General features: G+C 61.6%; 51 protein-coding genes (1 of these 51 running past the window's edge). 25 read left to right on the top strand and 26 right to left on the bottom strand.

The genetic code is table 11. The features are described 5' to 3' along the window. From QMA15_RS17055 to QMA15_RS17040, 4 genes are all read right to left on the bottom strand, one after another. Positions 1 to 283: the beginning of an NAD(P)/FAD-dependent oxidoreductase gene (locus tag QMA15_RS17055; protein WP_259118315.1), read on the bottom strand. Its footprint begins 1,151 nt before the window's first position; the window shows 283 of its 1,434 coding nt (coding positions 1–283); the start codon lies at positions 281 to 283; its stop codon lies beyond the left edge, outside the window. Then, positions 280 to 2,127, bottom strand: a complete 1,848-nt coding sequence (locus QMA15_RS17050) for a DUF3556 domain-containing protein (protein ID WP_134998964.1) — start codon at positions 2,125 to 2,127, stop codon at positions 280 to 282. Before QMA15_RS17050 ends, QMA15_RS17055 begins: the two co-directional genes overlap by 4 nt. 85 nt (positions 2,128 to 2,212) lie before the next feature. Next, the gene (locus QMA15_RS17045) at positions 2,213 to 3,685 is read right to left on the bottom strand and encodes an AMP-binding protein (protein ID WP_029537171.1); all 1,473 of its coding nucleotides are present in this window, start codon (positions 3,683 to 3,685) and stop codon (positions 2,213 to 2,215) included. Between the two features lie 132 nt (positions 3,686 to 3,817). Further along, entirely contained in the window at positions 3,818 to 4,711 is an 894-nt protein-coding gene (locus tag QMA15_RS17040) for a LysR family transcriptional regulator ArgP (protein WP_080910331.1), read from the bottom strand. 75 nt (positions 4,712 to 4,786) lie between these two features. Between QMA15_RS17040 and QMA15_RS17035 the strand changes: the two genes are divergently transcribed. From QMA15_RS17035 to QMA15_RS17025, 3 genes are all read left to right on the top strand, one after another. Next, positions 4,787 to 5,407 (top strand): LysE/ArgO family amino acid transporter, encoded by a 621-nt coding sequence (locus QMA15_RS17035; protein WP_259118304.1) that lies wholly within the window; start codon positions 4,787 to 4,789, stop codon positions 5,405 to 5,407. A gap of 114 nt (positions 5,408 to 5,521) precedes the next feature. Further along, a complete protein-coding gene (locus tag QMA15_RS17030; protein ID WP_259118301.1) occupies positions 5,522 to 6,844 on the top strand; it encodes a ClC family H(+)/Cl(-) exchange transporter in 1,323 nt (440 codons plus the stop codon). A gap of 72 nt (positions 6,845 to 6,916) precedes the next feature. Beyond that, positions 6,917 to 7,156, top strand: a complete 240-nt coding sequence (locus QMA15_RS17025; RefSeq protein WP_097386701.1) for a DUF4440 domain-containing protein — start codon at positions 6,917 to 6,919, stop codon at positions 7,154 to 7,156. 29 nt (positions 7,157 to 7,185) lie between these two features. On the opposite strand, the gene QMA15_RS17020 is transcribed toward QMA15_RS17025, so the two are convergent. From QMA15_RS17020 to QMA15_RS17010, 3 genes are all read right to left on the bottom strand, one after another. After that, on the bottom strand, positions 7,186 to 8,373 hold the full coding sequence (locus QMA15_RS17020) for a 4-hydroxybenzoate 3-monooxygenase (RefSeq protein WP_020971147.1): 1,188 nt from the start codon (positions 8,371 to 8,373) through the stop codon (positions 7,186 to 7,188). A 99-nt stretch (positions 8,374 to 8,472) separates the two neighbouring features. After that, the gene (locus QMA15_RS17015; RefSeq protein ID WP_259118298.1) at positions 8,473 to 9,225 is read right to left on the bottom strand and encodes an IclR family transcriptional regulator; all 753 of its coding nucleotides are present in this window, start codon (positions 9,223 to 9,225) and stop codon (positions 8,473 to 8,475) included. A gap of 79 nt (positions 9,226 to 9,304) precedes the next feature. Further along, a complete protein-coding gene (locus tag QMA15_RS17010) occupies positions 9,305 to 10,672 on the bottom strand; it encodes an NAD(P)/FAD-dependent oxidoreductase (protein WP_019745793.1) in 1,368 nt (455 codons plus the stop codon). 123 nt (positions 10,673 to 10,795) lie between these two features. On the opposite strand from QMA15_RS17010, the gene QMA15_RS17005 reads away from it, so the two are divergent. From QMA15_RS17005 to QMA15_RS16985, 5 genes are all read left to right on the top strand, one after another. After that, positions 10,796 to 11,686 (top strand): LysR family transcriptional regulator, encoded by an 891-nt coding sequence (locus tag QMA15_RS17005; protein ID WP_019745794.1) that lies wholly within the window; start codon positions 10,796 to 10,798, stop codon positions 11,684 to 11,686. Positions 11,687 to 11,778: 92 nt separating this feature from the next. Beyond that, positions 11,779 to 13,242, top strand: a complete 1,464-nt coding sequence (locus QMA15_RS17000; protein WP_279218919.1) for a benzaldehyde dehydrogenase — start codon at positions 11,779 to 11,781, stop codon at positions 13,240 to 13,242. A gap of 132 nt (positions 13,243 to 13,374) precedes the next feature. Beyond that, a complete protein-coding gene (locus QMA15_RS16995; RefSeq protein ID WP_029537174.1) occupies positions 13,375 to 14,892 on the top strand; it encodes an MFS transporter in 1,518 nt (505 codons plus the stop codon). 45 nt (positions 14,893 to 14,937) lie between these two features. Beyond that, on the top strand, positions 14,938 to 15,285 hold the full coding sequence (locus tag QMA15_RS16990) for a hypothetical protein (RefSeq protein WP_019745797.1): 348 nt from the start codon (positions 14,938 to 14,940) through the stop codon (positions 15,283 to 15,285). Then, complete coding sequence (locus QMA15_RS16985; RefSeq protein ID WP_069145400.1) at positions 15,278 to 15,949, top strand: Dabb family protein; 672 nt, start codon at positions 15,278 to 15,280, stop codon at positions 15,947 to 15,949. Before QMA15_RS16990 ends, QMA15_RS16985 begins: the two co-directional genes overlap by 8 nt. Here the strand turns inward: QMA15_RS16985 and QMA15_RS16980 are convergent. After that, positions 15,932 to 16,861 carry an alpha/beta hydrolase gene (locus tag QMA15_RS16980; RefSeq protein ID WP_031330713.1) on the bottom strand — a complete coding sequence of 310 codons (930 nt, stop codon included), beginning with the start codon at positions 16,859 to 16,861 and terminating at the stop codon, positions 15,932 to 15,934. The genes QMA15_RS16985 and QMA15_RS16980 overlap by 18 nt on opposite strands. Before the next feature lie 175 nt (positions 16,862 to 17,036). Further along, entirely contained in the window at positions 17,037 to 18,122 is a 1,086-nt protein-coding gene (locus QMA15_RS16975; protein ID WP_019745800.1) for a TerC family protein, read from the bottom strand. Between the two features lie 225 nt (positions 18,123 to 18,347). On the opposite strand from QMA15_RS16975, the gene QMA15_RS16970 reads away from it, so the two are divergent. Then, entirely contained in the window at positions 18,348 to 18,695 is a 348-nt protein-coding gene (locus QMA15_RS16970; protein WP_020909514.1) for a hypothetical protein, read from the top strand. A 4-nt stretch (positions 18,696 to 18,699) separates the two neighbouring features. Here QMA15_RS16970 and QMA15_RS16965 read toward each other — a convergent pair whose 3' ends face one another. Beyond that, positions 18,700 to 19,932, bottom strand: a complete 1,233-nt coding sequence (locus QMA15_RS16965) for a helix-turn-helix domain-containing protein (protein WP_019745802.1) — start codon at positions 19,930 to 19,932, stop codon at positions 18,700 to 18,702. A 171-nt stretch (positions 19,933 to 20,103) separates the two neighbouring features. On the opposite strand from QMA15_RS16965, the gene QMA15_RS16960 reads away from it, so the two are divergent. After that, complete coding sequence (locus QMA15_RS16960; protein ID WP_019745803.1) at positions 20,104 to 20,931, top strand: SDR family oxidoreductase; 828 nt, start codon at positions 20,104 to 20,106, stop codon at positions 20,929 to 20,931. Here QMA15_RS16960 and QMA15_RS16955 read toward each other — a convergent pair whose 3' ends face one another. The 5 genes from QMA15_RS16955 to QMA15_RS16935 all read right to left on the bottom strand — a co-directional run bounded on the left by QMA15_RS16955 (position 20,932) and on the right by QMA15_RS16935 (position 26,992). Continuing rightward, positions 20,932 to 22,143 (bottom strand): helix-turn-helix domain-containing protein, encoded by a 1,212-nt coding sequence (locus QMA15_RS16955; protein WP_279163446.1) that lies wholly within the window; start codon positions 22,141 to 22,143, stop codon positions 20,932 to 20,934. A gap of 37 nt (positions 22,144 to 22,180) precedes the next feature. After that, complete coding sequence (locus QMA15_RS16950) at positions 22,181 to 23,734, bottom strand: acetyl-CoA hydrolase/transferase family protein (RefSeq protein WP_020909516.1); 1,554 nt, start codon at positions 23,732 to 23,734, stop codon at positions 22,181 to 22,183. An 82-nt stretch (positions 23,735 to 23,816) separates the two neighbouring features. Beyond that, positions 23,817 to 25,460: an AMP-binding protein gene (locus QMA15_RS16945; RefSeq protein ID WP_046379496.1), complete on the bottom strand. Its 1,644-nt coding sequence runs from the start codon at positions 25,458 to 25,460 to the stop codon at positions 23,817 to 23,819. A 14-nt stretch (positions 25,461 to 25,474) separates the two neighbouring features. Next, positions 25,475 to 26,353: a crotonase/enoyl-CoA hydratase family protein gene (locus QMA15_RS16940; RefSeq protein ID WP_020971163.1), complete on the bottom strand. Its 879-nt coding sequence runs from the start codon at positions 26,351 to 26,353 to the stop codon at positions 25,475 to 25,477. Between the two features lie 45 nt (positions 26,354 to 26,398). Beyond that, positions 26,399 to 26,992 carry a TetR/AcrR family transcriptional regulator gene (locus QMA15_RS16935; RefSeq protein ID WP_020909519.1) on the bottom strand — a complete coding sequence of 198 codons (594 nt, stop codon included), beginning with the start codon at positions 26,990 to 26,992 and terminating at the stop codon, positions 26,399 to 26,401. 123 nt (positions 26,993 to 27,115) lie between these two features. Here QMA15_RS16935 and QMA15_RS16930 point away from each other — a divergent pair, with 123 nt between their 5' ends. Next, a complete protein-coding gene (locus QMA15_RS16930; RefSeq protein WP_060937807.1) occupies positions 27,116 to 27,757 on the top strand; it encodes a nucleoside/nucleotide kinase family protein in 642 nt (213 codons plus the stop codon). A gap of 177 nt (positions 27,758 to 27,934) precedes the next feature. Here the strand turns inward: QMA15_RS16930 and QMA15_RS16925 are convergent, their stop codons facing one another. Continuing rightward, complete coding sequence (locus QMA15_RS16925; RefSeq protein WP_060937806.1) at positions 27,935 to 29,569, bottom strand: N,N-dimethylformamidase beta subunit family domain-containing protein; 1,635 nt, start codon at positions 29,567 to 29,569, stop codon at positions 27,935 to 27,937. Between the two features lie 255 nt (positions 29,570 to 29,824). Here QMA15_RS16925 and QMA15_RS16920 point away from each other — a divergent pair, with 255 nt between their 5' ends. The 3 genes from QMA15_RS16920 (at position 29,825) to QMA15_RS16910 (ending at position 32,530) form a co-directional block, all read left to right on the top strand. Then, positions 29,825 to 30,871 (top strand): LacI family DNA-binding transcriptional regulator, encoded by a 1,047-nt coding sequence (locus QMA15_RS16920; RefSeq protein WP_020971166.1) that lies wholly within the window; start codon positions 29,825 to 29,827, stop codon positions 30,869 to 30,871. A 90-nt stretch (positions 30,872 to 30,961) separates the two neighbouring features. Beyond that, the gene (locus QMA15_RS16915) at positions 30,962 to 31,828 is read left to right on the top strand and encodes an alpha/beta fold hydrolase (RefSeq protein ID WP_060937804.1); all 867 of its coding nucleotides are present in this window, start codon (positions 30,962 to 30,964) and stop codon (positions 31,826 to 31,828) included. Positions 31,829 to 32,164: 336 nt separating this feature from the next. Continuing rightward, positions 32,165 to 32,530, top strand: coding sequence for an ANTAR domain-containing protein (locus QMA15_RS16910; protein ID WP_029537179.1), 366 nt, complete (start codon positions 32,165 to 32,167; stop codon positions 32,528 to 32,530). 136 nt (positions 32,531 to 32,666) lie between these two features. On the opposite strand, the gene QMA15_RS16905 is transcribed toward QMA15_RS16910, so the two are convergent. Both QMA15_RS16905 and QMA15_RS16900 read right to left on the bottom strand, forming a co-directional pair. Beyond that, positions 32,667 to 34,001 (bottom strand): MFS transporter, encoded by a 1,335-nt coding sequence (locus QMA15_RS16905; protein WP_182261551.1) that lies wholly within the window; start codon positions 33,999 to 34,001, stop codon positions 32,667 to 32,669. Then, positions 34,001 to 35,716, bottom strand: a complete 1,716-nt coding sequence (locus tag QMA15_RS16900; protein ID WP_029256542.1) for an amidohydrolase — start codon at positions 35,714 to 35,716, stop codon at positions 34,001 to 34,003. The genes QMA15_RS16905 and QMA15_RS16900 overlap by 1 nt, the downstream gene beginning before the upstream one ends. Positions 35,717 to 35,940: 224 nt before the next feature. Here QMA15_RS16900 and QMA15_RS16895 point away from each other — a divergent pair, with 224 nt between their 5' ends. The 7 genes from QMA15_RS16895 to QMA15_RS16865 all read left to right on the top strand — a co-directional run bounded on the left by QMA15_RS16895 (position 35,941) and on the right by QMA15_RS16865 (position 42,208). Continuing rightward, the gene (locus QMA15_RS16895) at positions 35,941 to 36,843 is read left to right on the top strand and encodes an Lrp/AsnC family transcriptional regulator (RefSeq protein WP_019745816.1); all 903 of its coding nucleotides are present in this window, start codon (positions 35,941 to 35,943) and stop codon (positions 36,841 to 36,843) included. A gap of 79 nt (positions 36,844 to 36,922) precedes the next feature. Continuing rightward, entirely contained in the window at positions 36,923 to 37,579 is a 657-nt protein-coding gene (locus QMA15_RS16890; RefSeq protein ID WP_021345902.1) for a FadR/GntR family transcriptional regulator, read from the top strand. Then, on the top strand, positions 37,576 to 38,379 hold the full coding sequence (locus tag QMA15_RS16885; RefSeq protein WP_020909528.1) for a class I SAM-dependent methyltransferase: 804 nt from the start codon (positions 37,576 to 37,578) through the stop codon (positions 38,377 to 38,379). The genes QMA15_RS16890 and QMA15_RS16885 overlap by 4 nt, the downstream gene beginning before the upstream one ends. A 125-nt stretch (positions 38,380 to 38,504) precedes the next feature. Continuing rightward, complete coding sequence (locus QMA15_RS16880; RefSeq protein WP_029256546.1) at positions 38,505 to 38,987, top strand: acyl-CoA thioesterase; 483 nt, start codon at positions 38,505 to 38,507, stop codon at positions 38,985 to 38,987. A 45-nt stretch (positions 38,988 to 39,032) separates the two neighbouring features. Beyond that, a complete protein-coding gene (locus QMA15_RS16875; protein ID WP_084325879.1) occupies positions 39,033 to 40,313 on the top strand; it encodes an NAD(P)/FAD-dependent oxidoreductase in 1,281 nt (426 codons plus the stop codon). Between the two features lie 69 nt (positions 40,314 to 40,382). Continuing rightward, complete coding sequence (locus QMA15_RS16870) at positions 40,383 to 40,706, top strand: DUF6292 family protein (protein WP_019745820.1); 324 nt, start codon at positions 40,383 to 40,385, stop codon at positions 40,704 to 40,706. A gap of 80 nt (positions 40,707 to 40,786) precedes the next feature. Beyond that, entirely contained in the window at positions 40,787 to 42,208 is a 1,422-nt protein-coding gene (locus QMA15_RS16865) for a DUF2252 domain-containing protein (RefSeq protein ID WP_019745821.1), read from the top strand. A gap of 4 nt (positions 42,209 to 42,212) precedes the next feature. Here the strand turns inward: QMA15_RS16865 and QMA15_RS16860 are convergent, their stop codons facing one another. Continuing rightward, positions 42,213 to 42,470 (bottom strand): WhiB family transcriptional regulator, encoded by a 258-nt coding sequence (locus QMA15_RS16860; protein ID WP_269576725.1) that lies wholly within the window; start codon positions 42,468 to 42,470, stop codon positions 42,213 to 42,215. A 19-nt stretch (positions 42,471 to 42,489) separates the two neighbouring features. Further along, positions 42,490 to 43,029, bottom strand: a complete 540-nt coding sequence (locus tag QMA15_RS16855; protein WP_031333862.1) for an HNH endonuclease — start codon at positions 43,027 to 43,029, stop codon at positions 42,490 to 42,492. Positions 43,030 to 43,363: 334 nt separating this feature from the next. Between QMA15_RS16855 and QMA15_RS16850 the strand changes: the two genes are divergently transcribed. Then, a complete protein-coding gene (locus QMA15_RS16850; RefSeq protein ID WP_290285511.1) occupies positions 43,364 to 44,374 on the top strand; it encodes a GntG family PLP-dependent aldolase in 1,011 nt (336 codons plus the stop codon). A 1-nt stretch (position 44,375) separates the two neighbouring features. Here QMA15_RS16850 and QMA15_RS16845 read toward each other — a convergent pair whose 3' ends face one another. Continuing rightward, positions 44,376 to 45,230: an LLM class flavin-dependent oxidoreductase gene (locus QMA15_RS16845; RefSeq protein WP_279163443.1), complete on the bottom strand. Its 855-nt coding sequence runs from the start codon at positions 45,228 to 45,230 to the stop codon at positions 44,376 to 44,378. Continuing rightward, entirely contained in the window at positions 45,227 to 46,090 is an 864-nt protein-coding gene (locus tag QMA15_RS16840; protein WP_279163442.1) for a patatin-like phospholipase family protein, read from the bottom strand. The genes QMA15_RS16845 and QMA15_RS16840 overlap by 4 nt, the downstream gene beginning before the upstream one ends. Before the next feature lie 54 nt (positions 46,091 to 46,144). Here QMA15_RS16840 and QMA15_RS16835 point away from each other — a divergent pair, with 54 nt between their 5' ends. Then, positions 46,145 to 47,830 carry a dihydroxyacetone kinase family protein gene (locus QMA15_RS16835; RefSeq protein WP_279163441.1) on the top strand — a complete coding sequence of 562 codons (1,686 nt, stop codon included), beginning with the start codon at positions 46,145 to 46,147 and terminating at the stop codon, positions 47,828 to 47,830. A 101-nt stretch (positions 47,831 to 47,931) separates the two neighbouring features. Beyond that, positions 47,932 to 49,554, top strand: coding sequence for a long-chain fatty acid--CoA ligase (locus QMA15_RS16830; protein WP_019745828.1), 1,623 nt, complete (start codon positions 47,932 to 47,934; stop codon positions 49,552 to 49,554). A gap of 87 nt (positions 49,555 to 49,641) precedes the next feature. Here QMA15_RS16830 and QMA15_RS16825 read toward each other — a convergent pair whose 3' ends face one another. The 3 genes from QMA15_RS16825 to QMA15_RS16815 are packed head-to-tail and all read right to left on the bottom strand — an operon-like array spanning position 49,642 to position 52,264. Beyond that, entirely contained in the window at positions 49,642 to 50,268 is a 627-nt protein-coding gene (locus QMA15_RS16825) for a TetR/AcrR family transcriptional regulator (protein ID WP_029256551.1), read from the bottom strand. A 12-nt stretch (positions 50,269 to 50,280) separates the two neighbouring features. Next, on the bottom strand, positions 50,281 to 51,042 hold the full coding sequence (locus QMA15_RS16820; RefSeq protein WP_003942978.1) for a 3-hydroxyacyl-CoA dehydrogenase: 762 nt from the start codon (positions 51,040 to 51,042) through the stop codon (positions 50,281 to 50,283). A 28-nt stretch (positions 51,043 to 51,070) separates the two neighbouring features. Next, complete coding sequence (locus tag QMA15_RS16815; RefSeq protein ID WP_019745830.1) at positions 51,071 to 52,264, bottom strand: acetyl-CoA C-acyltransferase; 1,194 nt, start codon at positions 52,262 to 52,264, stop codon at positions 51,071 to 51,073. A 368-nt stretch (positions 52,265 to 52,632) separates the two neighbouring features. Between QMA15_RS16815 and lanKC the strand changes: the two genes are divergently transcribed. Then, positions 52,633 to 55,215, top strand: a complete 2,583-nt coding sequence (gene lanKC, locus QMA15_RS16810; RefSeq protein WP_279163440.1) for a class III lanthionine synthetase LanKC — start codon at positions 52,633 to 52,635, stop codon at positions 55,213 to 55,215. 629 nt (positions 55,216 to 55,844) lie between these two features. On the opposite strand, the gene QMA15_RS16805 is transcribed toward lanKC, so the two are convergent. Beyond that, positions 55,845 to 56,468, bottom strand: a complete 624-nt coding sequence (locus QMA15_RS16805; RefSeq protein ID WP_080910316.1) for a hypothetical protein — start codon at positions 56,466 to 56,468, stop codon at positions 55,845 to 55,847. Positions 56,469 to 57,671: the final 1,203 nt, after the last annotated feature.

Raw genomic sequence — 57,671 nt, 5'->3', positions numbered from 1 at the left:
CCCCGTTGTCGAGCGGATGCGCGCAGTCCACCTCTGCCCATCTCCAGATCAGCCCGTATCGCTCGAGGTCCAACTTTGACAGGTACGGCGAGCCGATACCCATCGGGTGAAACGCCGAGCAGTGATCGTGAATCAACCCCGGTACGTCGATCGGACCGGAGCGGGTGCCTCCGCCGATCTGGTCGGCAGCCTCGAGCACCCGCACGTCCACACCGCTACGTGCGAGGTGTACCGCGGCAGCGAGCCCATTGGGCCCGCTGCCGACGACTACGGCCTTTGTCACTTACTCACCTCTTGCTCGCTACCGCTGACCCTCGTACGCATCTTCGGTTCGGAGACCACCTGCGGATCTGTTGCCGCGCGGTCGGCCCGTACGTCCAGTGTCCACTGAACGTCGAACGGAATGGGCCCGTTCGGCAACCACGGTTGTTCGGCAACTGCGTCGGCGACCTTGAAAGTACCTCGTTCGATGACGCCGAGAGCTGCGTCGATCACCTGGTACTCCTGCGTTCCCTTGTGGATGGGCTGCGATTCGATCCAGGTCACCAGGAACTCGCCGGGCGCGAAATTGCAGCGACGCTGAATGGCGGCGATCAACTTCGCGTCGTGCAGGTGCCCGTCACCGAAGTTGAAGGCGACGATGGAGTTGCACATGAACTCGGCTTCCCGCAGCGAGTACGTGTTGATGTCGTCGCCGAGGTGCCTGATCATCAGTGAGAACAGTGCACGCCCCTGGCTGTGCATGGAACGCCAGCCCAACAGCTGATGCAGAACGACATCGGACACATCTTCGGGGTACATCGTCATCAACTGATTACGCGTATCCGGCGACGGACGCTTGATGTACTGGTCGATCTTTGCTTCGGCGCCCGGCGCGAATGCCCACGTCGCAGATGCCCAGTTGCCGGCGTACTGACGCATCGACGGCAGGAACGACACCAGATCGGGTCGAAGGTTTCCGAGAATGGGGAAGAAAGCAAGGGCTGCAATAATTCCCGCTGTGATCCAGGGTGAAGACATGGCGCCGAGGCCGTAGCCGTCCCACGCCGGGAAGCCCAGGAACAGGAAGACCGAGGCGTAAGCGAACAGAAGATTCCATTCCAGCGGAACGGCCAGCGGGAAGGTCGACGCGATGAAGAGATGGAATCCGACCATGAGGATCACGGCGAGGATGGTGAGTGTCTTGTTCGTCGAGAACAGCAGTATCAACGGAGTGACGATTTCGACCATCGTTCCGGCCACGTGTGCGACCCCGCCGCCGAGGTGCGAGGGTCGCAGATCCTCCGGGAAATTCCGGTAGTGCGCACGCTTGATCTTCTTCGACGGGATCCACGGCGTATTGCTGAGCATCGGGGGGACCACCAGCGAGAAGTGACGGCCGAACTTCGAGACACCGGCACCGATCCACACCATGACGATCAGCAGTTTGAGCGCCAGAATCATGTCGACGAAGGGCAGGAACGTGAAGAAGAAGATCGCCGGCAGGTACTGCTCACTACGGGCAGCGATGAAGGGCACCTTGTCCCGCAACCCGAGAATCACCATGAGCACGAGGAAGGAGTACAAGACCGTCGGGCGTACCAGTCCGGCATTGTCGGCGATTGCCGAATCGATTCCTGCGGTGTGAACGCCGGGAAGAACTACGGCAACAAGAAGATTGGCGACTACGGCGACGTAGATGAAGACGTCGAACACCGTGCGGGTGTCACCCGAGGTGAGCGGCACCTTGCCCGGCCACGGTGGAAGGCGAATCGTGCCGGGGCGGATCCAGTAGAGAACTCCACCGGTCATCGGTTTGAAGTGGCCGGCCAATGGACCCCAAGACCCTGCCAGGCCCAGGATTTCGAGCATCATGGTCCAGATGATGAGTTTCTGGTAGACGATCGGCTGGTTCCACCATGATCCGATGTCGAACCACGAGAGGCCGGAAGTCAAAGTGGCAACGGCTGTTCCAGCTGCCAGGTAGAGGAACAACAGTTTCATGATGTAGACGGTGTGGACCATCTTCGGTGTACCGAAGCCGTAATCCACCCAGTGCGTGGACATGTCACGCAGACGCTCGAGAAACGGCTTGTCCATGAAGGTTGCCGGATCGACGGGAGGGAAGTTTCCTTCTTTGAATCCCATGATGTGCTCCTGAAATACGGAATGTGGGCATGACGGATCGACTCGACGCACGTCGTCGAGTTGTGCTGGTATTACGGGGAAGGGACTAGTGAGCGGGAGTTGCGCTCAGAGCTCGTCTCATTCCGGGTTTGTCGATCTTGCCCACCGGGTTTCGGGGAAGCGTATCGACGACGTAGATCGCCACTGGCACCTTTACTCGGGTGAGCAAGGCCGTGACATGTTCGAGCAGTTCGCCTTCGGTGACGGGCGCGTCGGGGTAGGCAACGACATAGGCAACTGGCACCTCTCCGTAGACCTGGTGCGGAGCGCCGATGACGGCGGCCTCGAGCACGGAAGGATGTGTGGCGAGCGAATTTTCGATCTCCTTGGGGTAGATGTTCTCGCCCCCACGGATGATCATGTCCTTGATGCGATCGACCAGGGTCAGGTAGCCGTCTTCGTCGAGGACCCCGACGTCGCCGGTATGCAACCAACCATCCTTGACGGTCTTCGCGGTCTCCTCCGGCTTGCCCAGATAGCCACGCATCACGTTGCCGCCCTTGATGACCACCTCTCCGGCAGTTCCGACGGGAGCAAAGGTTCCGTCCTCGGCAAGAATGGCAATCTGCTGGCCGGGCAACGCCGGGCCGACCGTACCCAGTTTGCGCAGGCCCTCCACAGGATTACAGGCCGACGCACAGGTCCCCTCGGTGAGTCCGTAACCCTCCACGATCACGAAACCGAAACGCTGCTCCGCGCGTTCGAGGAGTTCCTTGCTGATCGGCGCCGCACCGCACACGGCAAATCTCAAAGATGACGTATTGATCGAGGCGTCTTCCGGCTGCGAGGTCAGCATCGCGTAGATTGCCGGCACCGCCGAGAAATACGTGGGGCGAAGCCGCGCAACGTCGTCGAAGAATCTCGAAACCGAGAACTTCCCGGTGACACTCACCTGTCCGCCGACAAGCAAGGGCGTCAGGACGCTGACGCAGATCGCGTTGACATGGAACAACGGCAGAATCAGCAGGCAGTGATCCGCGCCGGTAACACCGATGTTCTTGCCCATCGACGAAGCCATGAACTGCAGGTTGGAATGCGTGAGCATCACTCCCTTGGGCCGTCCAGTGGAGCCGCTGGTGTAGATGAGTAACGCCAGATCGTCTGCTGCAACATCGATTCCGGGTCGGGGATCGGTCGGCGGCACTGTCGCCAGATCGTCGACGACCAACACCGCACGGCCGCCCGAGGGCGCATCGGCAGTAGCGGTGATGACCAACTCGGCCCCGGAGTCCGCGATCTGGTAATCCGCTTCGTTCGCAGTGAACATCGGATTGATGGGTGTAGCTGCAGCACCGATGCGCCAGGCAGCCATGATCGCGATCAGCAACTCGACGCGATTGGGCAGCATGATCGCCACCACGTCACCGAGTCCGATTCCGAGTCCGGCCAATTGCGCGGCAACAGCTTCCGTACGATCTGCGAACTCTTCATACGTGAGTTCGACGTGGTCGTCCCGCAGGCACGGCTTCTTCCCGTACTTCTCCGCAAGATCCCAAGCCAGATATCCGATGTCCGCCACGAGAGTCAGCACCTTTCATTCGTGTGTGACTCAAAACACTATCGGCGTCCTGCGGCCGAAGAAACGGTCTCAGGGGATCAACTTATCCAGGTTCTTTGTTCCCTGAGCACAACGCCGCAAGGGCGGCGAACATCAGATCGAGGGCTGATGCAACACTTCGTGGGCACGTCGGGTCACCACTTCGGAGATCCGGCGCAAGACGGGTGACGACAGTTTCCACTGCTGCCAGTACAGCGGAACGTCGTCCACGAAGTCCGGATCGAATCCGATCAGCACTCCGCCGCGATCGTCTTCGCCGCACTGCAGGTCCGGTATCAACCCCCACCCGTATCCCCGTCTGACGGCGTCCGCGAAGTCTGCCGATGACGGAACAAGATGGCGAGGCGGATCTGCCGGGTGGCCGACCTTTTGATCGAGGTACCGATCCTGCAGCAGATCCTTGCGATTGAACACCACCAGCGGTGCCTTCGAAAGGGATTCGGCCGTGACACCATCTGCGAACCAGCGACGGCAGAACTCTGCGCTCGCCATCGGCCGATACCGCATGATGCCCAACCGACTGGAGGTACACCCTTGAATCGGTGACGCAACAGACGTGACGGCAGCCATGACCGAACCGTCGCGCAGCAGTTCGGTGGTGTGGTCTTGATCGTCGAGATGAAAATCGAAACTGACTTCTTGCGTGAACTCCGCGAGGGCCCCGAGAACCCAAGTGGACAGCGAATCGGCATTGACCGCGATCGAGACGCGGGCGAAGGTGTTCGAACCGTTTTCCAAACCGAGTTCTCGCACGGTGTCACGCGACAGTGCGTCTATCTGACGGGCAAGACGCAGGACTTCTCTCCCGGAATCGGTGACCTGGATGGGTTTGGTGCGCTGCACCAGGATCCGGCCAACCGAGGTCTCGAGAGCTTTGATTCGTTGGCTGACCGCCGAAGGCGTGATGTGCAGCTTCCGCGCCGCCGCCTCGAAGGTTCCCTCGTCGACCGCAGCGTGCAATGCCCTCAGTTGCTCGAAATCCAACATAATCTGAAGCTACTCTGATGCGTCCTAAGAATCATTAGCTGGACTGAATGAAATCTGAGCGGCAGGCTCGACAACATGCTCAGCACCAACGACCCTGCGTCGGCCCTCGTCGGTTTCGGAGTCGGACTGTCATTGATCGTCGCAATCGGCGCCCAGAATGCGTTTGTTCTTCGCCAAGGTCTGACGCGATCGCACGTACTCGCGATCGTCGCAGTGTGCGCGTTGTCAGACGCAATTCTGATCCTTGCAGGCATCAGCGGAATCGGGACCCTCCTCGAACACGCACCGTCGCTGATCACGTTCGTTCGTATCGCCGGTGCGGTCTTCCTCCTCAGCTATGCAATCTTCGCCGCCAAGCGGGCGCTTCGACCCCAGACGCTGGCGCCGGATCAGCACGGCAACGGTTCGAGGCTGGCCGCCGTCACGATGGCATTGGCTCTCACCTGGCTCAATCCACACGTTTACCTCGACACCGTGGTGCTCATGGGTTCAATTGCCAACGGTCGCGGCGAAATCGGACGTTGGTGGTTTGCGGCCGGTGCCATCACCGCGAGTGTGGTCTGGTTCAGCGCCCTCGGTTACGGCGCACGTCTGCTGACGCCGCTTTTTGCGAAACCCAACGCCTGGCGGATTCTCGACGCTCTGATCGCCGTGATGATGGCGGTTCTCGGAATCAGCCTGCTTGTCGAATTGTGACTCGGCTGCACAACCTCGATCCGACACTGCGGGTATCGGAATGGGTTACCGTCCAAGGTGAGGAAGCTCAATTCACCTGTCGCGAGTTGTGACCATCAGGTAGGGCTGATCACGATGACCGAGGACGACGGCGGCACCGAACCGCGTGACTCCAACCGCGGACTGAGTTTGCTGTGCCTTCTCGCTGCGGTCGCCGGCGTCGGGGTCGGATTTGTCGGCGGCGCGTTCCGTTGGTGTCTGATCAGGGCCGACGAACTCCGTCGGACGATCATGAATTGGGCGCATCACGTTCCGTACGTCGGGTGGCTCGTGCCGGTCGTCCTGGTGGCCTTGTGCACCGTGCTGGCCGTACTGATCGTCAGACGAGTCCCCCTCGCAAAGGGAAGCGGCATCCAGCACGTCGAGGCGGTGTCCCGCGGCGAAGCGAAACCGCCGGGAATCAATCTCGTGCCTGCCAGATTCATCGGCGGCCTCTTGGCGATCGGCTCCGGTCTGGTTCTCGGCCGCGAGGGCCCCACCGTACACATGGGTGCGGCGATCGGGGCAGAAGCGGGACGGCGGGCCCGCCTTGCCGAACCGGACGTCGCCATGCTGCAAACATCCACGGCCGGAGCAGGACTCGCCGTCGCGTTCAACGCGCCGATCGCCGGGGCACTGTTCGTCTGCGAGGAGGTGACGCACTCATTTCGGCTGCGCACCGTGCTGCCAACACTTTTCGGTGTTTCGGTCGCGGTGGGTTGTGCACGACTTGTCATCGGTGACCAACCCGATTTCGAGGTCGGCACCGTCCCGACGCCTCAACTCGCACTCTTGCCACTGTTTGTCGTCTTCGGAATCCTCACGGGGCTACTCGGTATCGCCTACAACCGCTTGATTCTGGGTCTACTCGACGCCGTTGCACGACTCGACAGGATCCCGCCGACTGTCATCGGCGCAACGATCGGCGCCACCATCGGCCTGACGCTGTTCCTCGACCCGCTGGCCAGTGGGGGCGGCGACGTTCTTGCACAGATGATCGTCGGCGGAAGGACCTTCGTACTGCCGATCCTGCTGCTGTACTTGGCGGTTCGGTTCTTCACTGGCCCGCTCTCGTATGCCGCTGGAACTCCCGGCGGACTGTTCGCTCCCTTACTTGCACTCGGGGCACTCTGGGGGTCGATCTTCACCGGACTGTCGAGCTTCGTGCCCGGAGTGGACGCCGGGCTCACGGTCACCATGGCCACCATCGGCATGGCTGCCTTCTTCGGCGCTGTAGTGCGCGCACCGTTCACCGGCATCGTGATCGTGGTCGAGATGACAGCGGTGACGTCGACGCTAATTCCGATGCTCGCTGCCACTGCGGCAGCGGTATTCGTCGCCACCGCGGCAGGGTCGGCACCTATCTACGACAGTCTCCGAGAACGGATGTTGGAAACTCGACACCCACCTCTGCGATGATCACGACCGACATCGTGCCCGACCAATGCGTAGGCAGAGGAGCATTCATGACCCCACAAAGTCTTCACCGAGATAGGTGCGTCGGGTAGCGTCCGGGACCTACCGTCGACCGTTGAATCACTGCGAAACGAACCCATCGACGGTGACGGCATCGAAGTTCACAACTTGACCGGTCGAATCATCGACGACGGATACGTCCTGACACAGTGGGATTCACTCCGTGGCGTGCGTCGAGCGCGGCGCACATCCCTGTGGCGCCGCGCCCCGGCCGGATGGCAACTGGTACACCATCAAGGCACCCCGCTCCACTGATTACGCACCGCAAAATCTGCGACAACTCTCTAGATCAAGGGCGTTCCGACGTAGTTCTCGGCGATCAGCGTTCGTCCGGCGACCGAACGCGTGACCATGTCCAACTCGGCCAATTGACGGCGATGCCCGAAACCGCTGTCGTCTGGCAAGCGATGGAGCATCGACGACATCCACCACGAGAAGTGCTGCGTCCGCCACACACGCGGCAGCACCGTTTCGGTGTACCCGTCCAACATCTTTCGGTCGGACGAGGTGAAGAAACTGTCCATTGCCTTCGCCAGAGCGTAAACGTCGGCGATCGCGAGATTCATACCCTTCGCACCGGTCGGCGGCACGGTGTGCGCCGCATCGCCGGCAAGAAACAGGTTGCCGTGCTGCATCGGTTCACAAACGAAGCTGCGGAACTGAAGGATCGATTTCTGAAAGATCCTGCCGTCCTTGATCTCTGCGCCCTCGCCGTCGACGCGCATGTGCAGCTCGTCCCAGATTCTATCGTCGGACCAGTTGTCCACGGAGTCGTCCGGATCGACCTGGAGGTAATGACGCTGCACCTCGGGCGTCCGCGTGCTGATCAGTGCAAACCCACGCTCATGGTTGGCGTAGATCAATTCTTCCGATGACGGCGGAGCCTCGGCCAGGATGCCGAACCACGCGAAGGGATACTGGCGGAAATGATCCGTTCGGATCGACGGTTCGGGAATCAGCTTTCGCGTTTGCGTACGTGATCCGTCGCAACCGGCCACCAGGGCGCACTCGAGCTTCTGGTCGTTTCCGTCCGAATCGACAAAAGTGATACTCGGGCGATCCGATTCGTGATCGTGCACTTTCGCGTCGGACACTCCGAATCGAATGTCCCCGCCGTCAGCGAGACGTCGCGCGATCAGATCCTTGAGCACCTCGTGTTGCGGATACACCGTGACTGCGCGCCCGTCGGTCAGTTCGTCGAACGCGATTCGGTGCCCTCGCCCGCCGAATCGCAGCTCGATTCCGTGATGTTCGAGGCCTTCCCGCTTCAGTCGATCACCGAGTCCGGTCTCGACCATGAGATCAACCGTGTTCTGTTCGAGCACGCCGGCACGAATGGTGCCTTCTACCTCTTCACGGGTGCGACATTCCAGGACTACCGAATCGATTCCCTTCAGATGCAACAGATGCGAGAGCATCAACCCGGCGGGACCACCACCGACGATTCCGACCTGGGTGCGCGAAGAAGACATACAGAGAACTCCTGAGGTGAGTGACGATTGAGACCACCATCGACCACGACCACTCCCCTGAACAGCTGCAATTTCACTCAGTGAAAGACAGAAATAGAGCTACTCGAGCCCGCCGCCACCGAGCCCGCGTGATATTCCACGGGCGGCCGCGACCAAGGCCGGCAGTAAAGGAGCTGGATCCTGCTCCACCGGAACAACTGTCGAGACCGCTGCGACGACATTGCCGCCGGCTTCGCGTATCGGAGCGGCGACGGCAAGGGTTCCGACGTTCAGATACTCACGGCAGACGACAAATCCGGTGCGTCTGATCTCGTCGAGAGTTGCTCGCAAAATCCGCTCGGACGTAATGGTTTTGGGAGTGAACGACTCGAGACCGGCCTGGAGGACGTCGTCGAGAAGCTCGGTTCCGCCGTGCGCGAGGAGAATCAGTCCACCGCTGGACGCGTGCAACGGCAATCTTCCCCCGGCCCGACCGACAACGGTGACAGCACTACGCGAGGACAAGCGCTCGAGGTACAGCGCCTCGGTACCCTCACGAACGACCAACTGCACATTCTCCCGGGTGACCTCGTACAGGTCCTCGAGGAACGGCAACGCCACCTGCCGCAGGCCGTGAGCGCCGGGAGCAAGAGCGCCGATCTCCCACAACCGCACTCCGACCTGGTACTTGCCGTCACTCCGACGCTCGAGTGCGCCCTCGGCCACCAACTGCCCACACAGCCGATGAACGGTGGGCAGAGGTAAGCCGCTGCGACGACTGATCTCCGACTGCGTCAACCGCGGCGATTTCGCGTCGAAGGCGCCGAGCACGATAAATGCCCGGCCGATCAACGAACGGTCGCCTGATGCCATTCACACAGTGTGACAGGGCAGTGCCACTAAGAATCCACTGTGACTGACATCAGGCGAAACGTGTTCAGGCGGTGCGGAGCTACGCGGAGTGCGCCAATTCCGGTTCGCGTTCGGTCACCGGCGGCGCGGCCTCGATCTTCATCGGTTCCTGCGCGTAGTGGAAGTGCGGACGACGGTGACCGATGAACGAACCGAACCACGACATCACAGCGACGTACCGGTTGCGGAAGCCCACCAGATACATCACGTGCACGGCCAGCCACATGAACCAGGCGATCGTGCCCTTGAACTCGACCTTGCGGACGCGACATACAGCGCTGAATCTGCTGATGATCGACATGCTGCCCTTGTCGAAGTACTTGAAAGGCGTTCCGGCCTTGACCTTTCCGTTCACAGTCTTCGCGGCGTGACGGCCACCCTGCATCGCAACGGGCGACTGACCGGGCAGACCGTTGAGCGAAGTCATGTCGCCGATGGCAAAGACGTTGGCGAACCCGCCGACGGTCAAGTCCGGATTGATGAGCAGACGACCTGCGCGGTCACTCTCACAACCGGTTGCCTCTCCGAGCACTGCGGCGAAGTCGTTGGCGCGTACACCGGCCGACCAGATGACGGTCTCGGCGTCGATGCGCTTCTCTTCCTTGGTCTTTGCCGAAGAGACGGTGACACCATGCTCGTCGATGGCGGTGACCATGGTGTTGAGGACTACCTCGACACCCGACTTCTCGAGCGAGGCCTGCGTGTACTCACTGAGCTTGCCGCCGAAGGCCGGAAGCGCAACGCCGGCGCCTTCGACCATGGTGACCGTGACCTCGTCGGCACTGATGTTGTTGATGGCCTTCGCAAAGTAGCGACGCGCCAGTTCCTTGATCTGTCCGGCGAGCTCGACGCCGGTCGCGCCGGCACCCACGACAACGAAGCTCAGCAGGTTACGGCGAACCAGCGCGTCGTTGGTGGTGTGCGCTTCCTCGAAGCAACGCAGGATCTGCTTACGCAGTACCTCGGCGTCCTCGACGGTCTTGAGCTTGTAGGTGACCTTTTCGAACTCGTCATGCCCGAAGTACGCCTGCGTGGCACCGGTGGCTGCGATGAGCGAGCGGTACCCGAGCGTGTGGCGGGTGCCCGAGGCTTCGTAGACGACGGTGTTCTCTTCGGCGTTGACCTCGACGACGCGGCCGAGGCGGACGTCGGCGTTGGGGTACTTCTGCAGGATCGTGCGGATGGGCGGAGCAACTTCGCCGGCCGACAGGACACCCGTCGCCACCTGGTAGAGCAGCGGCTGGAAGAGGTGCTCGGTGGTGGCGGAGATGAGAACGAACGGCGTCTTGGACTTCGCGAGGGTCTTGGCCGCGGCGAGGGCTCCGAATCCCGAACCGACGATCACAACCTGAGTCTTCTCGTGTCCAGTCGCGTCGATGTCGGCGCGACCCGCAGCTGTTCTATCCACAACGAACTCCTCAACCAAATTGAAAGTATGACTATTACGGTATGGACTGATCATGGGTCGGGTCCAGCTAGCTGGAGTATTCGCAAGACTGTTATCTCGATTGCTCATAAGTAAGCTGTCCTCATGGACTTCCGCCAACTCAAGTACTTTCTCGTCGTGAGCGAGGAACTGAGCTTCAGTCGCGCTGCCGAACGCTGCTTCATCTCGCAGTCGGCGATCAGCCATCAGGTCGCACGACTGGAGAAGGAGCTCGGGGCGACACTCTTCGAGCGCTCGACCCGGGCGGTTCGCCTGGCCCCGGCAGGATCGCGACTGGTGCCCATCGCGCAGCAAGTCCTCAGTCTCGAAACGATGGCGTACTCCGTCGCACGAGACCCGAGAGCCCGGATCCGAATCACCGGAAACATGAGCTTTGCCGCTCAGACGCTGGACGCCATCGCACACGTGCGCGAACTTCATCCGGACCTGGACGTCGAGTTCGTCATCAAGAGCTTTGCCCACCGCATGGATGCTGTGGCCTCCGGTGACGCGGACATCGCCCTGATTCGCGGCGGCGTCGACCGCCCCGGACTCGAACCCTTGGACCTCGGCGTCGAAGATCTTCTCGTCGTCATGTCGAGCCGACACCCCCTAGCCGGCCAGCAAAGCGTCGACCTCAATGATCTGGCCGCATATCCCCTGCTCCTGCCGCCGCGCCAAAGTCAGGTGCTCATTCACAAGGTGGTCGAGGACGCATTCCGCGAGATCGATCGACGCGTCCAACTGGGCCCCGCAATTCCGAGCGATCACACAGCCACGCTGGACGTGATCACCAACCCGCGCGCCTGGACCCTGCTCTATTCGATCACCGCAGGCGAATCTCCACGCGCTGGAATCAGCTTCATGCGAGAATCGCACGGCCGCTTGCGCATTCCCGTCTCGGGAGTGACCCGCAGCGGCGCTACCCACTCCGCCGAGTTCGCCGATCTGATCCAAGCACTCAAGGACGCCATGAATCCGTCTTTCACTGAGTGAAAGTGTGATGGCGATCGACCCCCTCACAGAGCAACGTGGTGGGCAACCATGTGATGCGGCGCGCGGTTGCATCCCTTTACCGAGGAGCAGCCATGACGCGTTTGCTGAGCGACCCTGTGTGGGAATCGAAGATCTTCGACGGCGAATGGGTTCGCGGTAGCGCCGACGATCGTATTGTCGTCGAGCCGGCCACCGGCAAGCAGTTGACGACGGTCGGCATGGCAACACCCGACGACGTGGCAGCCGCTGCAACAAAAGCTACTGCAGCTCAGAAGGATTGGGCGGCAATACCATACACTGAACGAGCCGCCGTTCTACGCCGCGCCGGTCAACTGTTCGAGCAGTACGCCGACGAAATCGGCGAATGGGTAATCCGCGAGGCCGGCAGCATCCCGGCCAAGGCCGGGCTGGAAACCCATACCGCTGCCGAAGAGTGCTACAACGCAGCAGCTTTGGCCGCACACCCTGTCGGCGAGGTTCTGCGCTCGGAGCAACCTCGGCTGAGCTTCTCTCGTCGCGTACCCGTCGGAACCGTCGGCGTCATCGCGCCGTTCAACTTCCCCATCATTTTGTCGATCCGTGCAGTCGCTCCCGCACTGGCGCTGGGCAATTCGGTGATTCTCAAGCCTGACCCGCGCACGGCGATCTGCGGCGGTGTGGTTCTCGCTCGCATCTTCGAAGAAGCAGGCTTGCCCGCCGGAGTGTTCAGCATGCTGCCGGGCGGCGCTGACGCCGGTGAGGCAATCGTGGTTCATCCGAGCGTTCGCGTCATCGCATTCACCGGGTCGACCCGAGCTGGACGCGCGGTCGGCGAACTGGCGGGCCGCCATCTCAAGCGCGCTCATCTTGAACTCGGCGGCAACAATGCACTGATCGTCATGGATGACGTCGACCTCGAAAAGGCCGCATCTGTCGGCGCTTTCGGATCGTTCATGCACCAGGGACAGATCTGCATGACCACCGGCCGCCAACTGGTCCACGAAAGTATCGCCGCCGACTACACCGCACTCCTTGCCGAACACGCCGACAAGCTTCCGGTAGGCGACCCGTTCACCGGTCAGGTCGCACTCGGACCCATCATCGACGCCAAACAACGCGACCACATCCACTCTCTGGTCAACGGAAGCATCGCGGCCGGAGCAAAACTGGCTGCCGGCGGCACCTACGAGGATCTCTTCTACCGGCCCACCGTGCTAGCCGACACCCCACTCGCCGCGCCGGCCTTCGCCGACGAGGTCTTCGGGCCGGTCGCACCGGTGACCTCCTTCGCCACCGTCGAACAAGCCGTCGCCATAGCCAACGATTCCGAGTACGGATTGTCGCTGGGCATTCTGACCTCCGACGCCATGCGCGGACTCGAACTCGCCCAACAGATTCCCACCGGCCTGGTCCACATCAACGATCAGACGGTCGGCGACGAAGCCGTCATCCCGTTCGGCGGCATGGCGTCTTCGGGTAACGGCGGCCGTGTCGGCGGTATCGGTGCAAACCTCGATGCCTTCACGGAAACACAATGGGTGACGGCGCAAAGTGCACTCCCGGTATACCCCTTCTAGAACGAATTCACAGGGCATGTCCCACTCGGTCGCTGACCAGCATTGACGGGATCGATCTCGCGGACTTACCATCCAGAGAAAATTACTTCGCCACATTAAGCATTTTCTCTTGTTGTTCCCGAGAAGGACCCGTTGACGAACACAGTTACGACGAGCAGTGCCGCGAGCCCCAGCGCTACGCCAACTGCCACCGATTCCCCGGACCAGTCCGTAGCAAGATCGCCGCGCCGGGAGGCCGTGATCATCGGCGCTTTGAGCCTGGCAGCGATGATCGTCTCGATGATGCAGACGCTGCCGGTTCCGATCCTGGGACGGATTCAGTCCGACCTCGGAGCCTCGTCCGCCGGCGTCAGTTGGGTGACGACGGCGACCCTGCTTTCCGCTGCCGTCTTCACTCCCCTGCTGGGACGCTACGGCGATCAGCACGGCAAGAAGCGCACCTTGGTCGGCGTCCTCGTCGTCATGGTGATCGGTTCGATTGTCGCGGCATTGGCGCACAATCTGCCACTGCTGATCCTCGGCCGTGTACTCCAGGGAACAGCCACCGCGATCTTCCCTCTCGCACTCTCGGTCTTGCGCGAAGAGATACGACCACAGAAGCTTCCCGGCGCCATGGCCCTGGTCAGCGGAACTCTCGCGTTCGGCAGCGGTCTCGCCCTCGTGGCCACCGGTCTGCTCACATCGGCTCCGGATGCCGACTACCGCAACGCCTTCTGGATGGCCACCGGATTCGCAGTGCTGGCCTTGATTGCCGTCGCCACGCTGGTCCCGCCCACCACGCACAAAAGCGGTGGGCGCGTGGACCTCATCGGTGCGCTGAGTCTGGGCGCGGCACTACTTCTGCTTCTTCTGGCCATTTCTCAAGGCCACCAATGGGGGTGGTTGTCACCCTTGACCGTCGGTGTTTTCGTGGGCTCGATCGTGATGTTCGCAGTCTGGGTATGGATCGAGAAGATCGTCGACGAACCGCTTGTCGACATGCGGATGTTCGTCCACCGCCCGGTGATGATGGCAAATCTTGCCGGCGTCGTGGTGGGCTTCGGCATGTTCGCGAACTTCCTCGGGATCTCGTATCTCGCACAACTTCCCCGCGATCTCACCGGATACGGCTTCGACGCGAGCATTCTGCGTGCGTCGGTCGAATTCCTGCTGCCTGGCGCGATAGTTTCGCTGATCGCCGCCCCGATCGGCGGTCGTCTCATCAGACTCCGTGGGCCGCGATTCGTTCTGGGACTCACTGCGATCCTGGGCGCGGTGCCGTTCGCGTGGCTCGCGTTCGACCACACGCACACCGCGTCGGTCATCGGTGCGGGCATGGTGATCGGCGCCGCCCTGAGCCTCGGCTATGCAGCCATGCCCGCCATCATCATGTCCAACGTGCCGCATCATCAGAGCGGCATCGCCAACGGCATCAACTCGATCTCACGTTCCACCGGCAGCGCCATCGGCAGCGCAGTAGTGACAACGATTCTGGCGTCGATGACAATCGCGAACCTCCCCGAAGGTGTTCCGGCGATGCCAAGCGAATCTGCCTTCACCGTCACGTTCGCGACCGCGGGCGTTGCCTTCGTTCTGGTGGGACTGGTGGGGTGGCTGGGGCTGCGACCGGCACGCTCCCCGTCCGCTTCCGAACAACCTCCCGCTGCGTGAGATCGGTAGTACCGCAGAGACTTAGACGGAACGTAGCCTGCGCACATGGCAGGTGAGACTCTCTACGTGATCGACCGGATCGTCACGAATCCCGGATGCGGGCAGAAGTTCGTCGACGAATGGCGTGCCGGCTACCTGCCGAACGCCCGGCGACGCAGCCTGACCCTCGACAACATACTTGTCAGTCCGCCGTTGTGGTCCGAGTACGAACCGAACGTCGTGACTATCACGTGGACCGTCGACGGAGCCTCCGGTTGGTGGGCCATGACTCGTCTGAGTCGCGGCGACACCACGCTTCGGCAGTGGTGGGATGCCATGGAACCACTCATCTGCGAACGTAGCCGCACCATGGCGGCTGCTGCCGACGACGTCGAGGCACTGGCCGATGTATAACGTCACGAGGGTTGTTTTTGCTGCCGACAGCACGGACTCGGACGGCTGGGCGGATGCGGTGAACACCATTGCGGCAGTGGCAGAATCGTCGGGCGCAGTTCGCCATCTCGTCACCGCTACTCTGCCCGGCGCCATCAACGGCGGAGATCTGATCGTTTATCTTCAGTTCGCGAATGAAGCCGCGTGGCGAGCCGTTAGCGATTCCGTCGACGCCGAACTTCACCACGATGCCATCGAACGCTTTCACGGCGCCGAGTACGTTTCCGGAACCGAGGGTCGCTCGCGCGCCACCGGCCCGAACGGGGTGTACCGAGCGCTGCTGATTCGCGTTGAACCCACTACCTCCGAGGACGAAATCGAACAGTTCGAAAGTGACCTGCTGAAGATGCCCGGGCATATCTCCTCGATCGCTGCCTGGCGACTCAGTCGGGTGAGTGCGGCGACCGGCGCAACACCTGCATGTGACGAAGCACCGTGGACCCATGTGTGGGAGCAGGAGTTCACCGACCTCGAATCACTGCAGACCCAATACCTCGATCATCCGATCCACTGGGGCGTCGTTGATCGATGGTTCGATCCCGAATGCACCGAAGTCATTGTGCGGGAAAGAATCTGCCATACCTTCGGTGAACTGGGCGACGAGATCCTATCGAGCGGCGGCTGATACCTCGCGGATCATCGCCCAAACTTTCTGGCGTGCCGGCTCTGTGAGCGACAATGACGGAATAGTGAGGAACCCGTGAAACAACCCGTCGAAGCGATGATGCTGCACGGGGACGCCGGCCGAGGCAAGCAGTTTCGCGTACTCGTCACCGGACGAGCACGGCGGATCCAGCTCGGCTGTCACGACAACAGCCGCGGGAAGATCGGCGAACGACTCTGTCCGAGTGGGTATCACCCGCACGTCATCTCGGCGTTCGGGAGCATATTGGTCCCAGTACCACTTCATGGCCGTGGTCGTGTTGTAGTGGTCGGTACCGTAGAGACGGTAGGACTCGGTGTCGAAATCGTCGTCGATCACCGGGTAGATGAGAACCTGCGCCGCAACCGCCGGCCCCCCACGATCGCGGGCGGCGATGGCAACTGTCGCAGCAAGATTGCCGCCCGCGCTGTCGCCGGCAAGGACTATCTTGCTCGGGTCTGCGCCGTACTGTGCCGCGTGTTTCGCCGCCCACTCCAATGCGGCGTAGACGTCGTCGTGTGCTGCCGGCGCGGGGTGCTCAGGGGCCAGACGATAATCGACGGAGACGACGACGGCGCCAACCCCTTCTGCCATGGACCGGCAGAATTCGTCATGGCTGTCCAGGTCACAGAACACGAAGCCTCCGCCATGAGCGAAGACGACCAGCGGTATGGCGTCGGAGGAAGTGTGCGGGCGGTAGACGCGGATCGCCAGATCTCCACCGGGGCCCTCGATTGCGAGGTCTTCGACCGTACGCAAATCGGGAAGCCGCTCCAACGGGGCGCGTCGATTCCGAAGCAGAGCACGTAACTCCGACGGCTCGAAGCTGGTGACATCCGGAAATGCGGCGTTGAGCGTGGCCAGCATGGTGATGACTTCCGCGTGAATTGTCATGTGCACTCCTGATCTCGGACGTCGGGCATCCGCCAAGGTAGATCGCGCGCGGCCGAGTGAGAACACACCTTCCCGATCAGTGGTCTGTTTGGTTACGAGAAGTCGTGAGAAACGAAAAGGGAGACCACACCTCGTTGTGTGGTCTCCCTTTTCGATTAGTTCAGCCGATCAGGCGTCAGCTCCTACTGCGAGCATCCACCTTGTCGTCATCGTCGTCGTGCTCGCCGGCAGCAAGTGCGATGTCGGAAGACTCGACGCCCCCATTCGGGCCTGTCTTCTCGAGGTCGACCGGTGCATCACCGGACGCAACCTCTTCGGCCTCAGGCTCTTGCGGTAGCGGTTTCTTGAGGCTCAGGATGATCGAGCCTGCCAAGACCACGATGATCACCGCGAGGCTGACCAGCGAGGGGATCTCGGGGATCGACGTGCTGATCACCTTGTGGCTGGCCTGCATGATCAGCTTCACGCCGATGAAGGCGAGGATGATCGACAGACCCTTGGAGAGGTAGTGGAACTTCTCGAGCAGACCCGAGAGCAGGAAGTACAGGGCACGCAGACCCAGGATCGCAAACGCGTTACTGGAGTACACGATGAACGGGTCGTCGCTCACTGCCAGGACTGCCGGGACGCTGTCGACTGCGAACACGAGGTCGGCGGCTTCGATGGCGACGACGACGGCGAACAGCGGTGTTGCGACGCGCTTTCCGGCTTCCTTGACGAAGAACTTGGTTCCCGCGTATTCCTCGCGAACCGGCATGATCTTGCGCAGCAGGCGAACTGCCAGCGACGTACCCGGATCGAAGCTCTCGTCGTCGTCCTTGAGCAGCTTGTAAGCGCTGTAGAGCAGGATGGCGGCGAAGACGAACAGCACGGCCGTGAACTTGCTGACCACGGCAACGCCGGCAGCGAGGAAGATTCCGCGGAAGATCAGGGCGCCGATGACACCGAAAAACAGCACACGGTGCTGGTACTCACGGGGCACCTTGAAGTAACCGAAGATCAGGGCGAACACGAAGAGGTTGTCGACCGAGAGGCTCTTCTCCAACAGCCAGGCTGTTGTGAATTCGACGCCCGAGTTCACCCCCAAGGTCAGGGTGACAACCACCGCGAACACGAGAGACAAACCGACCCAGAGTGCACTCCACCAGGCCGCTTCCTTGAAGCCGATGACATGCGCGCCGCGGTGGGCGAGCAAGTCGATGAGCAACATGACGACGATGACTGCGGCGAACGCGGCCCACGCCCACATGGGAACGTTCATCGCTGACCACCTACCCGAATGGCACTGATGACTGCGGTCACGGGGAGCTCCTTCACTGGGTTCGGACGGCCGTCTCGCCGTCTTCTCCAGTGTTCCTTGCCGACTTCTATCCATCCCTGTCGAAATATCGACGACTTTTGTATCTAAAGTTGCCGAGATCATGCAATCTAAAGGTGTTGCATCCGAAACCGCCGTTGGAAGGCAACTTGTTCTAGCCTGGCAAACATGAGCACCTCGTTGTACTACTCCGCCGTCCGCTCCACACCGCTGACCGACGACGAGAAGGCCGAAGTCGACCGACTCATCGCCGTCCACAACGACGAATTTCCGTTCGACTACGAGGTCCTGGACCTCTACCCGTCGGATATCCCCAACACTCTGCTCAACGGCTCGACCAAGATCTCGAGCGATCCGACCGAGGTGATTCCGTCACTCGTCTACTGGTTCAACGCACTGACCGAACTCCGGCGAGCGGTGCCCGACGCCGACTGGGACGTTTCACTCGACGACACCCCCGCAGATTGGGATGACAACTCCGGCTACTCGCTCCCCGGTCTCGATGACATGCAGTAGCGAATCACGGCGCCGGCGCGATGGTGGCTCCGTAACTCTCCAGTGCGATGAGGGCCAACTCCGTCGGCAGCCGACGCTGGTCGACGCTGCGACCCAGTAGCTTTTCGGCCTGATCGAGTCGATACCGCACGGTGTTCTTGTGCAGGCCGAGGGCTGCGGCAGTAGCGGCCGCGGTGCAGTTGTTCTCGTAGTAGACCCGGACGGTGTCACGGATGCGCGTCGTGACGCCGTCCGCGCCGGCCAGGCCTTTCAGTTCCCGAGCCACCAACTCACGCAGTTCGCCCAGATCTTCGGTGAGCAGACAGGGAACCTGAACATCCTCGTAGACGGTGATACCCGGCGAGCCCCCGGAACGGACCGCCACGCGCTGCGCGGCGAGCGCCTCGCGATGACTGCGAGCGAATCCTTCCATTCCGTAACCGCTCGCTCCCACTGCAACGCGAAGATCCGAATGCCGGGCATCAACATGTGACGCCCACTCCTGGCCGTCGAAATGCGCGACCCACGACCACAGCTCACGCGCGCCCGAAGGCAAAGTCAGAACACGCTCGCCGTTGGACTCGTCTACGAAGGTACGGGCATACGAGTCCAACCGCGCCAATACGTCTGCAGCCGGGTCGGTGTCGTCCGTCCAGAGAACAAACGCCGTGTGGTGGCGCCGCATCGGATAGTCCAGGATCCGGGACGCTTCGTCGGAGTGAAGGGCTTCGCCCGCGACAATCGCGTGCACCGTCTCGGACCGACGCGCAAAAGCGCCGCGCGCCAAGCTCTCCCGCTCCTTCGCGTACGTCGCGACCAACAATTCGGTGGTCACTTCCAGCCATCTCATCGCCGAACCCCACACTCGAACCAGAAGTGCGCGTTTGAGTTCCGGACCTATCGGGAGTGCTTCTATCGACTCGTCGACGAAACCCAGCATCGCGAGGCGTCCGGCGCCGTAGATCTTGAGCAGGACCCGAAGATCCATACCGCGCCGGGCGACGGTGAGTGCAAGCGCAACCGACTCCGCCGGCGGCGTGACCTCTTGGGAACCGCCCGCGATCGCCGCCACGATGACGCGGAGCTGCGCCGCGGTGCTCGCATCCACATCGCGTCGTAGCTCCCGATCAGCCGCTACCTCGGGATTGGCCTCGGCAATGGCGTCGTCGATGCGTTGGACGAAACCGTCGATCACCTCCGGCTGGAGATAGATGGGTGCGAGATTCGCAATCCAGCCGTCCAACTCCGATGTTTCCATGGCGCCTCCCCGAATTGTGACTTAGTCATAAATCTATCGCCTTGGTTCGGCCAACAAGCCCTATCTACCCAACTTCAACTGGTCCACAATCACATCTCACTGCAGTTTCACGTCGCTGCAGATTTACGTCACTGCAATCCCATCCCTCTAGTTTTTGGAGACGCTCGCGATATGAACAAGCCTTTCGACGGTCAGGTAGTGGTCATCACCGGTGGCGCCAGGGGCATCGGATACGCCACCGCGAAACGGCTCATCAGCCTGGGCGCGAGGGTCGCGATCGGCGACATCGACGAAGCCACTCTCGCGCAGGCTGCAAAAGATTTGGGCATCCGTACGTTCGGGCGTCTCGACGTCACCGACCCCGCGTCGTTCTTCGACTTCCTCGACACCGTCGAAGGTGAACTCGGCCCGATCGACGTACTGGTCAACAATGCGGGCATCATGCCGGTCGGACGGATCGTCGACGAGGACGACACCGTGACCAGACGCATCATCGAGATCGACGTCCTCGGCGTGATCACGGGAACCAAACTCGCACTGCGACGGATGCTTCCACGCGGACGTGGACACGTCATCAACATCGCTTCGCTTGCCGGCGAACTCCCGTGCCCCGGTCTGTCGACGTACTGCGGCGCCAAGCATGCGGTGTTGGGCTTCACCGATTCTGTCCGCAAGGAAGTTCGTGGCACCGGAGTGAACGTCTCGTCCGTACTGCCGACGCTCACCAACACCCAACTCACTTCCGGGACTTCGGGAATGAAGGGTTTCCGTGAGGTTCAGCCGGAGGAAATCGCCGAAGCAATCGTCGGCTTGATCACCAAACCTCGACCACGCGTGCGCATTACGCGAGTGTCCGGACTGCTTGTCCAGGCACAGGGTTTCGTGCCCCGACGGCCTTACGAGGCATTGAGCCGACTGTTCGGCGTCGAGACGCAGTTTCTCGGCGACGTAGACACCGCGGCCCGTGCTGCCTACGAGGAACGGGCGCGCACCAGCTGATCAGGCCAGCTCCGTGGCCGGCCAGTCGAGCAACTTCGCGCCCAACACGGCAGCGTGGAGCGCGAAGCTGTCGTTGGGGTCGTTGACGTTCTGGCCGGTGAGTTCACGGATACGGTCCAAGCGGTACGTGACCGCCCGGACCGACAAGTGCAGGTCTCGGGCGGTCTTTGCCGTATTGCCGCCGGCGGAGAAGTACGCGAGCAGGGTGTCGATCATCGGCCCAGCGCCGCCGCGCGCCTCGAGCAGCGGCGTGAGCAGGGTGTGGATCAGGTCGGTGACCGCCGGCCTGTCGTTGACCAGAACGCGGTAGACCAGCAGGTCACGAGCATCGATGATCGGTGCGGTCAACGACAGGCGCTGCGCCAGGTCCAGTGCGTCGAGCGCCTCCCGGTACGACGCCACGACGCCCGAAGCGGTGGTGCGAGGGCGCCCGACAGCGATCTGCCAGGTGCCGTCCAAAGCACGCCGCTGCAACTGAACTCGCCCGTCGTCATCGGTTCCCGGTCCGAGAGCCGACCGAATACCCGCCAGCACGTGATCAACGGCATCACGGTCCGGCGCCGCGAAAACGACGACCAGTTTGCCGCTCTTGCTGGCAACCAACGCGTCGGCGTCACCCTTGCTGCCGAGCACGGCACGTTCGACGGCCCGCACCAAGGGATTGTCGTCGGTGAACTCGCGCGTCGCGATCACGACCGCGACGGCATGCGGACCGCTGAGATGGAGCCCGAATCCCGAAGCACGACCTAACAATCCGACGACATCGGCTCCACCGGTCAACAGGTCGTCGACGAACTCACGGCGTGCCGATACCTGCGAGCGGACCAGAGAACGCCTGGCCAACTGAAATCCTTCGGCCAGTTCGGCGACGGCATCGTCGACGGCGCGGAGCATGACTTCGCCGGCCGAGACGACGGCAGTCGGATCCGATTGTGCCGCAATAACAGCGGGGAGCTCACGCCACAGGCGCCAAGCCGAGGAGAGATAAAGATCGAGCAAGGCTCGCAGGGCAACACCCTGCTGCGCCGCTTCTTCACCACGGGCGCGGAAACGATGCAGCTGACGACGCTGCAGCGGTTTTCCTTCACAGACAGCATCGCTGAGCACGTCGAGGAAATCACCCAGCAACTCGACGGGTAGGCCACCGGCGTCGTCCGCCCCTGCCGCGGCAACCCGGCGGATGGCGTCGTCAGGTACCCCGGTTCGGCTCACCCTCGCATTCTCTCACTGTCAGCGGAATTGCCCGGCGTCAGGAAAGGCGCATCGAACCCGTGTCGATGTACCGCTGATGGAACGAGAATGCCTCGCCCAGGATGTGCGGCGTCTGCCCCGCGCCCGGCTGAGCGTCGGCGCGAGCGATGTAATCGCGGAGCAGTGGCCGGAACTCCGGGTGAGCACAGTTGTCGACGATCAGGCGCGCGCGTCGCCGCGGAGACAGACCGCGCAGATCGGCCAACCCCTGCTCGGTGACCAACACCTGCGTGTCGTGCTCGGTGTGGTCGACGTGCGGAACCATCGGCACGATCGCCGAGATCTCACCCCCGCGGGCCGTCGACGGACTCAAGAACATGGACACGTAGCCGTTACGAGCGAAGTCTCCCGAGCCGCCGATTCCGTTCATGATCTTCGTCCCCATGACGTGCGTCGAGTTCACGTTGCCGTAGATGTCGGCCTCGAGCATGCCGTTCATGGCGATGATTCCGAGTCTGCGCACCACCTCTGGGTGGTTGCTGATTTCCTGCGGACGGAGCGTGATGTGGTTGCGGTAGAAGTCGATGTTCGCGGTCAGTTCTTCGATGCCCTCGTCGGTGAGCGCCAAAGCCGTCGACGACGCATGCGCGACGGTTCCGTCCTTGATCAGCTTGAGCATCCCGTCCTGGATGACCTCGGAGTAGCAGGTCAGGCCGCGGTACGGCCCCCGATCGAGACCGCCGAGCACCGCGTTGGCAACATTGCCGATGCCTGCCTGCAGCGGAAGCAAGGTATCCGCCGGCATCCGTCCGGCGCGCACCTCGAAGTCGAAGAATTCCAGGACGTGGCCGGCGATCGCCTCACTGACGGCGTCGGGTGCAGTGAGAGGGCTCGCGCTGTCTCGGCAGTCGGTCTCGACAACGGCCACAACCTTCGCGGGATCCACTCGGAATGTCGTCTGGCCGATCCGGTCTTCGACGCGGGTGATCTCGAGAGGCTTGCGATGCGGCGGCAACGCGGTGCCGTAGTAGACGTCGTGGATGCCTTCCATCGCCTCGGGCACCCAGGAGTTGACTTCGAGAATGACCTTGTCTGCGACGTCGAGCCACGTCTTGTTATTGCCGATCGACGCGGAGGGAATCAGTTCACCTGATTCGGTGATACCGGCGACTTCGACGACCGCGACGTCGACGTTGCCGTAGTAGCCCTCCCACACCTGCTGAGCAACGTGGGAGAGATGGATGTCGACGTAGTCCATGCGACCGTCGTTGATGCGGCGACGCGCGGTGGCCTCGGACTGATACGGCATACGCAGCGCGATTCCGTCGACCTCGGCGAGCAGCCTTTCGGTCTCGGTGGACACCGACGCGCCGGTCAGGAGATTGATCGTGAAGTTCGATCCGTTGCCCCGGGTGTGGTGAATGCGCTCGGCCAGCGCCGGAATGATGACCTTGGGAGTACCGGCACTTGCGAAACCGCTGATCGCGACCGTGTCGCCGGGGTGAATGAACTTCACAGCGTCGGACGCGGCCATCACCTTCGACGCAAAGGCTGTGGCGCGGATGCGGCTGGAGGTGGCTTTGTGTCCGGTTTCACCGAAGGTTGAACTCACGACACCAGGATAAACAGGGCACGTCGAAGCGATTTACGGGGATAACCCAGACAGAATCGCTCCGACGTGCTAGGGGCTCGGGTCAGCTGACGACGCCGTAGGCGCCCTCGCCGACCAGGCTCGCAATTCGATATTTCTGAATCTTGCCCGAGCCGGTCAGAGGAAATGCTTCTGCACTGAACCACTCCTTGGGTGCTTTGTGGCGTGCCAGTCGCTCGGTGCAGAACTCGACCAGTTCGGCTGCGGTCGGCTGGTCGGACTCGTCTTTCCACCTGATGACTGCAACCACCCGCTCGCCCCACACCTCGTCGGGCACACCCACGACCGCCACATCGAGGATCTTCGGATGCGTGAAGATCACGGACTCGACCTCTCGCGGATAGATGTTCTCCCCGCCGCGGATGATCATGTCCTTGAGCCGGCCGGTCACCCGGACGTATCCACGGTGATCCATCGTCCCCAAGTCGCCGGTATGCAACCAACCGTCCTTGTCCACGGTGGCGGCCGAAGCCTCCGGGTTGCGGAAGTATTCGGTCATGACGAGGTACCCGCGCGCGCAGATCTCACCTTGTTCGCCGAGTGGCACGCTGTCCCCGGTCACCACGTCGGAAATCTTCACCTCGACCTGCGGCAACGCGAGACCGACCGTCTCCGATTTGTCTTCAGGGGTGTCGGCGGGGCTGGTCTGCGTGATCACGGGGCTCGCCTCGGTTTGTCCGTAGACGATGCTGAACCCCGCACCGAAGGCCGATTCCACCGTGCTCACGAGTTCGGGCGGGACCGACGACCCACCCGACACGACCACCGAACAGGCCGAGAAATCGCGGCTCGCGAAGCTGGCGTCGTTGATCATCGCGATCAGCATCGTCGGAACTCCACTGACCACGTCGGCCCGAAAGCGTTCCGCCGCATCGAGAACCGCAGTCGGATCGAAATACTGGATCAGACCGATGGACATTCTTCGCTGTGCGGCGCCGAGGACCAGGATGCCGCACCCAGCGGTGTGAAAGAGCGGCATCGCCGAGACCACCGAACCCCGTTCGGGGAATTGACCTCTCCGACTGACGAAATCGGCATTGTTGACCAGTCCTCGGTGATGCAGCAGCGCACCTTTGGGAACTCCGGTGGTTCCCGACGTGTACTGGATCTGCGCATTGTCGTCAGGAGAGACTTCCGGCAGTGCGCCCCGTTCGCCGGCCCAACCTCGAACCTGACGATCCCAGTCCTCGAAGTTCACTGCCAGAACTTCTGCTCCCGCAATCGAAATCGCCTCGGATGCCACCGCTGCCATGTCGCCGCCGCGGAACTTTCCGGTGTGGAAGAGCCCGCGGGACTGGGACTGCGACAGGACGTACGCCAATTCCTCCGCACCCAATGCCGGATTGGCAGTCACCAGAACCATTCCGGCAAGCGCGGCGCCGTACTGCAGAATCATCCACTCCGGAATGTTCGGAGCCCAGACCGTTATCCGGTCGCCGCGGTCGAACTGCGACAAGAGGTAGTGCGCGCACCCCTCCGCTTCACCCAGGAGTTCCGCAAAGGTCCAGGTGCGATCCGTCTCGGAGGCACCGGACAACGAATGCGATTGCGCCGGAACTACTTCTCGGATAGCAACCAGGTTCGGCGAGTCCGCGGCGCACTCTCGGAGCAGCCCGCCGACCGTTTGTTCCACTATCGGGTCCGACACGTCCGCGGGGAAGTACGACGTTTCGAGAACACTGCTCATCTCACATCCACTTTCTATCGTGAAGGGGTGTCGGATTCGGGGAGCGGCCCGCCTCCGTCTGGAATCTTGCGGCCGGAATCGCGGTACTGCACCGCGGCGTGAAATCCGTCGCGTTCGGCAAAATCCTTGAACCAGCGCCCTTCCGGCGAGTGACGCGTAATTCCGTCGAACAGGGTTGCCAGCACCTGGGTGCCCTGCAACCCCATGTTGTCGTACGCCTGATTGATCATCATCTTCTGCATTGCCAATTGATTGAGCGGGACACCGGCGATGCGATCCGCCAACGCCTCCACCGCAGCGTCCAGTTCGTCGGCCGGCACCGATTCGAGCGCCAATCCCCAATCGGCGGCGGTGACACCGTCAATGGTGTCTCCCGTCAACAACATTCGCTTGGCGCGTTGCGCCCCGAGGCGGTACACCCACATAGCTGTGGTCGGGCAACCCCAGACGCGAGCAGGCGGGTATCCGATGCGGGCGTCGTCAGCCATGATCAGCATGTCGCAAGACAGCGCAATATCGCTTCCGCCTGCGACTGCATGACCCTGAACTTTGCAGATGGTCGGCTTGAGCGATCGCCAGAGGGTGAAGAAGTCATCGGTGTTCTGCTTCATGCCCCGAAAGTCCTTGATGGGGTCCCACACCGGGCCTTGATTCCACTTTCCGTCGAGATCTCCTTCGGCGAACTTCTTGAGGTCGTACCCGGCGCAAAACGCCTTGCCTGCGCCTTGCAAGATGATCACGCGAACGTCGTCGTCGTCATTGGCCGCCGCAACTGCATTTCGGATGTCCGACGGCATCCGATCGTCGATTGCGTTGAGCCGATCGGGGCGGTTCAGGGTGATGTACGCCTTACCACCAGAGGTCTCGTATTTCAGGGTCGCAAAATCTGTCATCATCGGTCCTGTCGATCGAGCGCATCTCGAACGAAACGAGTTGCGCTAGTTCTGGGTGAGCAGCAGGCGAACGACGCCCGCCCATTGACTGATCGAACGACGCGCAGAGGCATCGCTCTTGTGTACCGCCCGGGACAACGCCAAACCACGGAGCATCAGCACGGTTAGATCTGCAATTTGCGAATAGTTCTCGGAAGCAACAATTTCAGGCCCGAACGCGTCATGGACAACTCGCTGCAAATCCCGCCCGGCGACGCGCTCCGATTCGCGGAGAACCTCCGCCAACACCGGATCCGTCCGAGCCGCCGACCACAGTTCGAGTTCCGCTTGGAACGGCGGCTGAGTCAACGCCGAATACAAAGCGGAGATCGAGTTCTCGATCGTATCCACCGACGGGTCTTGTCGAGACATCGCCGACCTCACCGCCGCCTCGTTCCGCACGACGATATTCGACACCAACGCGGCAGTGAGCTCCTGCATATTCGGAAAGTGGTGCAGGAGAGCGCCCCGACTGACTCCGGCAGCCGTTTGAACCGACTGCGTCGTCAACGACGAATACCCGTCCGCTATCAGTAAATCCGTTGCCGCATCGAGAATCCGGTGGCGCGTGGCTTCGCGCTGCGCGTCACGCAGGGTCACGGTCACACCTCCAGCCTCTCGAGTGGCATGGCTCACAGTTTCACAGTCCATTCAGACTGTCAACGGTTGAAGACCTCCGGCGTACCCTCGATCCACCGGACCTCGGACTGATCGGAGCAACAAGTGAGAACCTCACCGCCGACCGTCTCGCTGACGCTCGATCAACTTGCCTCACGCGCCGCTTCACTGATCACCGACAACGGCCGATACATTCTCGGCATCGCGGGAGCCCCTGGAGCCGGGAAATCGACGGCTTCACAGGCAATTGCGCAGAAACTGGACTCACTGTGCACCGTCGTCGAGATGGACGGCTTCCACCTTGCCAATCGGGAACTCGACCGACTCGGCAGGCGTGGACAAAAAGGCGCTCCGGAAACTTTCGACGCCGACGGATACGCGGCGCTTCTACACCGCCTCCGATCCGAAGACTCCATTGTGTACGCGCCCGCCTTCGATCGCGAGATCGACGAATCAATCGGCAGCGCAACCGCTGTCGAGCCTCGAACGCCATTGATCGTCACCGAGGGAAACTACCTCCTCCTACCAGACGGCAGCTGGCCACAAGTACGAGCGGCGATCGACACCGTCTGGTACCTCGAGGTTCCGGAGGCGACACGCACACAGCGGTTGGTGAAACGCCACAGCCGCTTCGGGAGGAGTTCCGAAGCGGCCGCGGACTGGGTGAGACGGGTGGATCAACCGAACGCCGACGTAATCGCAGCGGCCAGGTCACGTGCGGATCTGATCGTGGAGATCCGCACGTGACTGTCGAAGTTCGGCAGCTCCCCACACCCACCCGTCATCCAACTGAACGGCGAAGACTACGGTAGTTTGGATTAAAAACCCTGGTCAAGTCGATTTAGTATCTCCATACATACGTACGTATGGATCCTCTTTCGGCCATCATCCTCGGGCAACAAACTCTACCGCTGGTCGCCGCCGTCAGTCTGGCTCCTCAGTGAAACTCGACAGTTGCGCAGCAAACAGATTCAGCACGTTTGCGGTTATTCGTTCGGTGAAAGGATCCCGGTGAATCAGTCCACTGACCCACTCGGTCGTCCCGGCATTGAAAACGGTTCCGAGACCGCGCCGATGTGTCGCCACCATTCCCGAACCGTATTCGAACTCGCGCAGATGCTCGGGGAGTTCTCTCCCATAGGCACTTTCGAAGATTCCCGACACCTCGGCGAGGGGCGCACCAATCGGAGCGGTGCCGTTCCAGTTGTCCCGTGACCCCGAAACTGCCGGCGCCATTGCGATGATTTCCAGATCCTCTGGTGCACCGTCGACACCGGTGGCGTACGGCAGACCCTTCCTGAACGTGTAGTCCGCACCGTCCATTGCGAAAGCAGCAATACAGACCGGCGCGATTCCGAAGTTGTCACCGTAATACAGGTCGGTTCCGTTCAATGCCCAATGATCGGGCCGGTATACGGTAAAGCCGCCGGATGACCTCGGAGCTGTTGCACCGTAACGGTTGTACACCCCCGCCATCGCAGTCAAACCCATCGTCCACGCGCCCGGCCGATCAATCTCGGGGGAATCCCATGCCGTGGTGACGCGGGTGGGGTCTACTTCTCGTATGGGATCGCCGAAGGGGTTCTTGTAACAAATCTGCGCGTCACCTTCGATGCGTACCTGCCACAGGAAGTTCCCGCCGAATCGCGCCAGGCCGCCTCCTCCTTCGACAAATGCGTCGAGACGATCACGCATTTCCCACGACCAGTACTCGTCGTGACCGACGACGACTGCACACGAATATCCGCGCAGCGCTGAAGGATCCTCATGTAGGTCGTGCTGGGTGATGTGGTGTACGAGAAACGCTTGCTCCTCCGCCCACACCGTGAACGGGCGTTCGTACGTCGCCCAGAATGCGTCGGCGTGATGGCGCGAGTATCCGTTCACCCAGGCCCATTCGTACGGCGGGTGCCGCGGAACCCATCCGATTCCCGGCATATCGGTGTGAATGTTTCGCGCTGCACCTTCGGGTTTGCGCAACATCCCGCGCGCGATGGGACGCTGCGTCGACGAAATCGGTGTCGCCACGTCGCCGAAACCGTCCGGGGCACCACGGAAATTGTTGGCTCCGCCCCAGTCGTTGTAGGCCAACATCGTGCTCGTGGTGTGGATGAGGACCATGTCAGCGTGCTCGGGTTCACGTGCCTTGACAATGAAGAAGCCCTCACGTTCGACGACCACACCTTCGTGGCGCATTCGAACCAGGATCAGGTACATCCCCGAAGCCCAATTCGGTGCAACGGTGAAGGCAACGGATTCCGACCAATCACACCCGGTCGCATAGGCGTCGTCGGGCGTCGACTGTTGTTTTCCTGGTAGCCCGATGTACTTGACGATGCTCTGTGGGCGCGCGCCGTCACGGACCACCTCGATGTCGTATTCGTCAGCGGTGGTGTGGACCCGCACCGAGACGGTATCGCCGGCGAAGTAGGAGAACTTGTCTGCGTAGACCCAGATCTCGGGTGCACCCGGAATCAATCCCGGCCGTTCGACCAAACCACCAGTGGCCGACCACGCGGCAGCAGCACCCGCGCGACGTGGACGGGTTTTCTCTCTCATGGGGTAACTCCGTGGATCGTCGTATTTAGGCGCATGGACTGGGAATGAGGGTGCCCGAGGTCGACCGAATTTCACTCGAAGTTGTCCCGGTGTTCTACGAGAGTGCCGAAACGTTTCGGCATAGTCAATAGCTTTGATGAAACGATTCGGCGCAATTTCTTCGACTGAACAATCGTCCGCCAGGTTCCCCCTGCCGAAACGATTGGGCGTTACTCTTGAGTAGAAACCGCCCAGCAACTAGAGGACGCGACCCCGATGATCACGCCGAACGTCCCGACGCTTCGCGATGTCGCGACAGCCGCCGGCGTCGCCGTGTCCACAGTTTCCTACGCACTCAACGGCAAGGGCAGAGTCGACTCTGCCACCCGGGCGCGTGTTCAAGAGGTTGCGGATCGCTTGGGTTACCGAGCCAATCGGTCGGCACAAAACCTTCGCTCGGGTCGAACCGCCACCCTCGGGTTGATGCTCCCGGCTCCGGACGAGCCTTCCTCGGCCGAGTGCCTCAACTTCGACTGGTACGGCCGTGTGGCGACCGCCGCCACACAGGCAGCGTTCCACGCCGATCACTCACTCCTGCTGTTGCCGTCGATGAAAGACCCGAACGGACTGCGTCGCATCGAGATGGACGGTGTGATCGTCGTCGACCCGATGATGCACGACCCTCGCGTCGACATCTTGAAGAAACTCGGAATACCTTCTGTCGTAGTGGGTCCCGGCAACCCTGAGCAATTCGGATGGAGTATTTCGCCGGATCTCTTCGCCACGACCGAAACGCTCTTGAACCACCTCACCGAACAGGGCGCAACGGATATCCTTGTCCTCAATCCCGGAATGGATTCGGCATGGACTCGCGCAACGACCATCGCTTACCTCGAATGGTGCCGCATCCACGGCGTGTCGCCCCGAGCCACCGACGACCTGGCGTCGTTCGAGGGCGTCAATTCCGTCGAACAACTCGTCTCCGCGGCATACGCGGCGACTCACAAAGCACTGACATCCGAGAATCCCCCTGACGCGATTCTCTCGGTCATCCTCGGTTGCGCCCCCGCCGCTGCACGAGCGGCGCTCGATCTCGGCCTGTCAATTCCCGGAAGTATCTTGATCGCCCAGGACAGTGACGAGCCCGCTCTACTGATCTCCGATCCCCCGATCACCGCCGTCGACTTCTTCCCCGAAGAACAAGCAGCTTTGGCGGTGGATGCACTGCTCGCCCTGATCGACGGTGACGAACCCTCTGCGCCGACCCACACGCGTAGCGAACTACGCATACGAGCAAGCACGGCGCATTCGCTCACCCCATGAATTCACTCGGCACCGATAGACTGATTTCCTGACAATCGTCCGTCGCAGACCGAGAGGAATCAAGCCATCGCGCACCGCTCCCGCGACCGCTTGGCCAGGTACCTCGCCGTAGCGCTCGTCTGCATCTTCACGCTCGTGATCTCGGTCGCCAGCGCCTCCGGTCTCGACCGCGATGTCCCTGCGGTACGCATCGCTTACGCTGCTGCCGCAGATACTTTCGGCGATCTGTATCTTCCACCCGGATCGGACGGCGACCTGCCAGTCGTCGTATTGATCCACGGCGGCGGCTGGGCGCAGAAGAGCAATCTGGAGTACGCGGGTGCGTGGGCAAAAACGCTGACCCCCTACGGAATTGCGGTCTGGAACATCGAATACAGACGTATAGGTGGGCAGGGCGGTTGGCCGACTACTCTCTCCGATACCGTTGCGGCGACCAACGCGCTTGCCGGCATCGTTCAGGAAAAGGCCTCCGGGCGACTGGATTTGGGTCGCGTGCACATCGCCGGATACTCCGCGGGCGGACAACTGGCCGCGTGGGTCGCGTCGCGACCACAACAGGACACGGATGCTCCCGCGCCTGACCTCACCGTGCCGATTCGTTCGGCGACGATCATGGCCGGCGTCTTCGACATGACACTCGCCGCAACCGCGGGCAAAGATCGATTTGTTCGAAATCTTCTGGGCGGCATGCCGGTCGATCACCCTGACCGTTACCGCATCGCGTCACCGATCGAACATCTCCCCACCGGGCTCCCCGTCACGGCGATCCACGGACTCGGCGACAAGGTCGTGTCGGTCGAACAGAGCCGGCGCTATGCCCGTGCCGCACGAGCAGCAGGCGACGTGGTCGATCTGATCGAACTACCCGGCGTCGGCCACGGCGACTTCGGAAACCCGACAACCAACGCCTGGGCTATCACCAAGCAAGCAATAATCGATCACGTAAACACTCCTTGAGCAGGTGAAACCGCCTACTGTGAGCATGATCGCCCGCAAAAGGATTAGCTGAAACCAACTCCATGACGTACGGTGGGGTTATCAGAGGGCAGCCGTCAGTCAGGCAGCCGGTCGCTTCGCCCGGAACGACAGTTCCAATATTCGTTCCAGGGGCAGACTTCCAGTTCGGTGCAAATCCGCGCCTTTGATCACTACGCACTTTCATCAGTCCCGCAGATTGTTGACCAGGCCGAAGGCTCCGACAGAGTCCGCCGCCAATCGCGTACCGACTGCACCAGTATCAACATGCGCTACACACCGCACGGGTCCAAAACCCATGTGGTTCAAAGGAATACCTTGTACAACACCATGATTCACCCCGACGACACGAACAACCAGACGAACAGTGTCCCGACAAACGGACTACGGATCCCGACCAATTCGGGCCGTCTCCGCGAACGGGCTCTCGAAATTGTCTGCACGCTCTACCGCTGCAGCACCGACGAAGCCGCCGACCTGCTGGTACGACATTCTCAGACCAACAACCTCAAGGTCACCAGCCTGATCAAGGCGCTTGTCGCCTTGATCGACGAGGACACCTCCGGCACGGGCTACGGAAGCAATAACGCGCTGGCGTCTCACTTCTGGCTTCGCGAGATCAGGAATCTCAGCCAGGCCCACCGACGCAGCGATCACTTTCACCGCCATCTCGTCGGCGCGTAACAGTCGCTGAACGACAACTGACCTGAAACGACAGCTGGGGCAGTACACGGAAATCGTGTACTGCCCCAGCTTCGTGTTTTCAGTTGTCAGGCGGAGGCCGATTCTCGGCAGTCAGGCGGAAGCCGATTCTCGGCAGTCAGGCCGAGGCCGATTCCTTGTTCAGGTCCTGCCGCACACCGTCGGTGTCGGTCGCCTCGTCCACATGCTGCGGAGCGAAGAGCAGGCAGACGATGCTCAGGATGCACATGCCGATCAGCAGTGCGATGACCGGCCAGATGCTGCCGGTTGCCTTGTACATCAGCGTCGAGACCAGCGGAGACAATCCGCCGAAGATCGCGCCGGCTCCCTGGTACGCCAACGAGATACTTGTGTAACGAGCCTGCGGCTTGAACATCTGTGAGAGAACGGCGGCGATCGGACCATACGTGGCAGCAAGCACCAGTCGCATGACCGCAAACGTCAGGAAGATCAGGAACACGGATCCGGACTTCAGCACCAGGAACTGCGGCGCTGCGAGTATTGCGACCGCAGCGAGACCCCAGATGACCACGCGGACGCGCCCCACCTTGTCGCCGAGCCACGCCACGCCCAGGGTCGCGATCAACTCGACCACCGCGGCGACACTGAGCGCGTTGAGAATCAGCGTCTCCGACAAGCCGACGTCGGGGTCGGTCGCGTATGCCGTGATGAAGGTCGTCACGAGGTAGTAGCCGCCGACTGCGACCGGCAGAATGCCGATGCCCAGGATGATCGGACGCCAGTTGGTCACCAGTGCGTACTTGAGCGGCAGCATCTCCGGGACGTCCGCGGACTTCACCTCGGACTCGAAGACCGGGGACTCCTCGACCTTGAGGCGAACCAACAAGCCGACGAGGATCAGCAGCGCCGAGCACAGGAACGGCAGACGCCAGGCCCACTCGCGCAGCGCGTCGTCGCCGAAGGTGGAGAGAATGCTGAAGAACCCGGTGGCCAGAAGGGCGCCGGCCGGGTTGCCCAGCTGAGCGAATCCGCCGTAGAAAGTCTTCTTGTCCTCGGGAGCATGCTCGACGGCCATCAGGACCGCGCCACCCCATTCACCGCCGACGGCGAAGCCTTGGACGAAGCGGAGCAGAACCAGCAGCAACGGCGCCCAGAACCCGATCGACGCGTAAGTGGGCAACATGCCGATGAGGAAGGTGCCTGCACCCATCAGCGTCAGTGTGACGACAAGTGCGGTGCGCCTGCCCATCTTGTCACCGACATGTCCGAACACGATTCCGCCGAGCGGGCGAGCGAAGAATCCGACGGCGTACGTCGCGAACGCCGCCGCAACGCCGGTCAGGCGATCGGTTCCGGGCGGGAAGAAGATGTCACCGAAGACCAGGGCGGCTGCCGTGGCATATACGTAGAAGTCGTACCACTCGATGGTTGTACCGACGAAGGCTGCAAATCCCGCCTTGCGGGCCTTCACGATCTGTTGCTCTCGGTTCATTACTTTTCCTCGGTGGTCGAAGTGCTCGACAATAGGTGGTTATGACCTGAATGTGCGAGTTCGCCGTCGATCCAGGTCTCCCGCACCTCGATCTGCGCAATCGCGTCGGCCGGAACCTCGAGGGGGTCCGCGCCCAGAATGACGAAGTCGGCCCGCTTGCCGACCGAGATGCTGCCAAGTTCTGCTTCACGGCCCAGCGCACGTGCACCGTTGAGCGTGTGAGCCTGCAGTGCCTGGTCGGCGGTGATGCGGAGTGCATCGGAGCCGAGCTGATGGCCTTGACGCGTCACACGAGTGACGGCTGCTTGAATTGCCTCGAGCGGCTTGGGCTCTGCGACCGGGGCGTCGGAGCTGATGGTCACGGGAACCTCGGCAGCGATGAACTCCCCGAGCGGGTTGAACCGCTCACCCGGAGTTCCGATCGCAGCGGTGACGCCCTCGCCCCAGTTGTAGTAGTGCTGCGGCTGGTTCACCGGGTACACACCGGCCAGGTTCATCCGGGCGATCTGCTCGGCCGTCGGGAGCCCGCAGTGCTCGATGCGGTGACGCGCGTCGGCGTCGGGGTGAGCCTTCTGCGCAGCTTCGATGGCGTCGAGCACCATGTCGATGGCCGTCGGTGACTGAGCGTGCGTGGCAGTCTGCAGACCCACGGAGTGTGCCTTGGCAATGAGCTCCGAGTAGTCCGCCGGCTCATGGTAGAGCTGCCCGGTGCGGCACGGGTCGCCCACGTAGCCGTCGGGGAAGTATGCGGTCCAGCCGCCGAGAGTGCCGTCGGCGTAGAACTTGATGCCGCCGAACGCGAGCCGCGAATTGCCGAAGGCGCCATGCATTCCCGTGTCGATGACGTGATCGAGGAGATGACTGAGCATGTACATGCTGACGCGGGTCTTGAGCTGATCCTGCTCGGCCAGACGCAGGTACATGTCGAATTCACGACGCGTCACCTGGCAGTCGCCGATGGTGGTGACGCCGCCGGCCAGGAACTTGTCCTGAGCGACCGACAGCTGGCGAAGGTGCTCTTCCGGCTCGTCCTCGAGATGGAAGTTGGGTCCGTGATGGCCGACCTTCACACCGTTGACACCGGTGAGGATGTTGCACGCGGCGTCGGACAGCTCGCCCGTCAACTCGCCGTCTGCATCTCGGAAGAACTCGCCACCGGCCGGGTTCTCAGTGCTCGCATCGATGCCGTGCTTGTCGAAAGTGAAGGAGTTGACGACGCCGCCGTGACCGCTCGCGTTCATGAGGTAGACCTCGCGATCGGTGGCCACCTGATCGAGCTCTTCCTTGAGCGGATGACGCCCTTCGATCAGGTTGCGGTGCTCATAGCCGTATCCGCGAATCGGGACACCTGCAGGAGCTGTGAGTGCCGCTTCCTGAAGCAGAGCAATGATTCCGGGAATCGAGTGCGCCTTCTCCGGCCCGCAGTCCACCCAGCTGAGCATCTGTCCGTACATCAACGGGTGTGCGTGCGGATCGACGAATCCGGGGACGACGGTGGCGCCGTCGAGTTCGACCACCGCGGTCGTGCGAGTGCTCAGGCGTCGCGCCTCCGTGCGGCATTCCTCGAGTGTCCCCACCGCGGCAAAGCGGTTTCCGAACACCAGGAACGCTTCGGCTCCCGCCGTGCTGTCGTCAACGGTGTGGATCTTGGCGCCGGTGAAGATCGTGGCGGTGGCGTCGAGCGGCGAGGCTTCGTGCGTGTGCAACTTGCGCATGGTGGTCCTTCGTCGAGATGGTGGTGCAGGTCACTGCGTGTTGAGCGAAAACTACGCCCCGACCTGGAGCTATGCAATGCATCAAAGTTTCAGACCAGGTGGCCCACAACTTTTTTGTACAAGTTTCCGAGCTTTTCTGCACTTATCCACATCATCTATGCCCACATGCGACTGTTCTAATAGGAAGCTCATACAGAAAAATCTCTGGAAAAGTTGGGGCATCCATGACGGTCGATCTCGATTCCAAGCTCATCGCTGCTCTTCAACGCAATGGGCGAGCGACGTACCGCGAACTGTCCGTGGCCGTCGATGCCCCACGCGCGGCAGTGTCCACCAGGGTGCAGGCACTACTCGACTCGGGAACGGTGTCCGTGGTTGCCGTCGCACACCCCGAACTTCTCGGCCTGAAGGCACTCGCACACGTGTCGATCGCCGTGTCCGGACCGATGACCCCGGTACTGGACGCGTTGATCGAATCCGAGGCTGCGGTCTACATCTCGGCAGTCAGCGGGCAGTACAACGTGATCGCGGAACTTCGGGTGTCCAGCCACGACGATCTGTACCGCGCCATCGCCGAACTCCGCTCACAGCGTGGCGTCAGATCCGTGAGCACGCTGGTCTACGTCGACGTCATCAAGGGAATCTTCATGCCCGAGACCGCTTTACAAGCCGACATCCGACTCGATTCGACTGACGTCACCTTGATCGAACTGCTCGAACGCAACGGGCGCATGCCATTTCTCGAGCTGGCCGAACACACCGGCCTGTCGCCGAGCGCTGTGCGCAATCGCGTCAATCACCTGATCGCGAGCACGGCACTGCGCGTCGGCGCTGTCGTCAAGCGGCGAGGTGGTGGCCGGACGCTGGCGATGGGCATCGGCGTCAATCTGGGCTCACGGGACGACAACGCGGTATCGGAGATCGAGTCCCTGCCCGGAATCGAATTCCTCGCGCGGACCCTCGGACGGTACGACGTGATCGCGACGGTCGCCGCCAACTCGTCCAACGACCTCCATGCCCTGTCCGAGCGAATCCGGGGCATCGACGGTGTCAGCGGCTTGGAATCGTGGGCGCATCTCGAGGTTTTCAAGGAGCACTACGCCCGCAGCCTGGACGTACGCGGATAATTCCCAAGTCATTGACCCACTCGTGAGAGCACGCTAACCTCGGACAAAGTCATTGACTCACTTACCCGAGGTGGCACACATGTCCGACTCCGGACGCAAGGTAGACATCGTCGCTGCGGCGATCGAGGACGCGATATCGACCGGCCGATGGCCCGTCGGATCGAAACTCCCGCCGGAGACCGCACTGGTCGAGGAATTGGGAGTCGCCCGAAACACCATGCGCGAAGCGGTACGGGCGCTTGCACACGCCGGAGTTCTGTCCGTTCGTCACGGTGGCGGCGTGTACGTCATGGCGGCGTCGCCGGTCGAAGGACTACTCGGGCGCAGGCTCGCCAGAGGTGACATTCTCGACGTACTGAGCTTGCGACGCGGACTCGAGGTCGAAGCCGCGCGACTTGCAGCGCAGCGCCACACCCCCGAAGATCTCGCGCGGATACATGCAGCCTGGAATGCCCACCCCGGTCACGTCGGCGGCTTCACTGTCGAAGCCGGCATGGCCCTGCACCTTTCGATCGTCGAGGCGTCCCACAATTCCGCACTGATCGACGTCTACCGGGGAGTCCTTGCCGCCGTGACGGATTCACTGTCCGCCGTCAGTGTCGGTCCAGGTTTCCACGTCGACGAGCACCGACCCTTGATCGCTGCCATCGAGGAACGCAACCCCGACGAATCAGCGCGCGCGGCGGGCGCAGCGCTCGATACGGTCATCGACGCAGTCGAAAGGAGCTTGGCGTGAATCAGGGAAACTGGAACGGTACGACGTATTCGCCTCTTGCCGAGCAACTCTCACCGGCATCGACGGAGGCACTGCGCTCGATCGGGCATGTGAGCACGGTGTACGACGTCTGCGCCGGAACCGGGAACTTTGCGCTCCCGGCGGCTCAGTCAGGCATGACGGTCCACGCACTCGACCTCTCCGCCAGCCAGCTCGAGGTCGCACGCAAACGCTGGATTCCCTACCCCGGCACTACCCAACCCACCTTCACGATCGGCGATGCGCAGTCTTTACCCTGGCCGAATTCGAGTGCCGACGCCTGCGTCAGCATCTTCGGGATCATCTTCTGCCCCGACCCCTCGATTGCCCTCGCAGAGATGATGCGGGTGACCCGGCCAGGCGGAAAGATCTGCGTCGCGACGTGGTCGGAGAACGGGTGGGCAGCAGCACTCCGCCGGGAGGCCGCCTCGGCGTGGAATGGCATCACACCACTACCGACGACATGGTCGAGCTCGAGCGAATTCGAGAAGGCAGCAGCCGGATTGGAGTCGGTGAGCTCGGCCTCCCACCTGCTCGAGTGGCAACTACCAGCCGGATCGGATCCCGTCGAGGAACTGTGCGACCAGGCACCGGCGTTGAAGAACTTTCGCGAGGCCGTTCGAAGCACAGGGAATTGGGCTTCGATGTCAGCGCACCTCCGCTCGACGCTCGAGCCCTATCTCAGGTCGAGTGCGCCAGGCCCCGTCGCCACCAGCGAATACATCCTCCACGTTGGCACTGTCCCGAACTCTGACACCGCGTTCTTCCGAACGCGCGGGTAACCCTCTTTGCCGGATACGGTCTCTTCACCGTCCACCGACCCGAAGAGGCCCGCTCGATGTCCGAATCGAACTCCCTGCCCGAATTGAAGCAAGCATCGCAGCAAGCATCGAAACAAACGTTGTCCATGACCGTCCTCATGACGCCGGACATGTCCAATTTTTCGGGCAACGTTCACGGCGGAACGATTCTGAAGTTTCTCGACCAGGTCGCCTATGCGTGCGCGAGTCGATACGCCCAGACGTACGTCGTGACCCTGTCGGTGGATCGTGTGGTGTTCCGCGAACCGGTGCATGTCGGAGAACTCGTCACGTTCAGCGCTTCCGTCAATTACACCGGGCGCACCTCGATGGAAATCGGAATACGCGTCGAAACCGAAGACATTCTTCTCGGAAAATCTCGACACACCAATAGTTGCTACTTCACGATGGTCGCAATGGGCAGCGACGGAAAACCGGCCGAGGTACCCCAACTGCGGCCGACCGGAACAATCGCGAGGCAGCGATTCGAGGCCGGTCGTCGGCGTCGTGAACTGCGCAGAGAGAACGAGCTTCGTGAACAGTCCATCCGGGCTGCAGTTCGGGACTTAACGCCCGAACACGATGACTAAATCCAGTCAAATTTAAGTTATAACCTTATGCATTAAACTGATCGAGTGACTTCGAAGGCACGGGAAAACTATGACGTTGTAATTGTCGGCGCGAGCATCGCAGGATGCGCGGCCGCAATCATGTACGCCCAGCAAGGTCTGCGGATAGCGCTTCTCGACGCTCGCTCCGACATCCGGGCGCACAAAGTCCTGTGCACTCACCACCTACAACCCTGCGGTGCCCCGATCTTGCAACGACTCGGCGCCACGGAAAAACTGCTCGCCCTGGGAATGGTGGAAACCGTTCCGAAATTCTGGACCCCGTGGGGAATGATCACCCCTGATGCTGAAGAGAACTCACCGCCGCCTGGATTCAACGTCCGAAGGGAAACTCTCGACCCCCTCCTGCGCCAACTCGCGAACGACTACCAGAACGTCGACCTTCTTCTCGGACATCGTGTTTCCGGACTACTGACCAAGAACGGCACTACTGCAGGCGTCTACGGCACCGAACAGGGTTCGGCCTTCACTGTCGAAGCACGATTGACCGTCGGAGCAGACGGCAAGGATTCGACCGTCGCACGATCCGCGCGTTGCGACTCGGTGAGTGCGTCCAACGGGCGCTTCAGCTACTTCGCTCAACTCTCCGGACTCGAACGACCCGACGGAGAATCTTCATTGTCGTGGTTCATGGATCCCGACGTCGCCTACCTGCTCCCCAACGACGGCGGGATCAGCGTGCTGGTCGTCTTCCCTGCCCTCGACAAGCTCGGCCCGTTCACTGACGACCTGTCTACTGCTTTCCTCGCGTACGCCAACGCATTACCCGGCGCTCCGCCTGTTCGCCGAGAGCACATCGTCGGGAAGATCGTTGGTACCAAACACTTCTCCACAACCCTCACCGACCCGGTAGGTAACGGGTTCGCACTCATCGGCGACGCCGCGGCAACCAACGACCCGTTATGGGGCATCGGATGCTCGTGGGCACTGGAGACCGCTCAGATGCTGGTCGACGCGACCGCCCAAATGCTGACGGAGACGACGTCACACACACTCGACTCGCATCGGAACGTGAACGCTGCCTTGGCCGAATACCGCAGTGCCAGAGCGAGTATGACGAAACACATCGATTACATGAGCGGTTACGCCGGTGGGCGAAAGTTCACCGCGATCGAACGTCTGCTCATCTCCGCGGCCACACATGACCACGACGAAGCCCAAAGGTTCTACTTGTTCGGTTCCCGGTTGATACCCGCCGAGCAGTATCTCTCGACTCGCTCGGTCGCGCGGGCAGCACAAAAACATCTCAGACACCGTCTGCGTCGTAGATCTGTGGCCGGGACGTAATCTGCCAAGCGTTTTTTCGGCGCCGGCAACGGGGAACCCTCCGATCGCAACCGAGCCGGAGGAGCGACCATGCGTGCACACATCGCCATTCCGAGTGAATCGACTTGTCACAGGTACGTAGTCGCCGTCGCCAGCTCCACCTTCGCCGAATCGGTCATCTGGTGCGACGGCCCCGCGTTCGACGCAGTACTCGTTCTGGGCAGCGAGATTCCGCAGCACAGTGGCCACCGAGCCGTACTCGCCTGGAATCACTACTTCGGGTGGGCGCTCGGCGTGGAAACGACACCGGATACGTCGTTCGCCGTTGTCGAATGCCTCGGTATCGGGAGAATGCCGGACCCGGAACTGTGCGCCGACCGCGCTGTCGAGTTGATTGCCCAGGCGGGTAGTTAAGGAACTCGTCGCGCGGCGCGCAATCCAGCGGGCATAGGATCGAGCGCGAGTTTCGCACGCCCGACGAAAGAGAGCCCGACATGGACCCGGTGAACAGGCCTGCCGGTCAGCTGGCTCTCGAGAACGAACCGGACGGCAGGGCGACTTTGCGGGCGCGTCAGACGCCCCGCAGTGAGCGTCGCAAAATCGGGAAGGGCCTGCGCAAGCGAGTAGCACGATCGTCGCTCGGTGACTGGACGCCCCCGCCCAACCGACGCGATCCGGTCGATCAGGTCAACACGGCACACGAGGGAAGACTCGACTGGTTGGTTCCGATTCGTGTGGGACGCATGGTCGCTTCACCGTACGGTTTCCTGCGCGGTACCGCCGGCTTGATGGCAGAGGACATGGCGCAGCTCCCGTCCACCGGCATCACTCCCGTCATCTGCGGGGATGCGCACGTCGGAAACTTCGGGTTCTACGGGTCCCCGGAACGCGAACTTGTCATAGACCTCAACGATTTCGACGAAGCACATCCGGGCCCCTGGGAATGGGACCTGAGAAGGTTGGCTGCGAGCATCTGGGTGGCCGGGCGGCAGAACGGTCTCACCGAAGCTCAATGCGAAACAGCGACAACCTCGTGTGTGTCCGCATATCGCCTCCACTTGGCAAAGCTTTCCGAGCGTCCACTGTTCGATCGCTCCTTCGACCGGGTCGATCTCGACGGACTGACCGACCACGTCACTGATCCCGGGTTGCTGGCCGAGATCCGACGCGCCGCGGAGCGCGCCCGACGGCGTACGAGCGATCACGCGGTTCCCCGGTTCACTGTCGAGGATCACGGACGGCGCCAGTTGGTCGAGAACCCGCCGCTCACAACACGACTCACGCCGCAGGACACCGACTTCCTCCTGGAGGGTCTGGACGAGTATCTCGAAACCCTTGCACCACACTGGCGCCGAGTCGTCTCGGGATACAACGTCATCGACGTTGCGCACCGAGTTGTCGGAGTCGGAAGCGTCGCTCTGCGTGCGTATGTCGCCCTGTGCGAAGGGAGCATCCCGGACGACGTCATCTTCTTGCAGCTCAAGCAGGCTCGCCGATCCGTCGTCGCCCCCTTCGTGCACGGTGACTCGGCCTGGCACGACCATCAAGGACGACGCGTCGCGGAATACCAGCAGGCTCTCCAGACAGTCAGTGATCCACTGCTCGGGTGGTGCACCGTGGACGACCGCCAGTACTACGTCCGTCAGTTCCGGAACATGAAAGGTTCTGTGGACCTGAACAATATCGATGCAGCAGCCTTGACCGACTATGTCGCGATCTGCGGTCGCCTACTGGCCAAGGGACATGCACGAACCAGTGGCGCGTCACTGATTTCCGGTTACCTGGGAACCTCGGACACGGTCGACACCGCCCTCACCCGGTTTGCTCGGCTCTATGCCGATCAAACCGAACGTGACCACGACGCTCTGTGCCGGGCGGTATCGGCCGGTACGATCGCCGCGGAGCCGGGAATCTGATCCCTCACGCCGCGACGATCCTGCCCTGCTCGAACTTCACTCCTCCCCAGATTCCGGTCTGGCCAGTGGCAGAGGCGAATTCGCGACACGATTCCGCAATCGGGCACCTGTTGCACACGTCGGTCGCGTAGTCGTATCCTTCGGACGGAAAGGGAAACCAGCGGTCCGGCTCGGGGTCTCCTCGACATTCCGCCTGCCACCAGGTTCGGTCGTCCGAGATCGGCAGAAGCTCAACCAGATTCGAGATTTCGTCAGCGCACATCACTTACTCCTTTCGACCGTCACGTCCGACTCAATTCACGCCAGATCTTCTGCTGCACTTTCTCGATGCGTCGAGGTGCCTTCGGTTCCCACAGCAGCCGCATGCCGGCCTCAGCCGGTGTGCGATCCGCTTTGCGCTGATTGCAGGAACTGCAGCACGCCACCAGATTCCCCCACGTGTTGGGCCCGTTGCGGCTTCGCGGCTGGACGTGGTCGATGGTCGTTGCTCTGGCGGCGCAGTACGCACATTGACGACCGTCCCGGTCGAAGATGCCGGCGAAGGTCGCTCGGCTGGAATCGGTGACCGTAACCCGGTGGGCGACATACACGTACTCGGCAAGCAGGATCGTCCGAGGCAGTGGGATCTCGACGTGCTTGGAGCGCACCGGAAATATCGGGATCACGTCTTCGGTGGACTGCGCGGAACCGGTGGCGATCAGGACGACCGCACGATCGGCGCTCACTTCACCGAGGTACTCGTACGTTGCGTTGAGTACCCGGACGGACCGGTTCATCCAACTGTGAGAAGCGGCGGTAGATGCGCGGTTCGGGTTCCGCATGAGACGTCTCAGTTCATGTCGAGGAGTGGAACTCCTGGACGTGAAGACGGGTCAGGAGCAAATGCAAGAAACGGGGAACGGCATATATCCAGCGCCACTCTGTTCCCCGAATGTAGGAAGGGAAATGCCGCGGGGTGAGTGCCCGCGCAGGTGCAACGCTTGCTTCGAGTCGCGCATGCCTGTCCCTTCCACTTCTTGTTCGTTTCACCGACGATTGCCGGCGCCCATCATCACACGGAAGGCATCCTCAGCGATATTGATTTATCAGGCCGGAATAGCCGTCCAGCAAAGGCCGCGGTTTGACGCCGGAACACGCGGCTTGATCGAATGAGCCATGACTTCGTCGTACATCGACCTACGCTCGGACACCGTCACCAAGCCTGATGCGGAGATGCGGAAGGCGATGGCTGACGCCGAGGTCGGTGACGACGTCCTCGATCACGACCCGACCATGGCGGCGCTCGAGGAAGAGGTCGCACATACTCTGGGCTTTCCGGCGGCCTTGTGGGTACCGAGCGGATCGATGGGCAACCTGATTGCGCTGATGCTGCACCTTCGCCGCGGCGATCAGTTCCTCGCACCGGAACACTCTCACGTCTTGGGGTCAGAGTTGGGCACCGCTGCTTGGCTCGCACAGGGAATGCCGATGGCGCTGCCGCAGGACGGCGGACCCGGACGTCCCAGTCCCGAGACCGTCGTGAAGGCGGCGGGCTCCCCCGGCCCGTACTTCACGTTGAACACCACGCTGCTCTGTCTCGAGAACACCCACAATTTCGCCGGCGGCGCCGTCATGAATCCGACGGAGTGGACGAAACTGGTCGACGGGGCGAGATCACGCGGCTTGAAGATTCATCTCGACGGCGCCCGCCTCTGGAATGCCGCTGCTGCACTCGATGTTTCGCCCACCGAACTGACTTCCGGCGCCGATACCGTCCAGGTGTGCCTGAGCAAGGGACTCGGTGCGCCGGTCGGCTCGATTCTGGCCGCATCACCTGAATTGATCACCGAAGCCCGAAGGATCCGCAAGATGCTCGGCGGCGGCGTTCGTCAGGGCGGGGTGCTTGCCGCAGCCGGCATCGTCGCGCTTCGCTCACAAGCTCGCCTGTCCGACGATCACGACAATGCGCAACGCCTGGCGTCGGGCCTTCGTGAACGCGGTTGGGCTGTCGACGAACCTGCAACCAACATCGTTCTCGCCGCCACAGCCGATCCGTCGGCCACCGTTGCTCAGCTCGCCGCCGTCGACGTCGGTGCGGTCACCGTCGCCGGGAAGGTTCGGTTCGTGACACATCGAGACGTGAGCACTGCCGACATCGACGAGGTTCTGTCCCGACTAGCCGCCTGAGCTACACCATCAGCGGTTGAACCTCCTGCGCGACAAGGCGAATGAACTCACGGACGTCCGGCTCGTCAACGGTCGGTTGGAGTACCACGGTGGTTGCACCCGCGTCCACCCATCGCACTGCTGCTGCCGCAACGTCGGCCGCGGTCCCCACGGCAATCGCTTCCGCAGGCGATTCGCACCCTGACGCTGCGGCCTCGGCAAGGGCGCGCTCACGACCGCTGGAACCAAATGCACAGATGACGTAAACGACCACCTCGAGATCCTGCGCTCCGATATGAGCGATCGCCCGGCGAACGCCTTCCGGGGTCGTCCCACCCGAGAGCACGGTGCCCTGCGCCAACTCACCACTGAGCGCCAAAGTCTTTGGCCCCGTGGCACCGACGAGCAACTGCGGCACCTTCTCGGGCGGCCACGCCAGCTTGACGTCCGTGAGATTCACGTATCGGCCGGATACCGTCACCGACTCACCGCGCAGTAACCGCTCGACTGCTCCGAACTGCTCTCGGAGGAGGGTCAACGGCGATTCGACCTTGGCGCCGATCTGTCGCATCCAGCTCTGAACACCGTGGCCGAAGCCAACCCGCAGTCGATCCGGATGAACTCTGGCCAGCGCCGAAATCTCCATCGCCGTGATCGCGGTGTTGCGCATCGGCGTCGGCAGCACACCGATCGCTACTCCCAGGCGCGTGGTTTCGGCCAATACAGTTGCAGCAGTGGCTATTCCTCCGCCGAAGAAGCAGTCCTCCCACAGCCAGACCTCGTCGATACCGACTTCGTCGGCATACCCCGCATGCCGAACCAGATCTTCCGGGGATTGCTCCGGGCGCAGGACCACGGCAATCCGTGCGGCGCTCATGCCGTCACCAGAAACGCAGCGATCTCGTCAGCTGTTCGGCGACCCTGTTCGCGTCCGAGTTCAGCTGCCGGGCGCCTTGTCGCCGGCGAGAGAGAGTTGGTTCCGATCGCTTCCACGACGGCGTCGTCGGCGAAGATCGCCAGTACCCGTGACTGCGTCATCGCGTCGATTTCCTCTCGTAGGCTGCCGCCAAGCAGATTCGGGGCGGGATCGGCAGCAGGTGAAAGAACCACGACCACATCGCAGTCGGCAGCCAAATGAACATTCGAGCCACTTGCCATTCCGCCGTCCATGTACCGGTCGCCGTCGATCGTGACCACCGGCCACACCCCTGGTACGGCGCAACTCGCTCCAACTGCGTCGATCAGGTCTACGCCGTCAGCACTGCCGAACACCCTCAACTCACCGGTCTGTGCGTTGATCGCCGGGATGCGCAACACCCGCTCGGGCCACAACCGATTGGGCAGCCTTGCCTCGATGACCGCACGACGCACGGCGGGTTCGACGGTGTCGGCGGCCATCGCTGCCTCGCCGAGCGCACGAAGTTGTTCGGACCGATCCGCGGAGCCCGCGATCGCGTCGACGAACATCTGACCGAGGACCTCGACATCTACCTCCGGATCGATCTCACCGGTCGCAGCGGCCGTTTGTGCGTCGAAAAGCTCCTGAAGGGTCGCGCCGCCCGCAATCTGAGCAGTCACGGTGGAACCTGCAGAAGTGCCGATCAATACGTCCGCTGCCAGCAGCGCTGCGGCAGCGTCCGGCGATTTGTCCTGAACGCCCAACAGAAAACCGGTTTCCCAGGCGATTCCCGCAACGCCGCCACCGGCAAGTACCAACCCCAATTTCACGCCGTCCACCTCTCGTCGATCACGATCCGTGCCCGAAGTCGACGTTAGACCTACTCTGAAGTGATGTTCATGCGCAGCGCAAAGACATTTGTTCCCGACGCACTCCGCGGGTTGATCGCATCCACCGACGACATCGCGTGGAACCCCGATCCCGGATACCTCACTCGTGCACAGCCCCTTCCACGCGGGCGAGTCGCGCTCGTCTCCGGCGGCGGCTCGGGTCACGAACCCATGCACGCCGGATTCATCGGCGAAGGAATGCTCACGGCCGTCTGTCCCGGGTTGATCTTCAGCTCACCCAACGCACTGCAGATCCATGAAGGATCCAAAGCTGCCGACGCCGGTGGCGGCGTCCTGCACATCGTGAAGAACTACACCGGCGACGTGATGAATTTCGGTATCGCACGGGAACTACTCCGCGAGGACAAGATCGACACGGACGTCGTCTTGGTCGACGACGACGTCGCGACCGAACGCGCAGACGGTAGCGGCCCGGGGCGACGCGGCACTGCGGCAACGATCGTGGTGGAGAAGGTCTGCGGCGCGTCGGCCGCCCGCGGTGACGACCTGGCCGAGGTGACCCGGATCGGACAACACGTCGCGCACTCGGCTCGCAGCATGGCCGTCGCTCTTCGCCCATGCACCTTGCCGGGGTCTGACGAGCCGTCGTTCGACCTGCCGGAGGGGCAGATGGAACTCGGTATCGGCATCCACGGCGAACGCGGCACAGAACGCGTGGACGCCCTGCCCGCACCGGAATTGGTGCGACGGCTGACGGATCCGATCATCGAGTCCCTGAGTCTCGCCGAAGGTGATCACGTCATTGCAGTCGTCAACGGGCTGGGAGCCACCCACCCAATGGAGCTGCAACTACTGTTCGCCGAACTCGGAGATTATCTGGCCGACCAGGGAATTCACATCGAGCGGACGCTGATCGGAACGTTCGTCACTGCATTGAACATGGCCGGAGCATCCATCACCCTTGTTCGCACAAACAAAGAAATCCTCGAATTATGGGACGCGCCAACAAAAGCGCCCGCCTGGCCGAATGCTATGGCACGTGAGTACAGCGGCATGGGCAAGCGTGAATCATTCGGTCCCACATTCACACCCGACACCTCACGCACTGCCGAAAGCAGCTTCGTCGGCGGCTGGATTGCGGACTGGGCCGCGAAGGTACTGGAGCAGGAACCTGCCCTGACCGATCTCGACCGACGAGCAGGAGACGGCGACTTCGGGACCAACATGGTGGCCGCACTGGATCAGCTCGATATCTCGGCGATCCGTGACACCTATTCCACTGCAACGATATTCGATGCAGTCTCCCAGGCGTACCTCGGTCACGCCGGCGGTACGTCCGGCGCGTTGTTCGGCATCTGGTTCCGGCATTTCTTCCGCGTCGCCGCAGACTCGGGAGACTCCGAACTCGACCTCGGCGCGATCGCGACTGCAGCACGGGCGGGGCTCGACAACATCACCTCGCTCGGCGGCGCACGCGTCGGCGACAAGACGATGGTCGACGCGATAGTTCCGGCGGTCGAGTCGTTGGAGCAATCCGTGAACTCGGGAGCCGATCGGGACGCTGCTCTGGCCAGCGCAGCGGCAGCGGCGGCGGCCGGCGCGGAGTCGACCGAAACCATGCTCGCGAACCGCGGACGTGCAAGTTATGTGGGCGAAGCCGCTCGCGGAGTGGTCGATCCGGGAGCGCTACTCATAGCGTGGTTTTTCGCTAGTGCAGTGGGTCACTAGCGAGCACTTCGCAGCTGTGACTAATCTGGCAGCCACAGCACATCGTTTGTGAGGGCCCGTGGGCAAAAGCACCGGTCTCACACACCACACAGGAGCAGCCCATGCTGAGCACCATGCAAGACGCCCCCCTCTCCATTGCTCAACTTCTCCGCCACGGTGCCTCCGTTCACGGCGCTTCCGAGGTTGTCACGTGGACCGAGTCCGGCCCGCGCCGTGTGTCATACGCAGACGTCGGCAAGCGCTGCGCACAGCTTGCGCACGCCCTGCGCGGACTCGGTGTCGAGGGTGACGAGCGAGTCGCCACGTTCATGTGGAACAACTCCGAGCACCTCGAGGCGTACCTGACGATCCCCTCGATGGGTGCTGTGCTCCACACGCTGAACATTCGCCTGTTCCCCGAGCAGTTGATCCACGTCGCCAATCACGCCGAGGACCGCGTGATCATCGTCGATCCGTCCCTGATTCCGCTTCTCTCTCCGCAGCTTCCGTCGCTGACAACCGTCAAGCACATCATCGTCACCGGTTCCTCCACTGCGGGACTCGAAGCTCCCGAGGGCGTGCAGGTTCACACATACGAGGGCTTGATCGCCGATCAGCCAACCGAGTTCGACTGGCCCGAGGTCGACGAACTCAGTGCTGCCGCAATGTGTTACACGTCCGGCACCACGGGCGACCCCAAGGGTGTCGTCTACTCCCACCGTTCGATCTACCTGCACTCCATGCAGGTCTGCATGAGCGACGGCCCCAACCTCGCGCAGGGCGATCGTGCACTCGCCGTAGTGCCTCAGTTCCACGCCATGTCGTGGGGACTTCCCTACGCCGCGTTCATGATCGGCGCCTCGCTGATCATGCCCGATCGCTTCCTCCAGCCTGCTCCGTTGGCTGCGATCATCGCCAGCGAGAAGCCGACGTTCGCCGCGGCCGTACCCACCATCTGGCAGGGCCTGCACCTCTACCTCGAGCAGAACCCACAGGACATCTCCTCGATGCGTGAGGTTCTGATCGGCGGCTCCGCGGTACCGCCTGCCCTCATGCACGCATTCGAAGCCGACCACAACGTCTCCGTCCTGCACGCCTGGGGCATGACCGAAACCTCCCCACTCGGATCCGTTGCCCGCCCGCCGGCCGGTGTCACCGGCGACGCGATGTGGAAGTACCGCTACTCTCAGGGCCGCTTCCCGGCATCCGTCGAGGCACGTCTCATCGACGACGACGGCAAAGTTGTTGCACACGACGGCGTTTCCGTCGGCGAGCTCGAAGTGCGCGGCCCCTGGATCACCGGGTCGTATTACGGCGTCGATGCGGAAGACAAGTTCAACGACGGCTGGCTCAAGACCGGTGACGTCGGATCCATCACGGCCGACGGCTTCCTGAGCCTGTCAGACCGCTCCAAGGACATCATCAAGTCCGGCGGCGAATGGATCTCATCGGTCGACCTCGAGAACGCCGTCATGGGTCACCCTGACGTCACCGAAGCTGCCGTCATCGGCGTGCCGGACGAGAAGTGGGACGAGCGCCCGTTGGTCGCGGTTGTTCTGCGCGCCGGATCCGAGACCACGATGTCCGAACTCCAGCAATATCTTTCGGACAAGGTCGCCAAGTGGCAGCTCCCCGAGAACTGGGCTGTGGTTCAGGAAGTTCCGAAGACGAGCGTCGGCAAGTTCGACAAGAAGCGCCTGAGGGCCGACTACCACGAAGGCGGACTCGAAGTCACTCGCCTCTGACACGGAGTGAATGCTGAAGTATGAATACTGAAGGTGGGCAACAGGTTTTCACTCCGTTGCCCACCTTCGTTTAACGAGCAATGCACTTTACGGACGATAACCGACCGTGTGAAAAGCGATGTCGACGTACTTCTGCGCCAATTGCGTCGGCGACATCGGCCCGCCGGTCTGGAACCAACGCGGCAGTGACTGCGCCATACCGAGTATGGCCCGGACGGTCTCTTCGGTGTCGGTGACCGCGAAATCTCCCGATGCCACACCGTCGTCGACGATCCTGCGCATGAGCAACTCGAGCCGCTTACGACTCGCGGCGTATCGACTTCGGCTTTCCGGTGAGACATGCCGAATCTCGGTGTCCAACGCAGCATGCCGCGACCGGTGGGTCATGTAGAGAACAATCGCCTCCACCACCAAGGCGAAGCGTCGTACCGGATCTTCGCCGGCTTCCACCTCTGCCGCTTCGGTTCTGGTATTCAGCTCACTCATCGAGATCTCGAACAGAGCGACGAGGACTGCCTCTTTGTTCGCGTGGTGATAGTAGAGCGCGGGAACGGTTACCCCGACACGGTTGGCAATCTGCCGCACCGTCGTGCCGTGGTAACCGTTCTCATCGAACAGCTCGAGCGAAGCCATCAGGATGTCGGTCATCACCAGCGGCGGGAAAGTCCTCCAGTCCACTGCCACCGAATTCACGGGCTCCACCTCGCCAGTCATGAATAGCCGAAATTACCGCGGTGCCATACGGATTGCACCGTCGAGGCGGATCGTCTCACCGTTGAGCATAGGGTTGGAGACGATATGCGCAGCAAGCGCGCCGTACTCGCTGGGATCGCCCAGGCGAGAGGGGTGAGGCACCTGCTGACCCAGCGACGCCTGAGCTGCTTCAGGCAGTCCGGCCAGCAACGGGGTCTTGAACAGGCCGGGAGCGATGGTGTTGACGCGGATCAGCAGCGACGCGAGGTCACGGGCGATGGGGAGCGTCATACCGACGACGCCACCCTTCGACGCGGAGTACGCAGCCTGCCCGATCTGACCGTCATAGGCTGCGACGGAGGCGGTGTTGATGATGACGCCGCGTTCACCGTCGATGGGTTCGGTCTTCGAAATACGTTCCGCAGCAAGACGAAGAACGTTGAAGGTGCCGATCAGGTTGACGTCGATGACCTTCTTGAATGCGTCGAGCGGGAAAGCACCCTTCTTGCTGACCGTCTTGACTGCGTTGCCGATTCCGGCGCAGTTGACTGCCACGCGCAGGGGTCCGAGGGACTCGGCCACGTCGAGTGCAGCGGTGACCGCAGCCTCGTCGGTGACGTCTGCAGCCGCGAAGCGGACCCGGTCGCCAAGTTCCTTGGCGATGGCTTCACCGTTGGACGACGGAAGGTCGATGATGACGACGCTGGCACCGTCGGCAAGAAGGGCTTTGGTCGTAGCCAGGCCGAGGCCGGATGCTCCACCGGTGACGACGGCGACGCTGTCGTTGACGATCATGAGAGTTCCTTTCGAAAGGTTATGTGTTTCAGATGCGTTCGATGATGGTGGCGTTGGCCATGCCGGCGCCCTCGCACATGGTCTGCAAACCGTAGCGTCCGCCGGTGGCCTCGAGGTGGTTGACCATCGTGGTCAACAGTCGAGTACCCGAGGACCCCAGCGCATGGCCGAGTGCAATCGCGCCGCCCCACGGGTTGAGCTTTGCCGGATCGGCGCCGAACTCGTGAGCCCAGGCGAGTGGAACGGGAGCGAAGGCCTCGTTGACCTCGTAGGTGTCGATGTCGTCGATGCTCAAACCCGCGCGAGCGAGCACCTTGTGGGTGGCTGGGATGGGTGCGGTGAGCATGAAGATCGGGTCGTCGCCCGCAACGGAGAAGGAATGGAAACGAGCTCGCGGGGTCAGCCCCAGCTTCGACGCCATTTCTTCGCTCATGATCAGTGCTGCGGACGCGCCATCGGTGAGCGGCGACGAGTTACCGGGAGTGATCGACCACTGCGCTTCGGGGAAGCGCTGCGCGTACTTCTCCGAGTAGAACGACGGCTTCAAGCCGGCGAGTCCCTCGGCGGTAGTAGACGCGCGAACCGTCTCGTCGACGGTATGCGAGACGGTCTCACCGGCGGCGTTGGTCACCGAGATCGGCAGAATCTCCTTGTCGAAGAGCCCCTTCGCCGCTGCCTCTGCTGCCCGCTGGTGGGACTGCGCGGAGAATGCGTCGAGAGCGTCGCGGTCAAGCTTCCACTTGGCGGCGATCAATTCTGCAGAGATTCCCTGGTTGACCAGGCCTTCGGGGTAGCGAGCCGCGATGCCCGGACCGGAAGCATCCTTCCCCATCGTCGTGGTACCCATCGGGACACGACTCATGGATTCGACGCCTGCCGCGATCACGATGTCGTAGGCCCCGGCGATCACGCCCTGCGCCGCAAAGTGCGCAGCTTGCTGACTTGATCCGCACTGGCGATCGATCGTGGTGGCGGGTACCGACTCGGGGAACCCTGCCGACAGGACCGCGCTGCGGGTGATGTTGAGCGCCTGCTCACCGGCCTGGCCGACGCAACCGCCGATCACGTCGTCCACCAGGGCGGGGTCGAGGCCGTTTCGCGAGGTGATGGAACGCAGAACGTGGGCCATCAGTTCGACAGGGTGCGTCCCGGACAGTGCTCCACCCGGCTTTCCCTTGCCGGACGCGATCCGGACTACATCGACGATCACTGCCTTGGTCATCTTCGTTCCCTTCGAGGACGTGCATTGCTGGGGCGGTCCGGCACCCGAGTTCGTGGCACCGGATGCCGGACCGAGATCGTGGGAGCATCCTGACTTAGCGCTCGCTAAACAATTACCACCGAGTCGGACCGTCCGTCAAGAGAGGGCTACCGAACTCGAAGCAAATATGGACGGACAAAAAAAGTTGAACGATCAGGAACCCCTGACCAACGCCCTTCATTAGTACTTTCGAATGATAGGTTTTCAATCTTCGCCCGAAATGTCCGGAATCGGATAACCTTCCGCCACAAGCAATCCAAGCCACAGGGGATTCGGGGCGTGGCACCAATCGATGACAAACCGCAGGGGGACTGACCCGGAGGTAGAGCGTGGACCTGCGATACGTTGCATTCACACGTGCCGACTCGCATTTCTACGACCGAATCAGAACGGCCACTCGACCTGACGCACCGACTGACCAGCACTTTAAGCCTGCAAAGTCGGTGGACTGGTCACTCTGGCGACGCGGTCCCCAAAGCGGACCGTGGAACTACTTCCAACCGCCTGACAGCGTGCTGCCAGAACAGGGATGGAAGATTCACTGCTCCGCTACCCAAGCCAATGCGCAGGAGCTGCTCGATACCGTCTCCGCGTATTGCGGCCACAATCTGGTGCCTTTCAAATTTCTTCGGACGGCAGCAGACCTCATGTTCTCCAACAGCAAGCAGGCCAATCGAACATCCAGCGGAAAATTCATCACGATCTATCCGGCGGATAGCGTTGCCACACAACGTGTCATCACCGAACTGGACGAGCTTGTCACGGCTGCCGACGGGCCATACATCCTCAGCGATGTGCGATGGAACCGGGGACCACTGTACTTACGGTACGGCGCGTACCTGCCCATGCACACCAACGATTCATTCGGCGATCGCGTCCCGGCAATACGGCGCCCTGACGGATCGCTCGAACCCGATCTGCGCGGCACTTCCTTCAGAACTCCAGACTGGGTACAAATCCCGGACTTCGTTCGCGCGCAGCAAGACAAGCTGAAATCACGCGACGCCTTCCCCTATTCGATCACTGAAGCCCTGCACTTCAGCAACAGCGGGGGGATCTACTCAGCGCTGGACGACGCCGGCATCAATCTGGTCATCAAAGAGGGTCGACCCTTCACCGCCCCGGACGCCAACGGCCGGTACGCAATCGACCGCATCCGCAACGAGTACGACACGCTGACTCACCTTGCCGACAACCCGTACTCACCTTCCGCGCTCAACTTGTTCGAGCGCGAAGGACACCACTTTCTTGTCACCGAGCGCGCTCCCGGCGCTCCCCTGAATCAGGAGATTGCGCTCCGCTATCCGCTGATACGCGCGGATCAGACACTCAGCTCCCGAACGGAATACAGAACCTGGGCGCTCGGTATTGCACAACAGCTGACTACCGCAGTCGAGAGCTTCCACAACGCCGGAATCGTTCATGCCGATCTTCACCCCGGCAACGTGATGTGCTCACCGTCGGGTATTCGGATCATCGATTTCGAGATGGCCCACAGCATCGACGAGCAACCGCCCCGGTCCACCGGGGCTCCCGGGTACACCGCACCGCAACAGTTGACAGGAATCGAGGCAGATCGATACTCCTTGGGATGCATCGAGCTGGGACTCTTTGTTCCACTTACTACATTGCTCCCCCTCGATCGCAACAAGATTCCCGAACTCATCGGCTACGCGGTGTCTCGATTCGATCTTCCTCGTGCCTTCTGTGCCTCGCTCTATTCGATGCTCGACGCACAGCCGCCGGAACCGGAGGATCACCCGCATCGTTGGGACACGTCGTCGAGGGAAACCTTGCAACGTATGGACGCTCGATTGCGCTGTGGCATCCTCACCACACTTGATCTCTCCCGCGCTGATCGACTCTTTCCCGGTGACATCGCCCAGTTCGAAGTGAACGGTTACGGCATTGCTCACGGCTCGTGCGGAAACCTACTCGCCGATGATCTTCCCACCGACACCTTGGAGAAAGTTCTGGAATGGACTGAACATCAAGTTGATTCGGATACGCAACCACGGTTCGGTTTCTTCGACGGGCTCGCAGGTGCGGTGCATACCTTTCGGCAACTAGGACGACACTCGACTGCCGACAGGTGGGCCGAGACTTTGCGTCGAGCCCCACTCGACGATCTCGACTCCAGCCTCTTCGGCGGCCTTTCCGGAATCGGGTGCCTTCTACTCGAGGAATCGGAGTCATGTCCGGCGGCATCGTCAACTCTCGCTCTCGTCACCGAAACTCTGCGGGATCGCCTTCCGGCTGCTCGCGCACACGTCCGCTTCACCGACGGAACATCTTGGGCGACAACGGGTCGCGGAGGCTTGATGAGAGGACCGAGCGGGCAAGCGCTGTTCTGGACTCGCCACTACGAACGGACCGGCGATCCTCGATCGCTGGAACACGCGCGACAGCTTGTCGACATCGATCTGTCCGTGATGCGGATGTGCCCTGACGGTTCGATGCAGCTGAGAGAAGAGCGCCGCACAATGCCGTACCTCGGATCGGGATCCGTCGGCGTGGGCCTGGTACTTCTTCAACTTGTTCGACATGTCGACGAGCCGCGCTACGCGTCTGCGCTACTTGCCATAGCCCGCGCTGCCGCCGTCGAATTCACTGCCCAAGCCGGACTACTCAACGGGCGAGCCGGGCTGATTCTCTTTCTCGGCGAACTCTCCAAGAGTCCATATGCCGGCGCCGATTGTGAGCAGACGCTTGCCCAGCAGTTCCAGCTTCTGGGCTTACACAGCCTCAAGCACGCAGGAGGACTGCACTTTCCAGGTGAACTGAACCTGAGACTCTCGACAGACTGGGCAACCGGATCTGCAGGAATACTGGCGTCGCTCCGACATACCGGATCGGCAACTGCCCGACAGTCGTTTCCACTGATGTGCGCGTCGAACTGCCACATCGCCTAATTGTTCGGAAGTTATCACCCACGGCAGATTGGAGCACAGAAGTACCAGGCGAAAAACCTGGAATTAAATCAACACCGCAAGCAAACTCGATCGATCAAATCCATCGGCAAGAACGCCGATCAACAAAGGAAATGACAATGGACGCTATTCTCTCCCTTCAAGATCTGTCAGTCGCCGCCGGCAACGTCGGAGACGCAGGCCAACTCGAGCAGAACGCGGCAATCAGTTCGCTCAGTTTCTTCTGCCTCTGACCTCAGGCCGATACCTCGGAGCAAGTCCGGGGTATCGGCTTTCGGAATCCGTGCGGATCATCAGACGAACAATATTATTTCATCATGAGACGCATCCGCACTTCACCGAGCTGTATTTGCCGATGATGTGCGCGACCTGGCGGCAATGCCGAGGGCAGATCGGGCGGCCAGCGGCGGTGATATTCCTCCTGATCCTGACAGCCGCGTTTTCAGGTTGGTTCGTTCAGCGTTCGGCGAGAGTTGGGACTTCGGGGACATCTGCTCACGCTGGTACGACGGAGGTGGCAGTTGCCGCACCGACACCGCCTTGACCTTCACGACGCTTTTCGTACTCCTACTTCCCTTCGCCTCCGGAATGCTGGTCGGGTGGTTTGAGTTTCAATAGCTGTCAACGACAAGATGAGGGAATCGGTACCATCCGCCCCCGATGTCTTCCAACTGGAGCTGATTGAAGGTCTTGTCGGACACGCCATCGGGTGCGTACACCCAGCCTGGATTGTCCAAGATGTCCAATCCATCTCGTGCGTCATAGAAATAGACGTGGCCTTCACTGCTGACGTTGGCATAGGAGATATCGAATCTGCCGATTCGTAGATCACGATGATACCCATCGGAATAGGGATCGTCAGGTTCTTGAAGTAGTTGCTGTGCAACGGTTTCGAAGTCTGCCCGATACTGATCGAAATGTGGCTGCCCCGCGGCCGCGATCCCGAGCGCGATCACCACGAGAACCGGAACAGCGACAACGGACCACAACCATCGGCGTCGCTGCCACCAGCACACTCCGAGCAGCACGATTGCAACGGTCGCGGTGAGGACCCAGAGAACGATCGCACCGGCGATCGAGAGTGCACTATCCCCAGGTTCGGGCCAGGTGAGATGGCATTTCGCTGCGACATACATCGCCGACGCCGACGCTGCGATAAGTGCGTTTACCAAACCAACCCAACGAAGAGCACCGGACCTTCTCGTTGCCTGCGAGTTCGACACTGCCTGATCCATTCGATGAGAATAGCGAGCTGTTTGTCGCGGACTAGCAGTAACCACTTCCCCGATCTCACGATCGATTGTTTCTCGGCACGGAGAAAGTGTCCACGGTGCTATCTTTGCTGACTATGGGAGGCAGGGCTGCGAGGATGGTCGATTTGAACTACCGATGTCAGGAGAGTTCGGCGACTCCCAAAGTCGACAGGTCAATTTTGAGCACGGCCGGATTCGGTGGATCGCAGCAACCAATACCATCGTCACCTCATGATGACGTGACTGTTGCGGGCGAGTCGTGAAGATTCGATTATTACGAGCAAGCCAAGCGTCTTTAGCAATATCGCTGATCGCACTAACCTTGGTCTATTTGTTGGACGCATTTTCTTTGCGCCTCCAACATCAGCCCAGCTGGTGCATTGATCACTATGGAATCCCATCACGATTCAATTATCTCCTTCCCGGCCGGGCGGAGAGGGTAGCGGCAGGAATTACAGACTTCTGGGGATGGTTCCCTCCAGGCATAAGCTGTACATTCACTGATGCAGTGACCAAAGAAAGCGAAACCGTGGCACCGGCCGCGGACAGGTCGTACATCGTCGTCGTTCTTGTGGCGCTGATCATGATCTCGGCTGTCGGCGTATTGTTCGGCCGCCGGAAGCGCTGAAGATTGGTTCTGACTCGGGACTGCAGATGCGCACTCGACACCAGACCGATGAGTAACAAATCGGTGTCCGTCGTGTCCGGCGCTTCCACTACTCGTCGATCTTCGCGAATCCACCGGCCGTGTTCGAGGGTATTTCTTGCGGGTCCTGGTGGTCTTCGTTCCCATCACGCTGGCGATGACACTCCTGGGCCTGGTGCTCGACTGGACCCATACGCTTGCCGGGGACAGGCGGCAACATGATCGACGCCGATTACACAATGTGCTGGGGCTCAGACAATTCCGACGTGATGCTGTTGCGCTCCGGGTTGATGGTGGCGCTCGCACTCGTCGGCGCACGTGGACTACGTCGACGACCCCCTATACCCGAATGTCCGAATTGTCGAAATCGATTTGATAGCAGCAATTTTCGATCAACAACCTCTTGTGTTCGAAACTTTGTTCGATTAAACTTTCGGCATGGACAGTCGGGAAGCATGGCAACTGGATGGTGAGGGCCTCAAGGGTGAGGTTCTGGATCTGGTGCGTGTCCGGCACGAGTTGCAGTCGCGGATGGTGTT

The organism is Rhodococcus sp. APC 3903, from assembly GCF_030407755.1.
In the GTDB taxonomy this organism is placed as follows: Bacteria; Actinomycetota; Actinomycetes; order Mycobacteriales; family Mycobacteriaceae; genus Rhodococcus_F; species Rhodococcus_F erythropolis.
The sequence above is the reverse complement of the archived record's forward strand: the minus strand, read 5'-3'. Positions and strand labels throughout refer to the sequence as shown.

Coding starts and splice junctions, on each gene's coding strand:
- QMA15_RS17050 (WP_134998964.1), bottom strand. CDS start 2,127: ATGGGATTCAAAGAAGGAAACTTCCCTCCCGTCGATCCGGCAACCTTC.
- QMA15_RS17040 (WP_080910331.1), bottom strand. CDS start 4,711: ATGTTGGATTTCGAGCAACTGAGGGCATTGCACGCTGCGGTCGACGAG.
- QMA15_RS17035 (WP_259118304.1), top strand. CDS start 4,787: ATGCTCAGCACCAACGACCCTGCGTCGGCCCTCGTCGGTTTCGGAGTC.
- QMA15_RS17030 (WP_259118301.1), top strand. CDS start 5,522: ATGACCGAGGACGACGGCGGCACCGAACCGCGTGACTCCAACCGCGGA.
- QMA15_RS17020 (WP_020971147.1), bottom strand. CDS start 8,373: ATGTCTTCTTCGCGCACCCAGGTCGGAATCGTCGGTGGTGGTCCCGCC.
- QMA15_RS17015 (WP_259118298.1), bottom strand. CDS start 9,225: ATGGCATCAGGCGACCGTTCGTTGATCGGCCGGGCATTTATCGTGCTC.
- QMA15_RS17005 (WP_019745794.1), top strand. CDS start 10,796: ATGGACTTCCGCCAACTCAAGTACTTTCTCGTCGTGAGCGAGGAACTG.
- QMA15_RS17000 (WP_279218919.1), top strand. CDS start 11,779: ATGACGCGTTTGCTGAGCGACCCTGTGTGGGAATCGAAGATCTTCGAC.
- QMA15_RS16990 (WP_019745797.1), top strand. CDS start 14,938: ATGGCAGGTGAGACTCTCTACGTGATCGACCGGATCGTCACGAATCCC.
- QMA15_RS16985 (WP_069145400.1), top strand. CDS start 15,278: ATGTATAACGTCACGAGGGTTGTTTTTGCTGCCGACAGCACGGACTCG.
- QMA15_RS16980 (WP_031330713.1), bottom strand. CDS start 16,861: ATGACAATTCACGCGGAAGTCATCACCATGCTGGCCACGCTCAACGCC.
- QMA15_RS16975 (WP_019745800.1), bottom strand. CDS start 18,122: ATGAACGTTCCCATGTGGGCGTGGGCCGCGTTCGCCGCAGTCATCGTC.
- QMA15_RS16970 (WP_020909514.1), top strand. CDS start 18,348: ATGAGCACCTCGTTGTACTACTCCGCCGTCCGCTCCACACCGCTGACC.
- QMA15_RS16965 (WP_019745802.1), bottom strand. CDS start 19,932: ATGGAAACATCGGAGTTGGACGGCTGGATTGCGAATCTCGCACCCATC.
- QMA15_RS16960 (WP_019745803.1), top strand. CDS start 20,104: ATGAACAAGCCTTTCGACGGTCAGGTAGTGGTCATCACCGGTGGCGCC.
- QMA15_RS16945 (WP_046379496.1), bottom strand. CDS start 25,460: ATGAGCAGTGTTCTCGAAACGTCGTACTTCCCCGCGGACGTGTCGGAC.
- QMA15_RS16940 (WP_020971163.1), bottom strand. CDS start 26,353: ATGACAGATTTTGCGACCCTGAAATACGAGACCTCTGGTGGTAAGGCG.
- QMA15_RS16925 (WP_060937806.1), bottom strand. CDS start 29,569: ATGAGAGAGAAAACCCGTCCACGTCGCGCGGGTGCTGCTGCCGCGTGG.
- QMA15_RS16920 (WP_020971166.1), top strand. CDS start 29,825: ATGATCACGCCGAACGTCCCGACGCTTCGCGATGTCGCGACAGCCGCC.
- QMA15_RS16905 (WP_182261551.1), bottom strand. CDS start 34,001: ATGAACCGAGAGCAACAGATCGTGAAGGCCCGCAAGGCGGGATTTGCA.
- QMA15_RS16900 (WP_029256542.1), bottom strand. CDS start 35,716: ATGCGCAAGTTGCACACGCACGAAGCCTCGCCGCTCGACGCCACCGCC.
- QMA15_RS16895 (WP_019745816.1), top strand. CDS start 35,941: ATGACGGTCGATCTCGATTCCAAGCTCATCGCTGCTCTTCAACGCAAT.
- QMA15_RS16890 (WP_021345902.1), top strand. CDS start 36,923: ATGTCCGACTCCGGACGCAAGGTAGACATCGTCGCTGCGGCGATCGAG.
- QMA15_RS16880 (WP_029256546.1), top strand. CDS start 38,505: ATGACCGTCCTCATGACGCCGGACATGTCCAATTTTTCGGGCAACGTT.
- QMA15_RS16870 (WP_019745820.1), top strand. CDS start 40,383: ATGCGTGCACACATCGCCATTCCGAGTGAATCGACTTGTCACAGGTAC.
- QMA15_RS16865 (WP_019745821.1), top strand. CDS start 40,787: ATGGACCCGGTGAACAGGCCTGCCGGTCAGCTGGCTCTCGAGAACGAA.
- QMA15_RS16860 (WP_269576725.1), bottom strand. CDS start 42,470: ATGTGCGCTGACGAAATCTCGAATCTGGTTGAGCTTCTGCCGATCTCG.
- QMA15_RS16855 (WP_031333862.1), bottom strand. CDS start 43,029: ATGCGGAACCCGAACCGCGCATCTACCGCCGCTTCTCACAGTTGGATG.
- QMA15_RS16850 (WP_290285511.1), top strand. CDS start 43,364: ATGACTTCGTCGTACATCGACCTACGCTCGGACACCGTCACCAAGCCT.
- QMA15_RS16845 (WP_279163443.1), bottom strand. CDS start 45,230: ATGAGCGCCGCACGGATTGCCGTGGTCCTGCGCCCGGAGCAATCCCCG.
- QMA15_RS16835 (WP_279163441.1), top strand. CDS start 46,145: ATGTTCATGCGCAGCGCAAAGACATTTGTTCCCGACGCACTCCGCGGG.
- QMA15_RS16830 (WP_019745828.1), top strand. CDS start 47,932: ATGCTGAGCACCATGCAAGACGCCCCCCTCTCCATTGCTCAACTTCTC.
- QMA15_RS16825 (WP_029256551.1), bottom strand. CDS start 50,268: ATGACTGGCGAGGTGGAGCCCGTGAATTCGGTGGCAGTGGACTGGAGG.
- QMA15_RS16820 (WP_003942978.1), bottom strand. CDS start 51,042: ATGATCGTCAACGACAGCGTCGCCGTCGTCACCGGTGGAGCATCCGGC.
- QMA15_RS16815 (WP_019745830.1), bottom strand. CDS start 52,264: ATGACCAAGGCAGTGATCGTCGATGTAGTCCGGATCGCGTCCGGCAAG.
- QMA15_RS16805 (WP_080910316.1), bottom strand. CDS start 56,468: ATGGATCAGGCAGTGTCGAACTCGCAGGCAACGAGAAGGTCCGGTGCT.